The sequence below is a fragment of the Actinoalloteichus sp. GBA129-24 genome (genome assembly GCF_001941645.1).
Lineage (GTDB): Bacteria > Actinomycetota > Actinomycetes > Mycobacteriales > Pseudonocardiaceae > Actinoalloteichus_A > Actinoalloteichus_A fjordicus.
Window position 1 is genome coordinate 5,302,843 of record NZ_CP016077.1, and the last position, 57,404, is coordinate 5,360,246.

49 protein-coding genes are annotated in these 57,404 nt (G+C 71.2%); 16 read left to right on the forward strand and 33 right to left on the reverse strand.

Going from position 1 to position 57,404, the window contains the following annotated elements; translation table 11 throughout:
• Nucleotides 1-50: 50 nt before the first annotated feature.
• Nucleotides 51-521, forward strand: coding sequence for a DIP1984 family protein (locus UA75_RS22650; RefSeq protein ID WP_075741974.1), 471 nt, complete (start codon nucleotides 51-53; stop codon nucleotides 519-521).
• Nucleotides 522-866: 345 nt separating this feature from the next.
• A complete protein-coding gene (locus tag UA75_RS22655) occupies nucleotides 867-2,084 on the forward strand; it encodes an MFS transporter (protein WP_075741975.1) in 1,218 nt (405 codons plus the stop codon).
• A 636-nt stretch (nucleotides 2,085-2,720) separates the two neighbouring features.
• Here the strand turns inward: UA75_RS22655 and UA75_RS22660 are convergent.
• Complete coding sequence (locus UA75_RS22660) at nucleotides 2,721-4,067, reverse strand: Gfo/Idh/MocA family oxidoreductase (RefSeq protein WP_198042817.1); 1,347 nt, start codon at nucleotides 4,065-4,067, stop codon at nucleotides 2,721-2,723.
• A 114-nt stretch (nucleotides 4,068-4,181) separates the two neighbouring features.
• Between UA75_RS22660 and UA75_RS22665 the strand changes: the two genes are divergently transcribed.
• Nucleotides 4,182-6,263 carry an acetylxylan esterase gene (locus tag UA75_RS22665; protein ID WP_075741977.1) on the forward strand — a complete coding sequence of 694 codons (2,082 nt, stop codon included), beginning with the start codon at nucleotides 4,182-4,184 and terminating at the stop codon, nucleotides 6,261-6,263.
• Nucleotides 6,260-6,922: an SGNH/GDSL hydrolase family protein gene (locus UA75_RS22670; protein WP_083683485.1), complete on the forward strand. Its 663-nt coding sequence runs from the start codon at nucleotides 6,260-6,262 to the stop codon at nucleotides 6,920-6,922. The genes UA75_RS22665 and UA75_RS22670 overlap by 4 nt, the downstream gene beginning before the upstream one ends.
• Here the strand turns inward: UA75_RS22670 and UA75_RS22675 are convergent.
• The 7 genes from UA75_RS22675 to UA75_RS22705 form a co-directional block, all read right to left on the reverse strand.
• Nucleotides 6,889-8,853 (reverse strand): dipeptide ABC transporter ATP-binding protein, encoded by a 1,965-nt coding sequence (locus UA75_RS22675; RefSeq protein WP_075741979.1) that lies wholly within the window; start codon nucleotides 8,851-8,853, stop codon nucleotides 6,889-6,891. The genes UA75_RS22670 and UA75_RS22675 overlap by 34 nt on opposite strands.
• Nucleotides 8,850-10,004, reverse strand: coding sequence for an ABC transporter permease (locus tag UA75_RS22680; RefSeq protein ID WP_083683487.1), 1,155 nt, complete (start codon nucleotides 10,002-10,004; stop codon nucleotides 8,850-8,852). The genes UA75_RS22675 and UA75_RS22680 overlap by 4 nt, the downstream gene beginning before the upstream one ends.
• Before the next feature lie 7 nt (nucleotides 10,005-10,011).
• Entirely contained in the window at nucleotides 10,012-11,004 is a 993-nt protein-coding gene (locus UA75_RS22685; protein WP_075741980.1) for an ABC transporter permease, read from the reverse strand.
• A 12-nt stretch (nucleotides 11,005-11,016) separates the two neighbouring features.
• Nucleotides 11,017-12,990, reverse strand: coding sequence for an ABC transporter substrate-binding protein (locus tag UA75_RS22690; protein ID WP_075741981.1), 1,974 nt, complete (start codon nucleotides 12,988-12,990; stop codon nucleotides 11,017-11,019).
• A gap of 231 nt (nucleotides 12,991-13,221) precedes the next feature.
• Nucleotides 13,222-14,343 carry a Gfo/Idh/MocA family protein gene (locus tag UA75_RS22695; RefSeq protein WP_075741982.1) on the reverse strand — a complete coding sequence of 374 codons (1,122 nt, stop codon included), beginning with the start codon at nucleotides 14,341-14,343 and terminating at the stop codon, nucleotides 13,222-13,224.
• Nucleotides 14,340-15,125 (reverse strand): sugar phosphate isomerase/epimerase family protein, encoded by a 786-nt coding sequence (locus UA75_RS22700; protein ID WP_075741983.1) that lies wholly within the window; start codon nucleotides 15,123-15,125, stop codon nucleotides 14,340-14,342. Before UA75_RS22700 ends, UA75_RS22695 begins: the two co-directional genes overlap by 4 nt.
• Nucleotides 15,122-16,312: a Gfo/Idh/MocA family protein gene (locus UA75_RS22705; protein ID WP_075741984.1), complete on the reverse strand. Its 1,191-nt coding sequence runs from the start codon at nucleotides 16,310-16,312 to the stop codon at nucleotides 15,122-15,124. Before UA75_RS22705 ends, UA75_RS22700 begins: the two co-directional genes overlap by 4 nt.
• A gap of 146 nt (nucleotides 16,313-16,458) precedes the next feature.
• Between UA75_RS22705 and UA75_RS22710 the strand changes: the two genes are divergently transcribed.
• The gene (locus tag UA75_RS22710; RefSeq protein WP_075741985.1) at nucleotides 16,459-17,445 is read left to right on the forward strand and encodes a LacI family DNA-binding transcriptional regulator; all 987 of its coding nucleotides are present in this window, start codon (nucleotides 16,459-16,461) and stop codon (nucleotides 17,443-17,445) included.
• Between the two features lie 266 nt (nucleotides 17,446-17,711).
• Here UA75_RS22710 and UA75_RS22715 read toward each other — a convergent pair whose 3' ends face one another.
• The 7 genes from UA75_RS22715 to UA75_RS22745 form a co-directional block, all read right to left on the reverse strand.
• Nucleotides 17,712-19,208 carry a mannitol dehydrogenase family protein gene (locus UA75_RS22715; protein WP_157434379.1) on the reverse strand — a complete coding sequence of 499 codons (1,497 nt, stop codon included), beginning with the start codon at nucleotides 19,206-19,208 and terminating at the stop codon, nucleotides 17,712-17,714.
• Complete coding sequence (locus UA75_RS22720; protein ID WP_075741986.1) at nucleotides 19,208-20,713, reverse strand: UxaA family hydrolase; 1,506 nt, start codon at nucleotides 20,711-20,713, stop codon at nucleotides 19,208-19,210. The genes UA75_RS22715 and UA75_RS22720 overlap by 1 nt, the downstream gene beginning before the upstream one ends.
• Nucleotides 20,710-22,203: an N-acetylglucosamine-6-phosphate deacetylase gene (locus UA75_RS22725; RefSeq protein WP_075741987.1), complete on the reverse strand. Its 1,494-nt coding sequence runs from the start codon at nucleotides 22,201-22,203 to the stop codon at nucleotides 20,710-20,712. Before UA75_RS22725 ends, UA75_RS22720 begins: the two co-directional genes overlap by 4 nt.
• A 40-nt stretch (nucleotides 22,204-22,243) precedes the next feature.
• A complete protein-coding gene (locus tag UA75_RS22730; RefSeq protein WP_075741988.1) occupies nucleotides 22,244-23,041 on the reverse strand; it encodes a 6-phosphogluconolactonase in 798 nt (265 codons plus the stop codon).
• 540 nt (nucleotides 23,042-23,581) lie between these two features.
• Complete coding sequence (locus tag UA75_RS22735) at nucleotides 23,582-24,388, reverse strand: alpha/beta fold hydrolase (protein ID WP_075741989.1); 807 nt, start codon at nucleotides 24,386-24,388, stop codon at nucleotides 23,582-23,584.
• The gene (locus UA75_RS22740) at nucleotides 24,388-25,038 is read right to left on the reverse strand and encodes a TetR family transcriptional regulator (protein WP_198042818.1); all 651 of its coding nucleotides are present in this window, start codon (nucleotides 25,036-25,038) and stop codon (nucleotides 24,388-24,390) included. The genes UA75_RS22735 and UA75_RS22740 overlap by 1 nt, the downstream gene beginning before the upstream one ends.
• Before the next feature lie 252 nt (nucleotides 25,039-25,290).
• Complete coding sequence (locus UA75_RS22745) at nucleotides 25,291-25,944, reverse strand: class I SAM-dependent methyltransferase (RefSeq protein WP_075741990.1); 654 nt, start codon at nucleotides 25,942-25,944, stop codon at nucleotides 25,291-25,293.
• A 325-nt stretch (nucleotides 25,945-26,269) separates the two neighbouring features.
• Between UA75_RS22745 and UA75_RS22750 the strand changes: the two genes are divergently transcribed.
• A complete protein-coding gene (locus UA75_RS22750; protein WP_075741991.1) occupies nucleotides 26,270-26,854 on the forward strand; it encodes a helix-turn-helix domain-containing protein in 585 nt (194 codons plus the stop codon).
• Nucleotides 26,855-27,042: 188 nt separating this feature from the next.
• Nucleotides 27,043-27,174 carry a hypothetical protein gene (locus tag UA75_RS34975; protein ID WP_257787485.1) on the forward strand — a complete coding sequence of 44 codons (132 nt, stop codon included), beginning with the start codon at nucleotides 27,043-27,045 and terminating at the stop codon, nucleotides 27,172-27,174.
• A gap of 99 nt (nucleotides 27,175-27,273) precedes the next feature.
• Here the strand turns inward: UA75_RS34975 and UA75_RS22755 are convergent, their stop codons facing one another.
• The 6 genes from UA75_RS22755 to UA75_RS22780 form a co-directional block, all read right to left on the reverse strand.
• Entirely contained in the window at nucleotides 27,274-28,278 is a 1,005-nt protein-coding gene (locus UA75_RS22755) for an LLM class flavin-dependent oxidoreductase (protein WP_232237866.1), read from the reverse strand.
• A gap of 154 nt (nucleotides 28,279-28,432) precedes the next feature.
• A complete protein-coding gene (locus tag UA75_RS22760; protein WP_075741993.1) occupies nucleotides 28,433-29,236 on the reverse strand; it encodes an ABC transporter ATP-binding protein in 804 nt (267 codons plus the stop codon).
• A 12-nt stretch (nucleotides 29,237-29,248) separates the two neighbouring features.
• Nucleotides 29,249-30,598, reverse strand: coding sequence for an MFS transporter (locus tag UA75_RS22765; RefSeq protein WP_075741994.1), 1,350 nt, complete (start codon nucleotides 30,596-30,598; stop codon nucleotides 29,249-29,251).
• Between the two features lie 26 nt (nucleotides 30,599-30,624).
• On the reverse strand, nucleotides 30,625-31,608 hold the full coding sequence (locus UA75_RS22770; protein ID WP_075741995.1) for an ATP-grasp domain-containing protein: 984 nt from the start codon (nucleotides 31,606-31,608) through the stop codon (nucleotides 30,625-30,627).
• Between the two features lie 38 nt (nucleotides 31,609-31,646).
• A complete protein-coding gene (locus tag UA75_RS22775) occupies nucleotides 31,647-32,741 on the reverse strand; it encodes a FecCD family ABC transporter permease (protein WP_075741996.1) in 1,095 nt (364 codons plus the stop codon).
• Between the two features lie 124 nt (nucleotides 32,742-32,865).
• Nucleotides 32,866-33,885, reverse strand: coding sequence for an ABC transporter substrate-binding protein (locus tag UA75_RS22780; protein ID WP_083690862.1), 1,020 nt, complete (start codon nucleotides 33,883-33,885; stop codon nucleotides 32,866-32,868).
• 710 nt (nucleotides 33,886-34,595) lie between these two features.
• On the opposite strand from UA75_RS22780, the gene UA75_RS22785 reads away from it, so the two are divergent.
• Entirely contained in the window at nucleotides 34,596-35,111 is a 516-nt protein-coding gene (locus UA75_RS22785; protein ID WP_075741998.1) for a lytic polysaccharide monooxygenase auxiliary activity family 9 protein, read from the forward strand.
• Nucleotides 35,112-35,384: 273 nt separating this feature from the next.
• On the opposite strand, the gene UA75_RS22790 is transcribed toward UA75_RS22785, so the two are convergent.
• Complete coding sequence (locus UA75_RS22790; protein WP_075741999.1) at nucleotides 35,385-36,182, reverse strand: GTP pyrophosphokinase family protein; 798 nt, start codon at nucleotides 36,180-36,182, stop codon at nucleotides 35,385-35,387.
• Between the two features lie 93 nt (nucleotides 36,183-36,275).
• Nucleotides 36,276-36,806, reverse strand: coding sequence for a MarR family winged helix-turn-helix transcriptional regulator (locus UA75_RS22795; RefSeq protein WP_083683497.1), 531 nt, complete (start codon nucleotides 36,804-36,806; stop codon nucleotides 36,276-36,278).
• Between the two features lie 25 nt (nucleotides 36,807-36,831).
• On the opposite strand from UA75_RS22795, the gene UA75_RS22800 reads away from it, so the two are divergent.
• Nucleotides 36,832-37,377 carry a cupin domain-containing protein gene (locus tag UA75_RS22800; RefSeq protein WP_075742001.1) on the forward strand — a complete coding sequence of 182 codons (546 nt, stop codon included), beginning with the start codon at nucleotides 36,832-36,834 and terminating at the stop codon, nucleotides 37,375-37,377.
• A 420-nt stretch (nucleotides 37,378-37,797) separates the two neighbouring features.
• Here UA75_RS22800 and UA75_RS22805 read toward each other — a convergent pair whose 3' ends face one another.
• Nucleotides 37,798-38,568 (reverse strand): FadR/GntR family transcriptional regulator, encoded by a 771-nt coding sequence (locus UA75_RS22805; protein WP_232237370.1) that lies wholly within the window; start codon nucleotides 38,566-38,568, stop codon nucleotides 37,798-37,800.
• 16 nt (nucleotides 38,569-38,584) lie between these two features.
• Here UA75_RS22805 and UA75_RS22810 point away from each other — a divergent pair, with 16 nt between their 5' ends.
• The 5 genes from UA75_RS22810 to UA75_RS22830 all read left to right on the forward strand — a co-directional run bounded on the left by UA75_RS22810 (nucleotide 38,585) and on the right by UA75_RS22830 (nucleotide 45,508).
• Nucleotides 38,585-41,038: a beta-galactosidase gene (locus tag UA75_RS22810; RefSeq protein ID WP_198044194.1), complete on the forward strand. Its 2,454-nt coding sequence runs from the start codon at nucleotides 38,585-38,587 to the stop codon at nucleotides 41,036-41,038.
• Nucleotides 41,031-42,359, forward strand: a complete 1,329-nt coding sequence (locus tag UA75_RS22815) for an ABC transporter substrate-binding protein (protein ID WP_075742002.1) — start codon at nucleotides 41,031-41,033, stop codon at nucleotides 42,357-42,359. Before UA75_RS22810 ends, UA75_RS22815 begins: the two co-directional genes overlap by 8 nt.
• Nucleotides 42,356-43,309, forward strand: a complete 954-nt coding sequence (locus UA75_RS22820) for a carbohydrate ABC transporter permease (protein WP_083683499.1) — start codon at nucleotides 42,356-42,358, stop codon at nucleotides 43,307-43,309. The genes UA75_RS22815 and UA75_RS22820 overlap by 4 nt, the downstream gene beginning before the upstream one ends.
• Nucleotides 43,306-44,154 (forward strand): carbohydrate ABC transporter permease, encoded by an 849-nt coding sequence (locus tag UA75_RS22825; RefSeq protein WP_075742003.1) that lies wholly within the window; start codon nucleotides 43,306-43,308, stop codon nucleotides 44,152-44,154. Before UA75_RS22820 ends, UA75_RS22825 begins: the two co-directional genes overlap by 4 nt.
• A gap of 88 nt (nucleotides 44,155-44,242) precedes the next feature.
• Entirely contained in the window at nucleotides 44,243-45,508 is a 1,266-nt protein-coding gene (locus UA75_RS22830; protein WP_075742004.1) for a cellulase-like family protein, read from the forward strand.
• A 199-nt stretch (nucleotides 45,509-45,707) separates the two neighbouring features.
• Here UA75_RS22830 and UA75_RS22835 read toward each other — a convergent pair whose 3' ends face one another.
• The 9 genes from UA75_RS22835 to UA75_RS22875 all read right to left on the reverse strand — a co-directional run bounded on the left by UA75_RS22835 (nucleotide 45,708) and on the right by UA75_RS22875 (nucleotide 55,014).
• Entirely contained in the window at nucleotides 45,708-46,250 is a 543-nt protein-coding gene (locus tag UA75_RS22835) for a type II 3-dehydroquinate dehydratase (protein ID WP_075742005.1), read from the reverse strand.
• A 240-nt stretch (nucleotides 46,251-46,490) separates the two neighbouring features.
• Complete coding sequence (locus UA75_RS22840; protein WP_075742006.1) at nucleotides 46,491-47,246, reverse strand: SDR family NAD(P)-dependent oxidoreductase; 756 nt, start codon at nucleotides 47,244-47,246, stop codon at nucleotides 46,491-46,493.
• A gap of 240 nt (nucleotides 47,247-47,486) precedes the next feature.
• Entirely contained in the window at nucleotides 47,487-48,236 is a 750-nt protein-coding gene (locus UA75_RS22845) for an SDR family NAD(P)-dependent oxidoreductase (protein WP_075742007.1), read from the reverse strand.
• Complete coding sequence (locus tag UA75_RS22850; RefSeq protein ID WP_083683503.1) at nucleotides 48,233-49,096, reverse strand: alpha/beta fold hydrolase; 864 nt, start codon at nucleotides 49,094-49,096, stop codon at nucleotides 48,233-48,235. The genes UA75_RS22845 and UA75_RS22850 overlap by 4 nt, the downstream gene beginning before the upstream one ends.
• Nucleotides 49,093-50,346 (reverse strand): CaiB/BaiF CoA transferase family protein, encoded by a 1,254-nt coding sequence (locus UA75_RS22855; protein WP_075742009.1) that lies wholly within the window; start codon nucleotides 50,344-50,346, stop codon nucleotides 49,093-49,095. The genes UA75_RS22850 and UA75_RS22855 overlap by 4 nt, the downstream gene beginning before the upstream one ends.
• Nucleotides 50,347-50,364: 18 nt before the next feature.
• Nucleotides 50,365-51,168, reverse strand: coding sequence for an IclR family transcriptional regulator (locus UA75_RS22860; protein WP_075742010.1), 804 nt, complete (start codon nucleotides 51,166-51,168; stop codon nucleotides 50,365-50,367).
• A gap of 4 nt (nucleotides 51,169-51,172) precedes the next feature.
• On the reverse strand, nucleotides 51,173-52,318 hold the full coding sequence (locus UA75_RS22865) for a thiolase family protein (RefSeq protein WP_075742011.1): 1,146 nt from the start codon (nucleotides 52,316-52,318) through the stop codon (nucleotides 51,173-51,175).
• A complete protein-coding gene (locus UA75_RS22870; protein ID WP_075742012.1) occupies nucleotides 52,311-53,648 on the reverse strand; it encodes an alpha/beta fold hydrolase in 1,338 nt (445 codons plus the stop codon). Before UA75_RS22870 ends, UA75_RS22865 begins: the two co-directional genes overlap by 8 nt.
• Nucleotides 53,649-53,691: 43 nt before the next feature.
• Complete coding sequence (locus UA75_RS22875) at nucleotides 53,692-55,014, reverse strand: MFS transporter (RefSeq protein ID WP_075742013.1); 1,323 nt, start codon at nucleotides 55,012-55,014, stop codon at nucleotides 53,692-53,694.
• A gap of 716 nt (nucleotides 55,015-55,730) precedes the next feature.
• Here UA75_RS22875 and UA75_RS22880 point away from each other — a divergent pair.
• A complete protein-coding gene (locus UA75_RS22880) occupies nucleotides 55,731-56,234 on the forward strand; it encodes a GNAT family N-acetyltransferase (RefSeq protein ID WP_075744104.1) in 504 nt (167 codons plus the stop codon).
• Nucleotides 56,235-56,408: 174 nt separating this feature from the next.
• The gene (locus UA75_RS22885) at nucleotides 56,409-57,314 is read left to right on the forward strand and encodes an alpha/beta fold hydrolase (protein WP_075742014.1); all 906 of its coding nucleotides are present in this window, start codon (nucleotides 56,409-56,411) and stop codon (nucleotides 57,312-57,314) included.
• Nucleotides 57,315-57,404: the final 90 nt, after the last annotated feature.

Below are 57,404 nucleotides of genomic sequence, written 5' to 3' on the forward strand. Positions count from 1 at the left end.
TCGGCCTCGCGCTGTGGCAGGATCGGCGCCCCAGGACCGAGGAGGCCGTGATGAAGCTGGGCGAGGCGCTCGCGGTGCGTGCCGAGACGGCCCGCCGGATCGAACAGGTGCGGGCCCGCATCATCGACAACGCCCGTTATCAGGAGGGCGAGACCCCGGCGGAGAATGCGGCCGATCTGCTCGCCGAGGCCGAGCAGGCCTGTGCCGAGCTGGAGTCGCTGATCCGCCGGATTAACCGCACCAACTCCGCGACGCGACTGGGCGACGGCACGATCACCGACGCGCTCGCACACCGCGACGGCCTGCGGCTGCGCCACAGCGTCATCACCGACGCCGCCGATGCGGCAGCCGGGCGGCGGGATCGCCGAGGCGGCGGCCGACAGCTTCGTTCGGAGCTGTTGTTCCTCGCCGCTCTGCCCGTCGCCGAACTGCGGGCACAGGCCGACCGGGTCGCCCAGGAGATCCGCACGGTGGACGTGGCGATCCAGCGCAGCAACTGGGAGGTCGACCTGCTGGACTGATCGGCATGTCCGACTCGGCGGCAGCAGGTAGTCGTTCGAGAGGCGAGCACCAGCCGAGGGTCGGCGGTCTTCCGACTCCTCCTGGTGCGTGGTGGGCAGCGCAGGGGTTCAACTCCCCTCTTCACTCAGCAGCCCAGTACTTCGCACAGGCGAACGGCGCATGCCGTACCTCTCATCACCAGGTGCTGGTCTCGGACGACGAGGGCGGGGCAGGGGCAGCCCGCCGACGTCGGACATGCCGAGCGCGCGGCGCACCCGAGGAGCCGCGACTCGGGTGGCATATCGGCCTGCCACGCACGGGAAAACCGCTCGAGTGGGCGCCATCGCGTCGCGTAGGGTCCGCCGATGCCGTTGACCGCGTCGTTTCGCACGCTGTGGGCCGGAAACGCCGCGGGCAACCTCAGCGACGGACTGATGTTCGTCGCGCTGCCGTTGATCGCCGCGACGCTGACCCAGGACCCGCTGCTGGTGGCCGGTCTGTCGACGGTCTACGCGGCCGTCCGGCTCTGCGTCGTCCTGCCGATCGGGGCGCTGGTCGATCGGTGGGACCGCCGGACGATCCTGTGGTCAACCAATCTGATCCGGGCCGTCGCGCTGGGCGGGCTGTCCGTCCTGCTGCTCGCCGGGTCCGGCTCGATCCCGGTGCTGTATCTGGCGATCGCGCTGGTGGGCATCGTGGAGGTCGCGGCGGACAACGCGGCGCAGGCGGTCGTGCCCACGCTGGTCTCCTCCCGAGACCTCGACCGCGCCAACGGCCGCATCTCGGCGGCACAGCTCATCGCCGACGAGTTCGTCGGGCCGCCGCTGGGCGGGCTGCTGTTCGGTATCGCGGTGGCGCTGCCGATCTCAGTGGCCAGCGCGTTCTACGCGGTGGCCGGGCTCCTCTTCCTGGCGCTGCCCCGGACACCGCGTCGGCCGCGCCCGGCGGCACGGCCCGCTCGCGGCTCGCTCTGGGCCGACACGATGCAGGGCGCGCGCAGGCTGGCGGGCGACCGACTCCTCGGCCCGCTCGCGATCATCGGCGGGGTGACGAGCATCGCCTACATGGCGCCCTTCGCGATCCTGGTGGTCTACGCGGCGGACGTACTCGACGTGACGCCCACCGGTTACGGCGTGATCCTGGCCGTCTCCGCGCTCGGGGGCCTGCTCGGCTCCCTCGTCGCCGCGCCGATCCGGGCCCGGATCGGCTACCGATGGACGATCGCCGGAAGCCTGCTGCTCGGCGCGGCCTCGATGGCGGGGCTGGCCGGGACGACGTCACCCTGGCTCGCGGCGGTGCTGCTGGCCGCGTACATCCTGCATGCCGTGCTGTGGGGAGTCTGCGTCAGCTCGCTGCGGCAACGGCTCGTGCTCGACCGTTACCGGGGCCGCGTCAACGCGGCATCCAAGCTGCTGGGACTCCTCGGTCTGGCGCTGGGCAGCGCGCTCGGCGGCGTCCTCGCGGGCGTCTTCGGGCTCGCCGTGCCCTTCCTCGTGAGCGCGGTGCTCTTCCTGGGCTGCGCGGTGGCGGCGCTGCTGCTCTTCCGGCCCCGGTCCCGACCCCTGCCGACGGCCGTCGGCTAGCCGGTCTCGCCTGCGGCGGCCCACGGCCACGTCGACGAAGATCGGCGCCGGTGCCGACCGGGGTCGGTGCCGTCAGCAGGCAGGTCGGGTGACGGTGATCTGCCGGGGCCGCCGTGCCCGGCGGATCGCCCACGAGCACCCGCCGAGCACGCGGATCACCGGGTCGACATGCTTCCCAGCGAGCGGCCAGATAGTCCCGCTCCGCATCGTTGTCCGCCAGTTCCCACGCGGCGCGAGAGGAGTCGGCGGCCTCCCGACGTCTGCCGAGCCGCGTCGGCGCGGATCGACGTGGCGGTCGCGGTCGGCTGCGTCGCGTAGGAGCTGACGATCCGGCCCCGAGCTCCTAAATCCGCTCCGGAACCCGCACATGCGCCGCCAGGACCTCCGGCGGCATGTCTGCGACCCCGTTCGGCGTCTCACGCTCGTAGATGAGTACCGCGTACTGAGCCATCAGGCTGTCCCTCCCTCATTGTCGTCCCACTTCGACGACGAACGGGGCGGCGCGAAATCGACAGGCTCCCGCGATCGATCTCACCCGGCTGACGGGACCTCGGCGTCGTCCGCTCGTTCGCCTGCTCAGTCCAGTGTGGACTTCGGTCGACGCGACGATGCTCGGGGCCGATCCCGCGAGGAGGACTATCCCGCCGTGCGCAGCAGCTCCGCAGGGGCGATCGGGCGTCGCTCGGCGATCGAACGCCACACCGCCTCGCCCGCTGCGACCGCCGAGGCGCCCTCCTCGGCGGAGGCCACCAGGCCCAGCTCGACGGACTCGCGGGTCGGGCCGACGAAGACGTCGTGGCGCAGCAGCGGATCGGCGCCCTCATGTCCGCCGCTCACGGTGTCGACGTCGATCGTCGAGGGCGGGCCGAAGAGCGGGCGGTGGGTGATGACCGAGGACCCCGGCAGCGGCTCGCCGCCGGGCAGCCGTCCCGTGGTGGTCTCCAGCTGTCCGTGGGTGCCGTTGACGACCAGCCGATATCCCTCCCATGGCGAGGAGAAGTCGATCGTGTAGGCGAGGCTGGCCCCGCGCCGGTAGGCGAGCAGCGCGCTGTAGGTGTCCTCGATGTCGATCTCCTCGTCGTACAGGTAGAGATCGCGGCCCGCCGGGTACTGGTGGGCGTAGCCGAGGCCGAAGAGTCCGAGCCGGTCCGACTCGGCGTCGGCGTGGAAGGCGCCGCTGCCGAGTTGGGCCTGGTAGTAGGGGTCGTGTGCCCGCAGCTGCGCCCCCTCGTACGGCTGGCCCTCGGCGTCCCGAGGCCGGTGCGGGCTGTCCGGCCCGTAGTAGTTGCGCCCGCCGAGGGCGAAGACCTGCTCGGGGGTGTCGTCGAGCCACCAGGACACCAGGTCCAGATGGTGGGTGCTCTTGTGCACCGAGAGCCCGCCGGAGTACTCGCGGCGCCGGTTCCAGCGCAGGAAGTAGCTGGCTCCGTGGCGGACGTCAACGTGGTAGTCCAGGGTCACGTGGGTCGGTCTGCCCACCGCGCCCGCGCGGATCAGCTTCTTGATCTGCCGATGCCGCTGGGTGTAGCGCAGGTTGTGGGTGACCAGGACAGTCGCGGACGACGCCTTCTCGGCCGCGAGAACCCGCGCGGCCTGGGCGGCGGTGGAGACCATCGGCTTCTCCGCGACGACGTCGATCCCCCGTTCCAGCGCAGCCACGATGTAGTCGACGTGGGTGTGGTCCGGTGCCGTGACGATGACGACGTCGGGCGAGGTCTGCCGCACCATCTCGTCGAAGCGGTCCGGGGCGAACCTCGGTACGGGCGGATGACCGGCGGGCAGCAGGGAGTCGTTGAAGGCCGCCACGCGAGCGGCGTCGGGGTCGACGATGCCCACCAGGTCGCCGTGCGCGGAGAAGTCCTCGTCGCCCGCGCCGAAACCGAGGACGGAGTCGCTGCCTCCCCTCGCGCCGAGCAGGGGTCGGACGAAGCTGGCCAGGCCTCGGTTGGACAGGCCGCAGACGACGTATCTCCGGTGGGACACCACTGAGGACACTCCCTTGCAAACGCGTGCTGGCATGTCAGTGCCGTTCGTCAACGGATGGCACACTACCTGGTCCTATTGATTAAACAAGCGGTTGCGGTATCGTCCTCGGCGATGACTGATCTCGGGTTCAGACCCAACCTGGACGGGTATCACGACGCCTCGTTGGACCTGCTACGCCAGGTGTACGCCCGCACCGAGCGCCGCATCGACGAGTGGCGGGCGGTCACCGACGGCGTCGCCACGCCCGCCGACGTCGCCGCGTATCAGGAGCGGGTGCGTGCGGCCGTCCACCGAGGCGTCGGCGGACTGCCCGTCTCCGAGCATCCGCTCGGCGTCCGGTGGCTCGGCTCCGTCGACGCCGAGTCGTGTCGCATCGACCGGCTGACCTTCGAGAGCCTGCCGGGCGTCGTGGTCCCCGCCACCCTGTACCGCCCCGCCGAGACCGGGCTCGTCGATGCGGCCGAGCCGACGACCGCAGGCGGGACCGCGACGGCCCGCAGGCCCGCGATCCTCGTCACCTGCGGTCACAGCGATCTCGCCAAGGCCGATCCCGAATATCAGCACGTCTGCCGCAGCCTGGCCGCCGCGGGATTCGTCGTTCTGATCTTCGACCCGTTCGGGCAGGGCGAGCGCCACGGATACCTGCGACCGGACGGCACCGCCGCCGTCGCGCCGGGCACCGCCGAGCACACCTATGCGGGGGTGCAGAGCTGGTGGCTCGGCCAGTCGGCCGCCCGCTACTTCGTCCACGACGCCCGCCGCGCCGTCGATCTGCTCGCCTCGCTGCCCGAGGTCGATCCCGCGCGCATCGGCGTGACGGGCAACAGCGGCGGCGGAATGCTGTGCACGCTTCTGATGGCCGTGGAACCCCGGATCGCGGCGGCGGCGCCCGGCACCTACGTCTGCGGCAGGCGGGGCTATCTGTGGTCCGGCCAGCGGCAGGACGCCGAGCAGATCCTGCTCGGCGGCACCGAGGCGGGCGTCGACCACGACGACCTGCTGGCGGTCATGGCGCCTCGGCCCGTGTGCGTGCTGGCCGCCGAGTACGACTTCTTCCCCTACGAGGCGACCGTGGAGTCGGTGGCCCGCGCCCGGCGGATCTACGATCTTCTCGGTGCGGCCGAGGCGTTGCGGCTGGTCACGGCGCCGACGACGCACCGGTACGGGTCGCAGCTGGCGGCAGCGGCCGTGGCGTTCTTCACCGAGGTGCTGTCGGCTCCGGCGACGGACACCGCACGGGAGGGCGCACCCGGGCGGGGCCGCGACGACGAGACCCGGCCCCGCGACTCCCGGCCCGAGGTCACCTCGACGGACCCCGCACCGCTCCCCACACCCACCGCCGTCCTGCCGCCGGCGTCGCTGCGCTGCACGGACAGCGGGCAACTCGCACTGGAGCCGGGCGGCGCTGCTCGGCTCCTGCCCGATCTGACGCGGACCACGGCACCGGCGCAGGCCATGCCGCTCGCCGACGAGCAGGTACGCGACTGGCTCACCGCCAGGGTGCAGGCGCACCGCGACGTGCCGCCCCGACCGCAGACCCGGTGGCTGCCCGGCCCCGAGGGCACCGACCACGTCTTCTGGCGAGCGGAGCGAGACCTCTGGGGTGCGGGGGTGGTACTACCGGCCCGGCCCGACACGCCGGGGCCGCTGCACGTGGTGCTGCTGCACGAGGGCACCGCCGAACTCACCGCCGACCATCCGGTGACGAGGCTGGCCGGCCTGGTCGTCGTCGTCGACGTGCGCGGACAGGGTGCGCTCGCCGTCCACGACCGGGACGGCCTGCCCGCCGAGGATCAGGCGAGCGCGGTCTACAAGCTCGGCTGCGACCTGCTGTGGCTCGACGACAGTCTGGCCGCCGCCCGCACCTTCGACGTGCTGCGGGCCGTCGACGTGCTGCGGAGGGAGGAGCCGTTGCGCCGCAGACATCCCCGACTCACCGAACACAGTCCCGTCCACCTGCACGGCTACGGCCTCGGCGCCTTTCATGCCCTGCTGGCGGCCGTGGTCGATCCCGCCGTCGCCTCCGTGACCGTGACCGACCCGATCGTCGACACCGACCGCATCCGCACCGAGCGCCTGCACGACGAGGGGCGCGGCGGGTGGCAGGCCCTCGTGCCCGGCCTGGCCGGGATCGCCTCGACCCGCAGGCTGGAGCGAATGCTCGGCGACCGGCTGCGGACGGCCGACCGATGAGCGTGGACGGGCGACGCATCAGGACCGCGCTGGCGCACGGCACGCCGCTGGACTGGGTCTTCACCGGAGACAGCATCGTCGCCGCCGTCCACTGGACGGGAGTCGAACGCGGCTATGTCGAGTTGTTCACCGAGTGGCTCCGGTACACGTCGGCGCGCCGTGCCGACGTGGTGATCAACACGGCCGTCAGCGGCTGGCGGATTCCCGCGCTGCGCGCGGCCCTGGACCACGCCGTGCTGCGGTTCTCCCCCGACGTCGTCGTCATCGGCCTCGGCACCAACGACGCCAGGGAGGGCGCGGTCGGACTCGCGGACTTCCGCCGGGACTACGGCGCGGTCATCCAGCGCATCCACGAACAGGGCGGCGCCGTGGTACTCCAGACGCCGCCCGGCGTGTCGTCCTCGGCGGTGCAGGCCCCGTCGATCGCGGCCTACGCGGCGGCCGTGCGCGCGCTCGCCGCCGAGCACGGCTGCCTGCTGGTCGACCACCACGCGACCTGGACGGCCCCGACCGCGCGTCTCGACGAGTGGCTGGCCGATCCGATCCACCCCGGTGGAGCGGGCCATCGCGTGCTGGCCGACACCCTGATCGACACGCTCCGGTCCGGGGGGCCGTCCGGCGCCGATCAGGCCGCCGACTCCGCTCCGTCGGGCCGATAGACGATCCGCTGCCGCGAACCCCGCAGCCGGGGATCGGCCACCGGCACCGCCGAGAGCAGCGCGCGCGTGTAGTCGTGCCTCGGGTTCTCGAAGACCTCGGCGGCGACGCCCTGTTCCACCATGGTGCCGAAGTACATGACGGCGAGGCGATCGCAGACCCGCTCGACGACCGAGAGGTCGTGGGAGATGAACAGGTAGGTCAGCCCGAACTCCGACTGGAGGTCGGCCAGCAGCTCCAGGATCTGGGTCCGCACCGACACGTCCAGGGCGGACACCGCCTCGTCGGCGATGACCAGGCGGGGTTCGGTGATCAGCGCGCGGGCGATGCCGATCCGCTGCCGTTCCCCGCCGGAGAAGGCGTGCGGATAGCGGTTGATCACCGATCGCCTCAGCCCGACGCGCTCCAGCATCGCCTCGACCCGGTCGGACAGCTCCGAACCCGAGGCGATTCCCGCCGCGCGCAGCGGCTCGCCGATCACCTGCCGAATCGTCATCCGGGGGTTGAGCGAGCCGTAGGGGTCCTGGAAGACCATGCGGATCTGCCGCCGGTAGGGCAGCAGGCGCTTCTCGTTCAGCGTGGCCAGGTCGACCTGGGTGCCGTCGTCCTGGCGATAGAGCAGCCTGCCCCTGGTCGGCTGATACGCGCGCATGACGCAACGGCCCAGCGTCGTCTTCCCACAGCCCGATTCGCCGACGAGGCCGACGGTGGTCCCCTCCGGGATGTCGAGCGAGACGCCGTCCACGGCCCGGACCACCTCGCGGCGGCGCCTGCCGCCGAACACCGAGCCGGAGACGGCGCCGAACTCCATCGCCAGGTCGTCGATGCGCAGCAACGGCACGTCCGTCGTCTCGCCGCCTGCACCGGAGACCTGCGGTGCGTCCCGGTTCTCGACGATCGCGGGGCCCGGCGTGGCAGGCTGCCGCGTCGCCCGCTCCGGCGCGTCCGGCTCCGCAGCAGCCGACCCCGCAGCAGCAGGCTCCGCAGCAGCAGGCTCCCCAGCGGCAGGCTCGTCGGTCGCACGCCGAGCCGAGGCCGACGAGCGGCCGGGCAGCGAGGCGAGCAGCTCCTTGGTGTACTCGGCCTGCGGATCGTGGAAGATCGCGTCGACGCTGCCCTGCTCGACCACCCTGCCGTGCCGCATCACCACGACCTCGTCGGCGATCTCGGCGACTACGCCGAGATCGTGGGTGATGAACATCATCGTCATCCCCATCGACTCCTTCAGCTCGGCCAGCAGGTCGAGGATCTGCGCCTGGGTCGTGACGTCGAGCGCGGTGGTCGGCTCGTCCGCGATGAGCAACGAGGGACGACAGGCCAGCGCCATCGCGATCATGGCCCGTTGCCGCATCCCGCCGGAGAGCTGGAAGGTGTAGGCGTCGATCCGCTCCTCCGGGCGGGGGATGCCGACCCGCTCCAGCTCCTGGACGACCCGGTCCCGCACCGTCTTGGGCTTGACCTTCTCGTGGATCGCCAGCATCTCGCTGATCTGGTTGCCGATGGTGTGCACCGGACTCAGCGAGGACATCGGCTCCTGGAAGACGAGTCCGACGTCCCGGCCGCGGATCGAGCGGATCGCCGGTCCCTTCTGGTCCAGTGCCGCCATGTCGACGACGTCGCCGTCGGGCTCGGCGCGCAGCAGGATGCGGCCCGCCTCGATCCGCCCGGGGTTGTCGACCACCTGGATCACCGATCGCGCGGTGGCGGACTTGCCCGAGCCGGACTCGCCGACGATGCAGGTCGTCTTCGCCCGCCGGACGAGGAGATCGATCCCGTCGACGGCGTGCACCGCGCCCTCGTCGGTGTGGAAGGTGGTGCGCAGGCCCTGGATGTCCAGGATCGCGGCCGGGTCGCGTAGTTCCGACGCGGGCACCGTCGCGGCGCGCAGACCGCCGCGACGGTCCTCCTCGGCTGATCTCCGTCGCCAGATCACGGTGCTCTCCTGCCGTAGGGGTCGGCGGAGTCACGCAGCCCGTCGCCGACGAAGTTGAAGGCCACGACGGCGACCACCACCGCCAGGCCGGGGAGCATGAGCCACGGCGCCGTCGCGACCGTCTGCACGTTCTGGGCGTCCTGAAGCAGCACGCCCCACGAGACGGCCGGGGCCCGCAGCCCCAGTCCGAGGAAGGACAGCGAGGTCTCGGCCAGGATCATCGTCGGCACGGCCAGGCTCACCGTCGCGATGATGTGCGAGGCGAAGGACGGCAGCATGTGCCGGGAGATGATGCGTCGGGTCTTGACGCCGTCGAAGCGGGCCGCCATGACGTAGTCCTCGCTGCGGGTCTGGAGCAGCCTGCCTCGGATCACCCTGGCCAGGCTGGTCCAGCCCAGCAGCGAGAGGATGATCGTGATCATGAAGTAGGTGCGGACCGGCCCCCACTGCGGCGGGACGGCGGCGGCCAGTCCCAACCAGAGCGGCAGCGTCGGAATCGACATGATCAGCTCGATCAGCCGTTGGATCACCGTGTCGATCCAGCCGCCGAAGTAGCCGGATATCCCGCCGAGGATCAGCCCCAGCAGCAGGGAGATCGCCACCCCTGCCAAGCCGAGGGACAGGGAGATCTGCGAGCCGTAGATGATCTTCGACAGGAGGTCGGCGCCCGAGCGGTCGGCCCCGAGCAGGTAGAAGCGCTCGGTCGGGTCCGTCGGCCCGAAGAGGTGGATGTCGGCGTCGAACAGCCCGAGGATCGAGTACTCGTCACCCCGGACGAAGAAGCCGAGTTCGACGACGCGGCTGGTGTCCTCCTCGAACACGCGGGCCAGCGTCTCCAGATCGGTGGAGCCCGAGGTCGGATGGACGTAGAGGCCCTCCGAGAAGGAGAACTTGGGCAGCTGCGGCGGCTGGTAGGCGTGCTCGGCGCTGTAGGAGTCGGTGGAGAACGGGGCGAAGAAGCCCGCGAAGGCGGCGACGAGGTACATCGCCACCATCACGTACAGGCCGACCATCGCCATCCGATGCTTGCGGAAGCGCCACCAGATCAGCTTCCACTGCGAGGCGGCGGTGACCTCTCCCGCGCTCCTGCCGGTCTGGGTCGCGATCTCGTCCGGTGTCTCGACGTCCTCGGGCGGTGGTCCGCTCGTCATGTCGGCCTCACGCCTTTCCGAATCGGACGCGGGGATCGACCGCCGCGAGCAGGATGTCGGAGAGCAGCGTCCCGATCACCGTCAGCACGGCGATGATCAGGATGATGCCGCCCGCCAGGTACATGTCCTGCGACCTCAGCGCGGTCAGCAGCAGCGGCCCGATGGTGCTCAGGGCCAGCACCTGGGCCACGATGATCTCGCCGTCGAACAGCGAGGGCAGATGCCAGCCCGCCGTCGAGATGAACGGGTTCATCGCGATCCGCAACGGATACTTGGTCACGAGCCGCCCCTCGGAGAGCCCCTTGGCCCTAGCCGTGGTGACATAGGGCTTGTTCAGCTCGTCGAGCATGTTCGCCCTGGTCACCCTGATGACCCCTGCGGTGCCCGCGAGGCCGATGACCAGCACCGGAATCCACAGGTGCTCCAGCAGGTCGACGAACTTCGCCATGCTCCACGGCGCGTTGACCATCTCCGGCGAGAACAGTCCGCCGACGCTCTGCCCGAACAGTTCGAAGCCCAGGTAGGCCAACACGAGCGCGGCGAGAAAGTTCGGCACCGCCAGGGCGATGAAGCCGATGCCCGAGATCGTGTAGTCGCCGAAGGAGTGCTGCTTCATGGCCGAGTAGACCCCGGCGGGCAGCGCGATCGCCCAGGTGAACAGCAGGGTGGCGACGCCGAGTGCGAGGGTCAGCGGCAACCGCTCCGCGATGAGCGCCGACACCGGCCGTTGGAACTGGAACGACAGGCCGAAGTCGCCGTGCAGCAGGATGTTGCTGATCCACTTCCAGTACTGCACCCAGAACGGATCGCCGATGCCGTACCTGGCGCGCAGTGCGTCGAGCTGTGCCGGGTCCAGGCTCTGTCCCTGCGCCTCCAGGGAGGCGATCTGCGTGGTGAGGAAGTCGCCCGGCGGGAGTTGGATGATGAAGAAGGCGATCACGGAGATCGCGACCAGCGTCGGGATCACATGCAGGACCCGCATGATGATGAAGCGCAGCATCAGTAGATCCGCTCAGGAGGTCGGCTCGGAGAAGTACATCTGCTCCGGCTTCGAGATGCCCTCTCTGCCGTAATAGAACGACAGCGCCGGATCGTCGTCGCGGACGTTGCGCAGCCCGTTGTTCACGACGATCGGTTGGAAGGGCAGCTTGAGCAGTCCGATCGCGTAGACGTTCTCGTCGTGCTGCCGCATGATCGCGCGGCCGGACTCGATGCGGGCCTCGTCGTTCTCGGCCGTGCGCAGGGCGTCCCACTCGTCCATGAGCTGCTTGATCTCGTCGGTCGGCTCGATGCCCTCCGTGCCGCCGCTGGAGTACCACTGGCCGTAGCCGGGTGCGGTGTGACTGTTGCTGGCGGTGGGGATGAACCACACCGGTTCCAGGTCCCAGTCGTTCTCCGGCATCGTGGTGCCGTCCAGGTCGAAGTCGTTGCTCGCCCGCAGCTCGGTGTACAGGGTGCCGTCGACCGGCCGTACGACGATGGAGACGCCGATCTCGGCCCAGTTGCGCCGGACCATCTCGAAGGCGTCGGTCTGCGGAACGCCCGAGTCGTTCGCGACGTACAGCAGCACCAGCTCGAAGGGCCTGCCGTCGGGCAGCAGCCTGGTCCCGGCGCCGTTGCGGTCGGCGAGGCCCGCCTCGTCGAGCAGCCGCTCCGCCTCGGCGACGTCGTAGTCGAGGAAGCGCTGCCCGCCGCCCTCGACGTAGTAGTCGGAGTCCTCGGTGGCGAGCGGATGGCGGGCGACGCCCAGCCCGCCGAGCAGGGTCGTGTTCATCTCCTCGCGGTCGATCGCGTGGGAGAGGGCCGCCCGCACCCGGACGTCGGCGAGCACCTCCCGCAGCACCGGGTCCTGATGCGAGAGGTTCGGGCAGATCGACAGCAGGCTGGCCGTCGCCTGCCAGCGCAGGACCTCAAAGCCCCGGCTCTCCGCGTTCTGCACGTACACCTGGGTGGTGTTGTAACCGAGGAAGTGTCCCTGCATGTCCAGGTCGCCGTTGGCGGCGCGCAGGTCGAGTGCGTCCTGTTCGAGCACCTGGACCTGGACGTGGTCGACGTACGGCAGCTGCCTGCCGTCCGGGTCGGTCTTGTAGTAGTACGGGTTGCGCTCCAGCTCGGCGGTGCCGCTGCCGCCCGAGGCGGAGCTGGTCACCATGAAGGCGCCCATGACCGGCCGTTCCGGGTTGGTCCACCAGTTGTCCCGGTCGGCGAAGTACTGGTCCCAGGAGTCGAAGCCCGCCGCCGAGGCGGCCTCGTCGACGACCGCCCGGTCGGTGACGTCGGGGTGGAACTGCTCGAGGTAGTGGCGGGGCTTGATGAACTGGTAGCTCACCGCCGGATGACAGAGGAACTTCTCGAACAGCGCGAAGGGCCGCTCGAAGGTGATGACGACGGTGCGCTCGTCGGGCGTCTCCACCTCGGGGCGCTGCTGTCCCGCGTCGGAGAACCAGAACGGCGGGCCCGGCCAGAACACGTCGTTCTTCAGGAAGCGGTCCACGGTGAAGAGCACATCCGCCGAGGTGAAGGGCTCGCCGTCCGACCAGCGCAGGCCCTCGCGCAGCACGAAGGTGTAGACGCGGTTGTCGTCGCTCTTCTCGAAGGTCTCGGCGAGGCTGGGCTGGGAGGCGTCGGCCGCCTTGTTCCACTCCAACAGCCCGACGCCCGCGAAGGCCTGGAGGATTCCGTTGTCCAGGGCGTCGGTCTGGGCCCGCCGGATGGTGCCGCCGAAGCGTCCGGTGCTCTCCCAGGGCTCCACCACCAGCGGATTGACCGGAAGCCGCTCGGTCAGCGGCGGCAGCTCGCCTGCCGCGACCCGCTCGGCCAGCAGCGGCGACTCCAGCGCGTCCGGGTCGCCGCCTGCGGTGTCGCCGAACGGATTCGGGGCCTCATCGCCGGTGCACGCCGAGATCCCGAACAGTGCGACGGCGGCCGTCGCCCCGCCACCGAACTTCAGCAGCGCTCTGCGCGATACCGTGGTCCGCTCTGTCATCGAGACTCCTCCATACCTGTGCCAAACCATTGCTGCACCGACGTCGGAACGGCGAGGTTCTGCACAATCCTTGTCGCCACCCGGCAAGCCCGCAGTCACATGATTTTCCTGAACTCGCAGTAGAAACGCGGTTCCCATGACCGGACGATGCAGTGAACCTACCGACCGCAAACGGTTGCCGCAATAGCAGCACCGGGCTCTTGCGTTACGAAGAGGCGTCGGGCTCGTTGCCTACGGCGTCGGGTCCGCGCCCGCGAGCGGACTCCAGTCGTCACCGAGCGGCGCAGGGCTCGCACACCGTGACGTAACGGGCACGAACCGCGCCTGCTCCGCCGATTCGCCGATGCTCAACAGCGTGTCGAGCACGTGCCCCGCCAGCCGGGCGTCCGCCCGATGCGGCCTGCCCGCTCGGATCGCCTCGGCCATCTCCGCGACGCCGAGCCCCCGCCCGAGCGTCGCACCGACGGTGGGCAGGTCCTCCCACTCCTGCGCTCCCGGCCTGCGTAGTCGCAGCACTCCGTCGAAGCGGTTGGGGTCGGGCAGTCGAAGCGTCCCCTCGGTCCCGTTCACCTCCAGCACCCCCTGCCGACGCAGGGCGGTGTCGAAGCTGAAGACGGCGGTGACGACCGCGCCGCAGGCCAGCTCGATCTGCGCGGAGGTGTGGGTGGGCGCGACGACGGGAAACCTCGTCCCGGCACGCGGGCCCGACCCGATGACCCGCTCCGACCAGGCCTGCCGCGCCACCGCGGAGACCCGCTCCACCGGCCCGAGCATCGCGACCAGCGCGGTCACGTAGTACGGGCCCATGTCGAGTAAGGGGCCGCCGCCCGCCGCGAAGAGGAACTCCGGTGCCGGATGCCAGCTCTCGGGGCCCGGTCCCTGGCAACTGACGACCGCCGACAGTGGACGGCCGATGCCGCCCGCCTGGATGAAGCGGATCGCGGACTGGACCCCCGCCCCGAGGAACGTGTCCGGGGCGCTGCCCAGCCGCCGATCCGCCCGTTCGGCGGCGGCAACGAGACCGGCCAGCTCCGCGCGGGAATTCGCGATCGGCTTCTCGCCGTAGACGTGCTGCCCGGCGGCGAGCGCCGCCTCGGCCACCTCGGCGTGCACGGCGGGGATCGTGAGGTTCAGGACGAGGTCGACGTCGGGACTGCCGACGACGGTCTCGGGCCCGCCCCAGACGTCGACGCCTGCGAGGGCCGCCGCCTCGGCGGCCCGTTCCGGCAGGAGATCGCCGCAGGCGACCACCCGCACCGACGGAATCCTGATCAGGTTCTCCAGATAGGCCCGGCTGATCGTGCCGCAGCCGACGACGCCGACGCGCAGCCGATCCGCACCTGCCTGAGTCATGACGACACCTCCGACACCCGGGAGTCCATGGCGGGCAGCGCCGCCCTGTTAGCCACCAGCACATCCAGGACCGGATCGGCGCACCGGTCGATCTCCAGGATTCGCGCGGCCGAGGCCGGGACCTCGGCCAGCATCGCGGCCAGCCCCAGCACGCCCCGGCCGAGCACCGTCTGATCGCCCTCGACGGTGCCGGGACCGTCCTTGACGTGCACGGAGTGCAGCCGGGGACCCAGCGCGCGGATCAGCTCGACGACGTCCGCGCCGCCCACGTGGGCCCAGTAGAGGTCGAGCTGGAACAGCAGCTCGCTCGGCGCCGCCGCCAGCAGCTCCAGCAGCCCGCTGCGGCCGTCGGCGAGCGGGCCCGCCTCCCAGTGGTGATTGTGATAGGCCACGCGCAGTCCCGCCCCGGCGGCGATGTCGATCACCAGGGCCAGCCGATCGGCGACGCGCCCGATGTCGGCCGAGGTCGACCATTCGGCGGGCTCCGAGCGCGGCACCACGAGGGTGTCGGCGCCGAGCCCGGCGACGGTGTCCGCCAGCGCGGGCAGCTCCGCGAGGTCGGCCGGGATCTTCACATGCGCGCTGCGGATCGCCAGACCTGCCGCCTCGGCGTCGGCTCGGAGTCCGCCAGGGTCCGAGATCACGTCGTAGGGCTCGAGGAAACCGATCCCGCCCGCCGCCAGCGCGGCGAAGGTCGCGGCCCGGTCGGTCGCCAGCAGCTCGCGGACCGAGTAGAGCTGCACACCGACGTCGAGGTCCGATCCGGATGTCGTCTCGCTCACCGCTGTCCCTCCTCGAAATAGCGGACCAGCTCCGGGTCGAGCGGGGGCACGTCCAGCGCGGAGCCGGTGGTGCGCATCGACTCGGTCGCCAGTGCGCCCGCCGCGACGGCCTCCCGCGCCGCCACCGGGGAGGTGTCGGTCGGCACGCCGGTCCGGACGAAGGCCAGGAACTCCCGCAGCAGCGCGGGGTCCGCGCCGTGATGCCCGCCTTCGGCCTCGGGAATCGGGAACTCCTCGTGCCCCTCGGCGTCGAACTCGGTGCGCCGATTCCACAGGCGCACCACGCCCTCGTGCCCGAGACCGAAGTTCTCGATGCGCCCCTCGGTGCCGATGACGGTGTAGTTGCGCCAGTAGTCCGGGGTGAAATGACATTCCGAGTACGTGGCGTACACGCCGTTGTCCAGCGCCATGGTCATCATCGACACGTCCTCGACGTCGACGACGGGATTGAGTCCGGTCTGCGCCAGCGGCGGCCAGTTGTTCTTCCGGTCGATCCAGTCGGTGATCAGCTCGCCGGTGCGGTCGCGCCGGTCGGTGATGCCGCCGTAGACCGACAGGCCGCCCATCGCGCTGACCCGGCGGGTGTAGCCGCCCGCCAGCCAGTGGATGACGTCGATGTCGTGCGCGCCCTTCTGTAACAGCAGGGAGTTCACCTTGGAGCGGTCGGCGTGCCAGTCCTTGAAGAAGCGGTCGCCGCCGTCGCCGACGAAGTAGCGACACCAGATCGCCTTGACCTCGCCGATCCGACCGTCCACGACGAGATCGCGCATCAATCGGATCACCGGCATGTGCCGCATGTTGTGCCCGACGTAGAGGCGGCTGCCGGTGCGACGCGCGGTGGCCAGCATCCGGTCGCAGTCCTCGAGCGTGGTCGCCATCGGCTTGTCCACGAAGACCGCGACGCCCGCTTCGAGCAGGGCGCAGGCCTGGTCGGCATGGAGATGGTCGGGCGAGGTCACGAACGCGGCGTCGAGCCCGGTCGCGATCAGCTCGGACAGCGAGGAGGTGGTCAGCACGTCGGGGCCGAACCGCTCCTTCGCGCGCGCGTGCGCCGTGGGCAGCGGATCACACGCCGCGACGACGCGGGCATCGCCGTCCAGCTCGGCGGCCGTCTTCGCGATGATGCCGCGATTACCGTTGCCGACCACTCCGATACGGAGCGGCGGTCCTGCTGACCGAAATACCATGAGCAGCGACGTTACGGGATGCAATCGGTTGCCGCAAGCACCATGGAATGGGTCGGGTCATGCCAGGTTCAAGCCTCGATTGCCCAGGTCGAGGCTTGCGGTAGCCTCGGCGCGTTTGCTGCACGAACTGCTGGAGGAAGCCACAGATGAGTGTCACTCTCGCCGATGTCGCCAAGGCGACCGGCCTGTCCGCCTCCACCGTGTCGCGTGCGCTGTCGGACCCGGACAAGGTCAATCCGTCCACTCGCGAACGCGTCCGCAAGATCGCGCGCGACATGGGATACGTGCCGAATCTCCTCGCCCGCTCGCTCACGGCGGGCCGCAACGACATCGTCGGGCTGATCGTCCCCGACATCGCCAATCCCTTCTTCCCGCCGATCATCAAGGCCGTGCAGGCTCGGGCGACCAGCAAGGGCAAGACCGTGCTCATCGCGGACGTCGACGAGCATCCGGCCGACGAACTCCACCGCGCCAGGGTCATGCGCAAGCGCGTCGACGGGCTGATCGTCGTCTCGCCGCGCACGCCGGACGATCAGCTCGCCGCACTCGCCGAGCTCCGGCCCATCGTGTTCGTCAACCGCGAACTGCCGGGCACCGCGAGCGTCATCATCGAGAACTCGGACGGGATGCGGGAGGCCGTCGAGCACCTGACCGCGCTCGGTCATCGTCGGATCGGCTATCTCAACGGTCCTCGACGCTCCTGGTCGAACATCCAGCGGCAGAACGCCGTCCGGCAGGCCTGCGCCGATCAGGGCGCGGAGCTGGTGGAGTTCGGGCCGTTCGAGCCGCAGATCCAGGCGGGCGTCCGCGCCGCCGACCTCGTGCACGCCAGCGGGATGACGGCGGTCATCGCCTATGACGACATGATCGCCCTCGGCCTGATGGCCCGGCTCAACGAGCGCGGCATCCGCGTGGGCCCCGACATCAGCGTCATCGGCATCGACGACAGCCCGATGTCGGGCATGGCGTACCCGACGCTGACGTCCATCCACGTGCCGGGCGCGGAGGCGGGTGCGGCGGCGGTGGACATCGTGCTCGATCTCGCCGACGCCCCCGACGACGCGCCGCCGCCGGTCCGCCAGCTGGAGACCCGGCTGATCGTGCGCGGGTCGACCAGTCCGGTGCCCGGCTGAGGCAGGCCCGCCGCGCCGGGTGGTTACCGCAGTGGCGGGTTCGGTTCGACGGGGTTCGGCGGGGGCCACGGCCGACCGGGCCCGGCTCGGCCGGTCAAGGCTGCGGCCGCCCGAGTTCGATCGGCCGCAGAGGACAGTCCACATCGGACGGTCTCCCCCGCAGCGCCCCACCGCGAGAGCCGCGGGGTCGGATTCCGCCGGAGGTCGCCCGCCGAAGGTCGCCCGCCGATCGACCCGAGGCCTGCCGAGCCCGCCCGGCCCGACGGTCAGCTCCCCCGCCGGACCAGGGCGCGACAGGTGGCGCGGACGCCGTGTCCGTCGAGGTCGAGATAGGCCTGGGACACCAGCTCGGCGGTGACCGGATCGGCGGCCGACTCCGGGGTGAGCACGCCTGCCCGTCGAGTCACGACACCGGCGACCTCGGCGGCTCCCACGCCCTCGGCGGCAGCCCGCAGCGCGGCGGCGAGCGGCTCGTGGACGGTCAGCTCTCTACCGTCGTCGTCCCGGCCGTGCACGACGAAGCGGACCCATGCCGCGATGAGCAGCGCCGTCCACTGTGGACTTCGACCGTGGGCCCGCGCGGCGCGCAGCGTCGGAATCGCCCGGACCGGCAGCTTCTGCGACCCGTCGGCCGCCACCTGATCACAGCGGTGTCCCAGGGCCTCGTTCCGGAAGCGGCTCAACACGGCCTCGCCGTAGGCGTCCAAGTCCCAGCCCGGCGGCGGCGCCACCGTGGCGGCGGCCTCGGCCTGCACTCCGCGTACCGCCGCCTCGATGTCGGGATCGGCGAGTGCGGCTGCGATGCCCGCATGGCCCGCGAGCGCGCCGAGGTAGGCGATCGTCGAATGGGCCGCGTTGAGCAGCCGGAGCTTGGCGGTCTCGTACGGGGCGACGTCGCCGACCAGTTCGACGCCTGCCCGGTGCCAGGCCGGGCGCGCGGCGGCGAAGTCGTCCTCGATCACCCACTGGCCGAAGGGCTCGGCCACCACGGCCGCGTCGTCCCGCAGCCCGATCAGCTCTTGCACGGCTGCCGTGTCGCGCGCGGCGGTGGCAGGCACGATCCGGTCGACCATCGACGGCGGGAACCGTACCGCCTCGCCCAGGTAGGCGGCCGTCTCCGCCGCCATCGTGCCGGGGAGCAGGCTGACGAACTCGCCGATCAGGGCGGCGAGCTGCCGTCCGTTTCCGGTGAGGTTGTCGCAGGAGATCACGGTCAGCGGGGTGCCGTCGCCTGCGGCCCGACTCTGGAGACCGGCCGTCAGCAGTCCCAGCGCCGTCGACGGCACCCGACCCGCGCCGACGGCCGCCGCATCGGCGCGCACGGCCTCGTCGATCAGCAGCCCGCCGGTCGCCGGATCACGCCGGTATCCCTTCTCGGTGATGGTCAGGGTCACCACCCCGGTGGTCGGCGCGGCGAGGCGCTCCACCACGGCGGGTCCCGCGCTCGGCGCATGCAGGGCCGCGCTGACCGCGTTGACCACGCGGGCACTGCGCCGCAGGCCGTCTCGTTCCAGGACGGTGAACAGCCCGTCCTGGTCGGTCAGCGCACCGACCACGCCCGGCGAGCGCGGCGCCACCAGGACGATGCCCCAGGAGCGATCACCGTCGGCCGCCATGGCCCGCTCGGTGAACCAGGCCTGGTGAGCGCGGTGAAACGCGCCCGCACCGAAGTGGACGATGCCGGGTTCTGGAGCGGGCCCGGACAGCAGCGGCCGGGCCGCCGACGGCAGGTCGCCCGCCATCGCTCGGGACAGCGTGCTCATCACATCACCGCGCCGAGCTGCCACGGCGCGAACTCCTCGTCGCCGAAGCCGAACTGCTCGCTGGCCGTCGACCGGCCGGACGCCGTGGCCAGGATCAACTCGAAGATGCGCCGCCCCATGTCCGCCAAGGTCACCGCCCCGTCGGCCACCGAGCCGCAGTTGAGGTCCATGTCCTCGGTCATCCGCTCGTAGACGGGGGTGTTGGTGGCGAGCTTCAGGCTGGGCACCGGCTTGCAGCCGTATACCGAGCCTCGGCCGGTGGTGAAGCAGACGACGTTCGCGCCGCCCGCGACCATGCCGGTGACCGAGACGGGGTCGTAGCCGGGCGTGTCCATGAAGATCAGACCTCGGGTGCCGGTCGGCTCGGCGAACTGCCGCACCGCACGCAACGGAGTCGTCCCGGACTTCGCCACGGCGCCGAGGGACTTCTCCAGGATCGTGGTGATGCCGCCGTCCTTGTTGCCTGGCGAGGGATTGTTGTCCAGCGAGCCGCCGTGTCGGGCGGTGTAGTCGCGCCACCAGGCGATGCGCGCCAACAGCGCCTCGGCCACCGCCGGGTCGTCGGCCCTGGCGGCGAGCAGGTGTTCGGCGCCGTAGATCTCCGGTGTCTCGCAGAGGATCGCGGTGCCGCCCTGGGCGATGAGCAGGTCGGCGGCGATGCCGAGTGCGGGGTTAGCGGTGATGCCCGAATAGCCGTCGGACCCGCCGCATTTGAGGCCCAGCACCAGTTCCGAGGCGGGCACCGGCGTGCGCTCGACGTCGAGCCGCTCCACCAGTTCCGCGACGGCCCGCACCCCGGCCCGGACGGCGGCGGCCGTCCCGCCCGCCTCCTGGATGGTCATGCCGACCACCGGCGTGTGCGCGGGCAGGTCGAGTTCGGAGACCTGATTGACCTCGCAGCCGAGGCCCAGCACCACCAGGCCGCCGAAGTTCGGGTGATCGGCATAGCCCGACAGCGTCCGGCGCAGCAGGGCCAGGCCCTCGCCGTCGGAGGCCAGTCCGCAGCCGCTGCCGTGCGTGATGGCCACGATCCCGTCGACGCTCGGGTGCGCGGCCAGCATCCCCGAGGATCGCACCTGGTCGGCGATGAGCTTGGCGACCGTCGCCGAGCAGTTGACCGAGGTGATGATGCCGAGGTAGTTCCTGGTCGCCACCCGCCCGTCGGCGCGGACGATGCCCTGGAAGGTCTCGGGCTCCTGCGCCGCCGGGGCGATCCCGGTGCCGAGCGCGGTCGGCGCCTCGGTGGTGTCGGCGAAGGCGAGGTTGTGCAGGTGCACGTGGTCGCCGGGCACGATGTCCTCGGTCGCGTAACCGATGACCTGACCGTATTTCGTGACGGCCCCGCCCGTGGCGACGGCGGTCAGCGCCACCTTGTGCCCGGCGGGCACCGGCGCCCGGGCGGCGACCGTCTCGGTGACCGGCGTGCCCTCGGCCAGCGGATCGAGGCTCACCGCGACCGCGTCGTCCGGACGCAGCCGCAGCAGCCGGGGTGTGCCGGTCGTCATGAGGATCTCCTGTCATCGGGTGCGGTAGGCGCGTTCGGAGTCCACCGACCGCGCAGCACGGTCCCCCACGGGCGGAAGCCGGGATCGAAGACGGCGAGGTCGGCGTCCATGCCGACCTCGACGACTCCCTTACGGTCGGCGACGCCCGCGACCGCGGCGGGCCTGCTCGTCGCGGCCGTGACCACCTCGGTCAGCGGCCAGCCGAGTTCGTCGTGCAGGTGGGCGAGCAGTCGCGGCAGCGTGGCGGTGCTGCCGCCGAACGAGTCGGCGCCGACGACCATGCCGACCCCGTCGCCGACCTCACAGCGCACCGTGCCGAGGTCGTACCGACTGCCCGTCGGCAGTCCGGTTCCCGGCGTGCCGTCGGAGACCACGATCAGGCGGTCGCCGAGACAGCGACGGGCGATCTCCAACAGCTCCGGCGGCAGGTGATGCCCGTCGGCGATGACCTCGGCGGTGAGTCCGGTGGCGGCCAGGGAGGCCTCCAGCAGACCCGGCACCCGCCACGGGCCGCGTCGCGTCGTGGTCGACTGACCGCTCCACAGGTGCGTGACGTGGGTGAGGCCCGCGTCCGTCGCGGCGGCGAGATCGGCCGCCGTCGCCTCGCTGTGTCCGGCGGCGACGACGATGCCCGCCTCAGCGAATCGGCGGACCGCCTCGATCGCGCCGGGCAGCTCCGGCGCCAGCGTGATCATGCGGATCAGCTCGCGGTGGCTGAGCAGCGCGGCGACGTCGTCTCGGCTCGGCGCCCGCAGGACGGCCGGATCGTGGGCACCGCACTGGGTGGCGGCGAGGAACGGGCCCTCGAGGTGGACGCCGAGCAGTTCGGCCGCGTCGGCAGGCCGCGCGGCGGTCCAGATCGGATCGTCCAGCCAGGAGACGAGGTCGGGCACGTCCGAGGAGACCAGGCTCGCCTGCGCACTCGTCACGCCGGCGCGGGCGAGGTGCCGCAACACGAGGGTCACGGCGTCGGGGAACCCGACGCCCATGGAGTGAGCGTCGGGGAACCCGACGCCCATGGAGTGAGCGTCGGGCCCTCCGCCACCCAAGGCGTGAGCGTCGGGCCCTCCGCCACCCAAGGCGTGAGTATCGGGCCCTCCACCACCCAAGGCGTGAGCGTCGGATTCCCCGTCCCCCATGGAATGAGCGTCTGGGAACCCCGAACCCATGGAGATGGCGTGAGCGTCCGGTCCCCCGGCTCCCGCCGTCGCACCGCCCGACCACGCCGCCGCCCCCTCGGCGGCACGCCCCTCCACGGACCGGCTCGGCCGGTCGAAGGAGTAACCCGCGCCGCCGTGCACGTGCAGGTCGATCAGGCCGGGGGTGACCAGTCGACCGTCGAGTTCGATCACTCGCGCTCCGACGGGCGGCTCCCGGTCGGTGAGGTCGACGATCCGGCCGCCCTCGACGTGGACCCCCAGCCCGCGCCGCACGCCGTCCGGGAGCACCACGGCTCCGCCGATGAGCACGAGTCGGGTGGACTCGATCATTCCCGTCGCCTCCGATCCACCGCAAGCCTGCAAGCGGTTGTCAGGACGAGCCCGCGACCGGCGTGTCGGCCCCGAGCGCCCCGGCCGAGGCAGGCTCCAGGTACAGCGTGGCATGGGGGGTGCGGCGCAGGATCGTGGCCGGACAGGCGGTGCTGATCTCCTCGCGCAGTGCGGCCGCGACGGCCGCCGCCTTCCGCTGCTCCGGGGCGCAGACCTGGACGTGAGCGGCGGCCAGCAACGCGGGGATGGTCAGCGAGATCGCCGTCGGCGGCACCGCGTCGATGTCGGGGAAGTGTCCCTCGCCGACCTGCTGGGTCAGCGACTCCGGCAGCAGCGTGATGACGCGGACCCAGCGGTCGTCGTCGAAGTCGGCCTCGAACGGCTCGTTGAAGGCGAGGTGGCCGTTCTCCCCGATCCCCATGCAGACCAGGTCGATCGGGGCCGAGCGAAGCAGTTCCTCGTAGCGGTCGCATTCGGCCTTGGCGTCGGGTGCGTCGCCGTGGATGTACTCCACCAGGGCAGGACCGAGGCGTCGTTCGATCCGCTCGCCGATCCACCGACGGAAGCTCGCCGGGTGCTCGCGGTCGATGCCGACGTACTCGTCCATGTGAAAGACGGTGACGTGGTCCCAGGGGACGTCCTCCGCGCGCAGCGCGTCGGTGAAGGCGAACTGCGAGTTGCCGGTCGCCATCACCGCCCGCGCCGATCCTCGGGCGGCGACGGCCTCGCGCAGGACCCGCGCGGCACTGCGCGCGGCGGCTCGCCCCATCTCCGCTTCGGAGGCGTACACCTCCACCGGAAGGGCTGCGGCCGTGAACTGGCGGATGGGCTCGGGCACGGGAATCCTCCTGAGACGTTCGCTTCGGCCGACGAACCGGCGGCGAGTCTCACCATACTGCAAGCGCATGCAGCACTGTCATTCCGTGCGGGGCGACGTCCGCCACGTCGGGTGCGATCGGCGGGCCGGCGGAGCTCGCGGGCAGCGCGGCGCCCGCCGTCGGCACGGCAGGTCCGGCGGCCCGGCGATCTCGTGCCGCCGGATGACCGGGGCCTGAGGCCCAGCAGACGCACCCGGAGGCAGGCGGCGGTCATCCCGGCTGGAGTCCCGCCGATGAGTACGGCGAGGCACCCCGCATTGGTGATCAGCACCGTCCGCGCCGATGCGTCGTCCCGCCGTCGCTGATCACGACGGGGCGGGTACGGCAGGGGGGCGACGGCCGCGAACCGGGACGCCCGAGCCGCGCTGCATCGCGCTCGGTGTCGGCGCGCGCCTACGGAGGGGCGGAACCGTCGAGGAGGTCCGCCCACAGCAGGCAGCCGACGCGCACAGGACATCCCGCGCCCACACCGTCGACTGTGGACTAGGAGATCCCGTTCGTCATCCCCGCGCCGTCGCCACGGGCTCGTCTCGCAGGAAACGCCCCAGCACCTCATTGAACAGCGCAGGCCTGCACAGCGAACTCGGGTCGGTCGAGTCCGGGATGCGTGCGACGGTGGTGCGCGGCACCCGGCGGCGCAGCTCTTCGACGAAGGTGATCGAGCGCGGCCAGGAGTCCTCCCCGACCACCGCCAGGATCGGGAAGGTCGTCGCCCGCAGGCCGGGAACGAAGTTCACCAGGTTGATCGCCAGGCGGGTCTTGAGCGCATCGACCCCCCGGAGTCGCGAGACCGCCTCGCCGAGGACGTTCGCGGCGACCGGCCACCGTCGATACTGCCGCTCGATCACCGACCGCAGCACCCCGGCGGGCAGCAGGTTCGACCAGGCACCCGCGTAGACGGAGGCGAGCCAGGCCGCCCGGCCGAGGCTCGTGGGTCGCGAGTCGCTGTAGGAGTCGACGATGACGAGTCGCTCGACCCGGTCCGGGTGGGCGGTGGCGAACTGCTGGGCCAGGACGCCGCCGAAGCTCACGCCGCAGACGGCCGCCCGTCGCACGCCCAGGTGATCGAGCAGGGCGCGGACGTCCGCCGCCATGGTCGCCAGCACGCCTCGCCAGCCCTGGATCGGCCCCGATCGGCCGACCCCTCTGGCGTCGAAGGTGATGACGCGGTGCGTCGCGGCGAAGTGGTCCACCTGCGGGCGCCACATGTTCGCCCCGGCGCTGATGGCATGGATGAGCAGCAGCGGCGGCCCCTCGCCGTGCACCTCGAAGTACAGGGAGGTGCCGTTCGTCTCCAGTGTCGGCATCAGGCCGTCCCGTCGGTCGCACGGTCGCGGGCGGATGGGCGCGCGGAGTCATCGGCGGCACTCGCCCGCCGCGCTGCGGTGAGGATCGTCTCGTCGGTGTGGAGGCCTCGGGTGTAGAGCTCGACCAACGGAACCGTCAGGCGGCGGATGACGTCCGCAGGCGAGTCGACCCCGCCCAGCACGCGCCGCAGGTGGTGGTGCAGCAGGAGCGGGGCGACGCCCTGGACGGCCAACACGGCGGCGAGCGCGGGCGGGTCGCTGCTCTGCCGCATGGTCCCGTCCCGCACCCCCGCCGCCAGCATCGACTCGGTGCGGGTGACGAGCTGGTCGAACAGCGACGCGCCCGCCTCGGTGTCGTCGACGAGCATCCGGGCGAGGTAGTCGAGCAGGGGCCGGGAGCCGTCCAGGTCGGCCAGCCAGGAGCCGATCACCGCGTCTGCTCCGCCCGAGGCGAGGTCGTCCTTCTGATCGAAGACGGCATCAAGCACGTGCTGATCGCAGACCGCGCGCAACGCATCCTTCGTGCCGAAGTGATGCATGACCAGCGCCGGACTCGCCCCCGCCTGCTCCGCGACGGCGCGCACGCTGGTCCCCGGCACGCCGTTCCTGCCGAACAGCAGGATGGCCGCGTCGCGAATGCGGGCCTTCATCGTTCGGTCATCGACCCTGGCTGAACACATGTTCACCATACTGCACGAGCGTTCAGCATCGTGGCGCGCCGGGTCCGCCTCGGGTGCGGCCACACCGCCCGCCCGCGCCGCCGCGAGCCGCCCGAAAGGGCGCCGCCGTCGCCGACAGCGTGCAGCGCGGCAACCCGGGCGACGGCCCCGCCGGAGCCGGAGTCACGCGATGCCCCCGTATCGAGGCCGGTCCGGCACCGGCACAGCCCGCGCGAGATCAGGTCACCGCAGGCGCCTCGCCCGCAGCACGATGTCGCGGACGTGCTGCGTGCCCTCGGGCGCAGGCGCGGTGCGCGCCCGAGTCTCGTGAACGACGATCTCCCAGTCGTCGTCGAGCAGGGCGGCGATCTCGTGGGGCTGGTAAATGCTGTCCAGGTCGAAGTCGGGCTTCTCCCGCGCCGGCTCCTCGCCGTGCCCGACACCCTCGCCGTGCCCAGCGCCCTCGTGGTGCGCCGCCAGGTCGGCCATGTCGTGGGCGCCGACGAGCAGCGTGCCGCCGGGCGCGACCGAGGCCAGCAGGCCGCGCAGTGCCCGGTGCCCGTCGTCCCGCACGAGCGGGAAGTATTGCAACGACACCAGGTCGTACGCGCCCGCCGCAGGCGGCGCGGTGCCGAGATCGACCCGGATCCACCGCACGTCGTCATCGCCGACGGCCTCGGCCGCCCGATCCAGCGCGACCTGGGAGATGTCGACGGCGGTGACTCGCCAGCCGTGCTCCACCAGCCACCGGACGTCACCGCCCTCGCCGCACCCGACGTCGAGCGCGTGACCTGCGGGCAGGCTCGACACCTCGGTGACCAGCACGCCGTTCGGGTTGCCGCTGAAGAGCTGCTCGCGACTGCCGTAGAGGTCGTCCCAGAACCGCTGATCCTTCATCTCGTCTCCTCAAGAGTTCGGTGTGCCGGGTCGACGGCGCAGGGCACGGCGGTGGTGGCTGCGGACGCGTGTACCTCGGCGGGCGCTCGCCGCAGAACCTCCGAGGACTCCGATCACCCGGGTCCGACTCGCCGATCAGGCAGCGTGCGGAGATATCGCCGACGAGACACTCCGCAGGCAGGCCTGTCTCGGACCAGCGGAATCAGCGCGCCGGGCCGGTCGCCGCCGACTGCCCGGCACCGGCCGTCGAGACCGCCTCCGCATCCGATACTGCTCACCCCTCCCGCGAGTTGACAAACTAATTTGCGGAAACTGCAATAGCCGCATGACCGACGACTTCGACGCGGTGCTCGGCGCGATCGGCCCCCGGCTGCGGGAGCTTCGCCGCCGCAGCGGTGCGACGCTGTCCGCGCTCTCGGCGAGCACCGGCATCCCGATCAGCACCCTGTCCCGGCTGGAGTCCGGACAGCGCAGGCCCACCCTGGAGCTGCTGCTGCCGCTGGCCAAGACCTACCAGGTTCCGCTGGACAAGCTCGTGGACGCGCCGCCGACGGGAGATCCACGGCTGTACCCGCAGCCCGTGACCAGGCACGGCATGACCATCCTGCCGCTGACCAGCAGGCCCGGCGGCCTCCAGGTGTACAAACAGATCATTCCGGGCGGGCCGAGCGACCGCACTCCCGATCCACGCTCACACGAGGGATACCACTGGCTGTACGTCCTCGACGGCAGACTGCGGCTGGTGCTCGGCGAGCAGGATCTGGTGCTCTCCGCAGGCGAGGTCGCCGAGTTCGACACCCACCTCCCGCACTGGTTCGGCAATGCCGACGCCGAGCCCGTGGAGTACCTGAGCATCCTCGGCCCGCAGGGGGAACGGTTCCACCTCCGCGCCCGGTACCGGCGGGACTGACCGCCCCCGGAACGGGCGCCAAGCGCAGCCCGCGACGTCCCGCCCCGTCACTCCCCGACTCGGGCAGGCCGCATACCTCCGCATCGGCTTCGGCGATCGACGACGATCCGACCGTCCGGCCGTATCTGGAGAGCGCGGTCTGGCCGGAGCTGCTCGAATCGGCGCGGTCCCGAGGACGTGCAGCAGGCATGATCGACGAGGAGATCGCCGAGGCCGAGGCGCTGCTGACACCGGGCAGCCCGCGCTACGTCCTCGACGAGGCGGGCTACTACCTCGTGCATCCGACCATCCTGGCCTCCGGACGCCGCGCCGATTCCTGATCGAGGAGCTGCGACCGTCGGCGCTGGCGCGAAGGCGAACCCGCCACCCCAGGTGAGACGGCGACGTGCCTGATCAGGCGCTCGGCAGGCGACTGCGGGTCAGCCTGCGCCCGCCGCCAATCGCCTGCGCACCTCCGGTAGCACCTCGGTGCCCAGCCGCCGGACGTTGTGCAGGATCGCATCGTGGTCGCCGCTGGACTCCGCGTGCAGCAGCACCCGTCGCAGCCCCGGCGTGCTCAGTACCGCAACCACCCGGTCGACACACTGCTCGACCGGCCCGATCGCCTGGGTCTGGAGGAACAGCTCCGCCAGCGCCTTCGGCGGCGGCTGCCCACCGGGCCGCTCCTCGAGCATCACGTACTCGGACTGCGCGTGGGTGAAGAAGGGGACCGTGGTCCCGTGAATCAGCGTGTCGGCCTCGGCAGCCGAGTCCGTGATCTGCGCGATCATCGCAGCACCGTGGGTGAACGAGGTCGCGGGAAGCCCACATCGCTCGGCATGTCGACTCACCAGCGCGGCCTGGGCTGCGACGTCCTGATGGAAGAAGAACAGCATCGGCAGCCGGCGTAGCGCCGCGAGATCAGCGTACGGCGGCGAGGTCGCAGCCACGTACACCGGCGGATGAGGCCGAGTCAGCGGCGTCGGGCCGGGACGAACCTCGGGGAAGCGATACAGCTCCGAATCGCTCGCGACGGTGCCGGTGAAGGAGTCCAGCAGCAACGACAGGGCCTCGGGCAGGCCGTCTCGCCAGTCGTCCATGCTCCGGCCCAGGACCGCGTAGTCGACCACCGGACCGCCCCTGCCGATCCCGAGATCGAAGCGGCCGCCCGATAGTTGATCCAGCAGCGCCGTCTGCTCCGCGACGTAGACCGGTGGATGCGAGGGCAGGATCGTCACCGCCGTGCCGACCCGTAGTCGGCGAGTCCTGCCGAGCAGGTGGCCCGCCAACGTGAGCGCGGAGGGATTCACCCCGTAGGAGATGAAGTGATGTTCGGTGGTCCAGAGGGCGTCGAACTCCACCTGTTCCGCCAGGTCGGCGAGCTCCAACGCGAGGTGCAGCACTTCGCCATCGTCCTGACCGGGGAAGCGATGGGTGAACAGCACCAAGCCGAGATCGGGTCGTTCCCTCAGCTGATCCTCCGTTTCTGAGCCAGTTCGCGTCGAGAGCCGACCTGGCTCCGGCGGCGCCGATCCGCGGGGCGGAGCAGCCACCACGGCGGACAGCCGCGCAGACGTGGCCGCCCACGCAGTCGACAGGTCAGCCGGGCCCCACCAGTCGCTCGGCGTCCTGCGGCGACGCGGCGTCGACCTGCGGACGGAACACCAGCTGTACGCAGTCCCCGTCGTCCACCAGGCGCACCGCCACCCGGTAGACGGGCTCGACGACCTCGGGCGTGAGCACCACCGGGGTCGGCCCGGACCGGGCCACGCTGCCACGATCGAGCAGCACCAGCGAATCGCAGTAGCGAGCCGCCAGGTTGAGGTCGTGCAGCACGACCACCGTGGTGATGCCGAGCGTGCGCACCAGGTGCAGGACCTCGTGCTGATACCGGACGTCCAGGTGATTGGTCGGCTCGTCCAGCAGCAGGTGATCCGCCTCCTGTGCGAGGGCACGGGCGATGAGCGTCCGCTGCTTCTCACCGCCGGACAGCGTGGCGAAGCTGCGATCCGCCAGGTCCCGCATGCCCACGCGCGTCAACGCGGTGGCGGCGATGCGGTGGTCTTCGGCGGTGTAAGCCTGTAATGCCGACCGATGCGGGGATCTCCCCAGCAGCACCATCTCCGCAACGGAGACGGGCAGTTCGGGCGAGGCCTCCTGCGCCACCACCGAGATCCGCCGGGCGGCCTCACGACGCGGCAGCGAGGCGACGGGGGTGTCGTCGATCAACACGGTGCCCCGACGCGGGGCGAGCGCCGCGTAGAGGATGCGGAGCAACGTCGACTTCCCGCTGCCGTTCGGACCGATCAGGCCGACGACGCCGCCGGAGCGGGCGTCGAGCGCCACGTCGGCGAGCACCGGGGTTCCGTCGTATGCGAAGGACACGTCCGCTGCACTGATCACGTCACACCTCTCCTACTGCACGGGCGAGGAGGAGTCCTCTGCTGGGTTGCGGCTCGGGTTCCGTTGCGCGGCCGGGTGACCGTGGTCGGCGAGCATCGGAGGAAGCACGGGCGCGGGCGCGGCGGCCGGAACCGGCCGGGACCGGCGGCGCGGCTCGGGATCGGCGAGATCGCGTGCGCCCGGCACGGCCAGGGCGGCCAGGGCGGCGCCGATGGTGAGCAGGCCGCAGGCGAGCAGCACCGGGGTCCGGCCGATCTCCGTGAGCGCATACGGCAGCAGGATCAGTCCGAGCGGCGCGACACCGTGCGAGACCATGAAGTCGAAGGAGAACAGCCTGCCCATCCGCTCCGGCGGCACCTCTCGCTGGATGGCGCTGAACCAGGGAACGTTAAAGGCCTCGATGCCGATGCCGCCGAGGAAGTAGGCGGTCAACACCAGCACCGCGCCCAGTTGGGGCGACACGGCGGGCAGGGTCAGCGCCAACGGCACCAGTCCATAGAGACTCAGCCCCACGAAGGCGACCGTGCCGGGTCTTCTCGGGGTCCAGCGCGCCAGCACGAGTGCGGCGATCACCGCGCCCGCCGAGTAGCAGCCCAGCGCCACGCCGAGGAAGGCGTTGCCGCCCAGTTCATCGCGGCTGATCAGCGGCAGGGCAAGCTGCTGCACGGCGAATCCGAGGGAGAGCCAGACGACCAGCGAGGCGAGTCCGGCGAGGAACCAGCGGTGCCGACCCGCCTCCCGCAGCACCTCGCGGTAGTCGGCGAACGGGCGGCGCCGGGCGGCGTCGGACGGGGGGCGCACCCCGCGCGGGAGCCGCAGGGCCACCCCGGCCGAGCCCAGCCAGAGCAGGCCCGTCACCAACAGGGTGGCGGCGCCGCCGATCAGCAGGTACAGCAAGGTCGCCAGGGTCGGGCCGCCGACCAGCAGCAGTCGGGAACTCAGCGTGGACAAGGCGTTCGCCCGCTGCCGGTCGGCCTCGCCCACCACCTCGCCGACCAGCGCCTGATAGGCGCCCCGGAAGATGCCCTCGCCGACCCCCGCGACCAGGACGGCCGCGCAGACCATCGCCACCGAGCCGCTGAACGCCGGTATCGCGGCCAGTATCGCCGTACCGCGCACCGCACCGGCCAGGACCAGCACTGTCCGACGCGGATACCCGTCGACGACGACGCCGCCGAGTACCGCGCCCGCGACGAAGCCCACCGTCCGGGCGCCGAGCACCAGGCCGAGGACCTCGACGCCGCCGTGGGTGTCGAGCAGAAACAGGGTCAGCGCCACCGGGGTGATCGCAGTCGCCGCGCCGGAGACGGTGTAACTGAGGACTGCCAGCCGGAAACGCCGGTTGCGCAGGATCGAGAGCATCGTGTCCTTCTAGAGAGTGAGTCCGGCTAGATCGTCGTGCTGCTGGATCGCGAGTCCGGCCGGACCGTCAGGCCCGGCCGAACCGTCACCGACGGACGCCAGTGGCGGCGGGCCTCGTCGAAGTCACGCGCGGCGGCGACCAGGAACGCGGCCAACTCGGTCAGGGGGACCGGGTCCAGCCCGAGTTCGCGAAAGGTCGCGGTGCAGGTCGGACAGGTGTTGACCTCGTACACCCGCAGATCACCGGTCCGCTCGTCGCGGGCGACGTCCACCCCCGCGAACAGCGCACCCACGGCCTCGGCGGCCCGCTCGGCCAGTTCGCAGACGTCGCGATCCAGCTCGGCGAGGCTCCGGCCGCCGCCGGGCGCGTTGGAGATCCAGGTTCCCGGCGGCGCGGTGCGCGTCACCGCCGCCACGGCCCGGTGATTCACGCAGAGCACTCGCGTGTCGCGATGCCCGGCGGGGACGAACGGCTGCACGTAGTACTGCTCCGGGGCGGGATCGAGCGCGGCGACGTGCCGACGCACGGCGGCCTCGTCGGTCAGGCAGGCCATCCCCCGACCTCGGGAGCTCATCATCGGCTTGGTCACCATCGGATAGCCGCGCCGGGCCGTCCAGGAGACCAGGGTCTCCTCGTCCCGACCCCACAGCACCGGGAGGTGAGCAATGCCCGCGCGGTGCAGCAGGGCCGAGTTCAGGTACTTCGACTGGCCCTGCCACAGGGTCATCGCCGAGTTCACCACGGGTATCCCGGCGAGCCGCGCGGTCTCCAGCTGGTTCATGCCGAGGACCAGGTAGTCCTCGTACACCCAGCCGAACAGCAGATCGGGCCGCAGCTCGGCCCCGCCGGTGTGAAACCGGGTGCCCTCGGCGGTCACCTCGATCACCAGCTCGTCGGGATGGACGCGCCGCGCCGCGCCGCCGATGCGCCGGATCTCGTCGAACAGGACGCGGTGATCGTCGTCGTCGTCATCGTTGCCGAGCAGGACGATCAACGGTGCATGGACCATGTGGACTCGAGCCTCCCGTCGCGCTGATCCGATTCGAGTCAGGCAGCCGACCGCAGTCGACGAACGAGGAACAGCAGGAAGGGAGCGCCCACCACCGCCGTGACGATCCCCAGCGGCAGTTCCCTCGGCACGAAGGCCATCCTGGCGATGACGTCGGCCCAGACCAGGAAGGTCGCTCCGATCAGCGCCGCGACCGGCAGCAGCCGACGGTGCACCCCGCCCACGCAGAGCCGGGCGACGTGTGGCACGACCAGGCCGACGAAGCCGATCCCGCCGGACACGGCGACGACGGCTCCCACGCAGACGGCGACGACGACCAGCGTCTGAGCCCGGACCCGTGCGGGCGGACTGCCCAGTGCGTGCGCCGTGTCGTCGCCGAGGGTGAGGGCGTCCAGGTTCCTGGCCCACAGCAGCAGCGTCACGAACGCCCCTGCCACCAACAGCCCGGCAATCGCCACCGCACTCCACTCGGCCCTGGTCAGCGAGCCGAGGAGCCAGAACAGCACCGCGCGGGCGCCCTCGGGGGTGTCGGAGGCGAAGATGAGGAAGCTGGTCGCGGCGTTGAGCACGTAGCCGACCGCGACGCCGGAGAGCAGCAGCCGGACCGAGGTGATCTGACCGCCGCTGCCCGCCAGCAGGAACACCACCGCCGTCGCGAGCAGCGCCCCGATGAAGGCGCTGCCGGTGAGCGAGGTCGCCCCGGTCGAGACCCCGATGCCGAACAGGATGCTCAACGCCGCGCCCGTAGAGGCGCCCGCGCTCACACCGAGCAGGTAGGGCTCGGCCAGCACGTTGCGCACCAGGGCCTGCAGTGCGACCCCGGAGATCGCCAGGGCCGCCCCGACCACGACGGCCAGCAGCACGCGCGGCACGCGGACCAGCCAGATGATGTCGTCGGCAGGCAGGCCGGAGCCTGCCCCGGACCCGAACACGTGGCCCACGATGATCTGGGCGACGGTCCCCGGCGGGACGGAGACCGGTCCGAGCCCGACGGCGACGGGGATGCTGATCAGCAGCAGCACGCCGAGGCCGCCGATCCACAGCGCGGAGCGTCGAACGCGTCGCCGGTGGTCCAGGCGGTCGGGAGCCGAGCCGGTCTGCTGTGGGGTGTCGCGAGCGGACACCTGCGTCATCGCGGTTCCTCCGGGTCGATCGAGCCCGCCGGACCCGACTTGTCGATGCGCGGGCGAGGGGACGACTGCGCGGCAGGGCGCCGCGGCAGAGCCGGGCGACGGCACGGGGTTCGCGGCACGACGGTCACGAGGAGCCTCGTCCCCCGATCTGCTCGGCGAGCCGCTCCAGCCCGTCCACCGCGAGGGTGCCGTGGCCGGAGTGGTAGAAGTCCAGCGTCAGGACCTCGCCCGCGCCGACCGCCGGGATGCCCGCCAGCTCGGGCCGCGAGGTGATCGTGTCGCGGACGACCTGTTCGGTGACGTCGCCGGGCTCGTACAGCGCGATGATCCGTTCCGGAGCCGCGTCGATCAGGGCCTCGGTGTTCGGTTCGAACAGCCGCTCGTCGGTGTCCTCGAAGACGTTCGACAGCCCGGCGTAGTCGAGCTGCTGGTGGATCATGCTGCGGCGGCCGTACGCCCCGAGCGGGCTGTCCGCCCCCGCAACGAACACCGCCGCCGTCGTGCTCTCGTCGGGCGGGGCCGCCTCGGCCGCGTCGCGGACCGCGTCGACCCGCGCTTGCAGATCGGCGACGGCGGCCGACGCCTCGGCCTCGGTCTCGAGCACGCGGCCCAGCAGCGCGATGTCGGCGTAGACGCCCGCCAGCGGGTCATCGACCTCGGACTGTCCGGCGCCGAAGCCGCCGCAGTAGCCGCTGATGATCAGTGTCGGGATGCCCGCTGCGGCCAGGTCCGACGGGTCGAAGTCGTTGAGGCCGTAGCTCACCACCAGGTCGGGCATCGCGTTGATGATCAGTTCACGCGAGATGTCCCGCGAACTCTGGATGGGTACCTGCTCCGTCGCACCGAGCGGCCCAGCCGCGGCCCCGAGCGGTTCGCCGATCAGCGGGGAGAAGGTGCTGATCCGGTCGACGCCGCCTGCGGCGTGCACCAGGGTGCCTGCCTCGCCCCCGATCACGTACAGCCTGCTCGGCGGTGCCGAGATGGTCACCTCGCGACCGCAGTTGTCCACCGTCAGCGGGTAGCCCGCCGCCGTGGGAGCAGGCTCCGCGACGCCGCCGCACGCGGCGACGGTCAGGACGCTCGCGACGGCGAGGAGCACGTGACGTGCCCGTCGCCGCGCGGTTGGCCTCACAGGATGCGACATGGGACAGATCCGTCCTCTCGTCGTGACCTCGATACCCGATGATGCTTCAGTTTTCGGCAAGGGTTATCGTTATCAACTTAGCAATGATCGTGATCTCTGGGTAGTGACCGTTTCGGCGCGTCATCTCGGCGTTTCGCACGGCCCGCCTGCCGTCTCGACGAGACGAGAGGCTCCGTCGACGGCCCTGCGGCACCGTGACGGACGGAGCGCCCCGTCGCGGATCGGGGCGGCGCGCGGAAATCACCGACGCGCCCCGACCCGGACGGCCCGCCACCGATTTCTCTTGGTCCGTCGACCGGACCGATATCGACCCGTGATCCGGCGACCGAGCGGGCGGCGACGGGCTTCCGGGCGTGTCATGGCCGCCGAGAATGCGGACTGCCCGGGCGTCCGAAATTTCGCCGACAGTGGCCGGAAGCGCCTTCCCCGCAATGATCATCAGTGGCATCGCGAGCCGAGTCGGCGAATGGCGTGAATGCGTCACGAACAAACCATTGACCCGGACCATTCGACTGCTAAGGTCTAGACCAAGTTCCCCGGAGTTGGGGCTGAACAGGCCGAATGGCAGTCGACTGCCGTCGGGATGCCTCGGTCACGGCTCCGACGGAGCTCTCCTCCTCACGTCCCCTGCAGCCGCCGACAAGGGCTTCCGGTGTCGATGACGTCGGGTCCGGCCCGTTGCCTGCGGCGTCCTCGATGAGGGAGTAGACATGCGCAAGAAAAGGTTCTCGGCAGCCGTGATCGGCGCCGCAATCGCACCACTTCTCTTCGTGAGCATTCCGGCGGGCACGGCGAACGCCCATGGATACGTGTCAAACCCGCCGAGCAGGCAGGCGCAATGCGCGGCCGGAACGGTGCCGTGCGGTGACATCCAATGGGAGCCGCAGAGCGTGGAAGGCCCCAAGGGCCTGACGAGTTGCAGCGGCGGCAACAGCCGGTTCAGCGAACTCGACGACGACGGCAAGGGCTGGACGGTCACCCCGGTCGGACGCTCCACCAGCTTCAACTGGACCCTGACCGTCTCGCACGCCACCACCACGTGGCAGTACTACGCGGGCGGCACCAAGGTCGCCGAGTTCAACGACGGCGGCGCCCGGCCGGGTGAGACGGTCTCGCACCAGGTCGACTTCGGCAACGTGAGCGGCAGGCAGAAGGTGCTCGCGGTCTGGAACATCGCCGACACGCCGATGGCCTTCTATGCGTGCATCGACGTGAACATCAGCTGACGAGGAGCACGTCGCTCGGATGACGGACGGCGCGCCGGGATGCCGGGTGCGGACGACGAACCCGGCCCGGCCGCCCTCCGCACCCGGCGTCCCCCCGGCGCGCGCCCGCCGAGAGGACTCCTTGCGTCGAATGCCGGGCGCAGGCTGCCGGACTCCGGGCATAGGACTCGGGCATGGGCCTCGGGCCGCCGGACTCGGGCTCCGCCCGGACGAACCACCGCGCATCGACGCCGGTCTGAGCGCGGCGGCCCCGCGTCGAGGACCGCGAGCCGATCAGCCTGCCGCGGACGCGGTCTCGCGATCCAACAGGTCCAGGAACTCGGCGGCCTCGGCGTCCCGTAACCGCTCCTCTGCCTCCCGATCAGCCGTCTCGCGATCAGCCGCCTCCCGATCAGCCGCCTCCCGATCAGTCGCCTCGTCGGCTAGGTGGACGACCTCGCCCTGTCGAACCGACTCGTGCAGCCCCTCCATTGTCCGGTCGAGCCTGCTCGCCACGTCGGCGGCCTGGATGAGCTCGCGCTGCAGGTCGTCGGGGACGTGCCCGTCGTACTTGTAGTAGATCTTGTGTTCGAGGCTGGCCCAGAAGTCCATCGCGATGGTGCGGATCTGGAGTTCGACCGGGATGCGCTCGGTGCCGCGCGCGCGGAACACCGGGATCTCGACGAGCAGGTGCAGACTCTGGTAGCCGCTCGCCTTGGGACGGGCGATGTAGTCGCGCTCCTCGAAGATCGTCACGTCCTCCTGATCGGCGATCATGTCGCGGATCTTGTAGATGTCCGAGATGAAGCTGCACGTCACGCGCACGCCCGCGATGTCGAGGATGTTGTCCCGCATGCTGTCGAAGCTCAGCGGGAACTTCTTCCTGCGCACCTTCCGGACGATGTTCTGCGGCGTCTTCAGCCGAGAGCTGATGTGCTCGATCGGGTTGTACTCGTTGGTGTTGTTGAAGTCCTCACGAAGGATGTTGATCTTCGTGATCATCTCGTCTATGGCGAACTTGTAACCGAGCATGAAGTCGGTGAAACGCGCCCGCTGACGACGGATGCCGTCCAGCTCCTCCTCGATGTCCACGCCTCATTCTCCCTCGTCCCGGCACGGGCAGGCCTCGCCAGGCCTCCACCGCGCCGACCAGGCAGAACGAGCCGCGCAGACCAAGGCACCGGCTCAGGGCTCCCTCGGCGGCCCGGCGGCCGACCGCGAGTCCGACCGCGCGGGCCGGTCTGCGGCCGCGCCGCAGGAGCCCGCGACCGGCGCCAGCTCCGGGTCGGACAACAGCGGCAGCATCTCGGCGAGCAGGTGCCCCAGTCCGTGCACGCGCTCCGTGCCGAGCCGGGCCGCAAGCGCTCCTTCGAGATCACCGAGTCGGGCGGCGGCGCGCGACAACGCGGCATGCCCCCGCGCGGTGGGCACCACGAGCCGCGCCCGGCCGTCGGTGGGATGACGACGCATCTCGACGTAGTCGCAGGCAGCCAGGTGCGCGACGAGCTCCCCCATCGCCTGGGGCGTCATCCCGGCGGCCGAGGCCAGGTCGCGTATCCGGCTGCCGTCGGGCTCCAGGTGACGGAACACGGCGTAGTGCGCGGGTCGGAGGTCGTCTGCCGCGTCCAGCAGGCCCGCGTGGAGCTGCTGCTCGAACGCACGCACCGTCTCGACCAGCTGTCGCAGCAACGTCGGGTGACCCACTGGCGCATCCATAATTAGGAAGGCTACCTTCTCATCTATGAACAGTGACGAGCTGGTGTTCCGCGACGGCCACAGCGTGCGGTTCGTGGAGCAGGGGACCGACGACGAGGGCGAGTTCCTACGGATCGAGCATCGCTGGCCGACCAGTGGACGGCTCGCGGGCCCGCACTGGCATCCGGTGCTGCGCGAGCACTTCCGGGTGGTGCAGGGCCGGATGCGGTTTCGCGTCGACGGCCGCGACCACCACGCGGGGCCGGGCGACGAGCTGACGGTGCTGCCGCGCCAGGTCCATGAGTTCTGGAGTGAGGCACCGGACCTGGTGCTCGACTACGTGGCCCGCCCGCCGCTCCAGCACCGCCGGATGTTCGAGTTCTGGCATCAGCTCGACCGCCGGGGCCGCACCACCCGGGCCGGGCTGCCGATCAATCCGCTCGATCTCGGCCTGCTGTGGGAGCTACAGGACGGGTATGTCGCCGGTCTGCCCGCTTCGCTGCAACGATTCGTCTTCGGCGGCCTCGGCCGACTCGCTCGACGACTACGACGGAATTCGGCTGCGACGCCGGATGAGTCGAGCGCGGGCTGACCGCAGGCCACCGGTCGTGATTTGATCGCGGGCGACGAATTCAGCCGTCTCGACCGCGGCACGGCAATCACGGTGACGCCGATTCTTGGGATCGAATCACGCCGAATCCGAATCAGCGGGAACGAATTCAACGGCTCCGACGCCGCTTTCCGACCCCGGCCGGTCCCGGCTCTCCGCCACGACGAGCGCAGGCGCGGAGACACGGTCCCGCGGGGCGGCCAGTGCCCGCCGCCGGCCGAATCAGGCCACCGACCTCTCAGGGCCTGTCTGTGATCCCCTGGAGTCGTGAGCGGGGATCAGCGTGGCTGAGCTGCCAGGCGAAGGAAGGAGACATAACGGAGTGATGTCGACTGACGACAACGCCGCAGATCGCCGCTGCCTGCCCCGCGCAACAGGACAGTGGGGATCAAAGACAGGCTCTCAGCGCGACTCGGCCGGAATCGTGCCCATGAGATGGAGATCCTCGGTCGCCTTCGCCAGGAGTTCGAGCATCACCGCCTCCGCTCGCGGCGCGTCCCGATCGCGGACCGCCGCCAGCACGAGGCGGTGGGCGGGCACGGGATCGTCGGCGCTCAGGTGCGCGTGGACGAGGCGATCCCTGGCCCGCAGGGCGGGTTCGAGTAAGAGATCCATCCTGGCGAACAGCTCGTTGCCGGTGGCCAGCAGCAGCGCCCGGTGGAACGCGGCATCGGCCTCGGCGGCGGCCACAGCGTCGTCACCCGCCTCGGCCATCGCCGTCAGCGCGGCCTCCGCCGCCGCGAGATCGGCCTCGGTGCGGCGCAGCGCGGCCCGACCCGCCACGGCGGGTTCGATGACGGACCGCAGGTCGGCGAGGTCGCGCAGCAGCGTCTCGGCGTCGCCGCCGTCGACCCGCCAGTCGAGGAGATCGGCGTCGAGCAGGTTCCACGCCGACCGGGCCCGCACGAAGGTCCCGCGCCGCTGCCGCGCGTCCACCAGGCCCTTGCTCGCCAAGACCTTGAACGCCTCGCGCAGCACGGTCAGGCTCACGTCCAGCTCGGCGCCGAGCGCACGCAGGTCGAAGACCTCGCCCTCGGCGAAGCGGCCGTCGACGATGCGGGTCCCGAGGTGCCGCACCACCTGGTAGTGCAGGCCCCGACCGGAATAACGGGCCACGAAGCGCTCCTCGAAGATCATCGACGCCAGAACGCACCGCAGCCTAGCCGTGGCCATTAATTATTAATACATCTTGACAGCCGTCGGAGTGCTGCTCAAGATGAGTCCGCCGCTGACCATCGGAGTTCAGGAGCCGGACATGCTGTCCCTGCATGTGCTTGACCACGCCCCACCCCTGTCGGGTCATCTGCCGATGGGCACGCCGGACGGCGCCGAATGCTCGATTTCGGTCGACGGCCGCGCCATCAGTCGAGCGGGTCGGCGTTGGCTGCCCGTCATGGGGGAATTTCATTTCAGTCGCTATCCGGAAGACGAATGGCGGACGGAACTCGACAGGATTCGCGCGGGCGGCATCGACGTCGTCGCCACCTATCTGTTCTGGAATCACCACGAGCCGACGCGCGGCGAATTCCGCTTCGACTCCTCGCGGGACATCGGCCGATTCGTCCGGCTGTGCGGCGAGGCGGGCCTGGCGGTGGCCGTGCGCATCGGGCCGTGGTCCCACGGCGAGTGCCGCAACGGCGGGTTCCCGGACTGGCTCGCCGACGTCGACTGCGTGCCCCGCACCGACGATCCCGCCTACCTGGCCCTGGTCGCGGCCTACTACGAGCGGATCGGTCGGGAGCTCGCGGGCCTGAGCTGGGCCGACGGCGGGCCGATCGTCGCGGTGCAGGTGGAGAACGAGCTGTACGACCAGCCGGGCCACCTGGCGACGCTGCGCACCATGGCCGAGGCCGCGGGCATCACCGCACCGCTGTGGACCGCGACCGGCTGGGGCGCCCCGCAGCTGCCGGCGGACGTCCTGCTGCCGCTGTACGGCGGCTACCCGGAGGCGTTCTGGGCGGACGCGACCGACGGGTGGGCCCGGCAGATGCGGTGTCACTACTTCTTCACGTCGATCCGCGACGATCACGCCATCGGCGCCGATCTGCGTCCCGCGACCCCCGAGGGCGCGAGCATCGACCACGTTCCGCCGGACGACCGCCGGTACCCGTACGCCACCTGCGAACTGGGCGGCGGCATGGCGATCGCCTACCACCGCAGGCCGCTGGTGCCCGCCGCCGACATCTCGGCATTGGCGCTGGCCAAGCTCGGCAGCGGCTCGGTGTGGCAGGGCTACTACCTCTATCACGGCTGCTCGCAACGGCTGGACCTCCCGACCCCCAATCAGGAGTCGCACGCCTGCGGATACCCCAACGACCTGCCCGTGGTGAACTACGACTTCCAGGCGCCGCTCGGCGAGTACGGCCAGGTCCGGCCGTCCTTCCATGCCCTGCGCGTCCAGCATCTCTTCCTCCGCGACTCCGGGGCCGACCTCGCGGAGCTGCCCGTGCAGCTGCCCGACGCTTCGCCCTCGGGTCTGGACGACCGCGAGACCGTGCGGTGGTCGGTGCGGTCCGACGGCAGCACCGGCTTCCTGTTCGTCAACAACCATCAGCCGCACGAGCCGCTGCCCGACCACGCAGGCGTCCGCTTCGAGGTGCGGCTGGCCGATCGGACGGTCCGGCTGCCTGCGGAGCCCGTGACGATCTCCACCGGGGCGCACTTCGTCTGGCCGATCGGCTTCGGGCTGGCAGGCGGGCAGCGGCTCGACTGGGCGAGTGCCCAGCCCCTCGCCCGACTCGCGATCGACGGCGTCCCGACCTCCGTCTTCGTCGCCGCCGATGGCATCCCCGCGCAGTTCGCCTTCGCGGGCCCGGTCTCCGTGGACGGTGCCGCCGAGATCACCGAGGTCGACGGCCGCACCGTCGCCACCGTGTCGCAGCCGGGCACCGACGCACGGTTCTCGGTGACCGACGAGGCCGGGGCCATCGCGACGGTGCTCGTGCTCGGCCAGGTCGACGCCCTGCGCTTCCAGCGGGTGGAGATCGCCGGGACGGACGTCCTCGTCCTGTGCGACGACCCGGTGATCGTCGACGGGGAAGCCCTGCGCATCGACGGGACCGACGACGTCGTCACCCTGGCGATGCTGCCCGCCCCGACCACGCTGGCGGGCGCCGAGCAGACCGACGACGACGGGGTCTTCAGCGCCTGGCGGATCACGACGGCGGGTGCGCCGCCGCGACCGAGCCTGGTGCGCTCGGCGGGCGAGCCGCGCACCCCGCAGGCCCGCACGGGCGGCCCGCACGGCCGTGCCTCGGCCCCGACGGACGAGGACTTCGAACACGCGGCCGTCTTCCACGTCACCGTCGACGAACGGGCCTTCGACGACGCCGCCGAGCTGCTGCTCCGCCTGACCTACACCGGGGACGCGGCCCGCGCCTACGTCGGAGGTCGACTGGTCGCCGATCACTTCTGGTTCGGGCCGGACTGGGACGTGGGCCTGCGTCGCATCGCTGCCGAGGTCCGCAGGCACGGCATCGAGATCCGGGTGCTGCCACGCGCGACCGACGCCCGGGTCTACGTCGATCCCGCCGTGCGTCACCGCTTCGCCGCCCCCGGTGCTCGGCCCGAGATCCAGCATGTCCGGCTCAGCCGGACGCACCGGATCACGTTACGACCAGAGTGGGAGGGGCGCGATGCCTGACCTCGACCGCCGCGCGCTGCTGCGCGGCATGGGCGTCGCCGGGCTCGGCCTGCTCGGCGCCCCGCTGCTGGCGAGCTGCGGTGCGGCCGATCGCACGCCGCTGACCGCCGGGCCGGTGGGCATCCGGCTGTGGACCCACGACCCCGGCTACGTCACCACCTTCGAGACGGCGATCGGCGAGCCGGGCCTGGTCGGCGACTCCGAGTTCGAGTTCCGACTCGACGTCACCAACGCCGCCCCGCCCGACATCATCACGCGGATGATCACGCAGGCGATCGCGGACGGCAACACGCCCGATCTGGTCGGCCTGGTCATCGATCAGTTCGCCAGGGTGATGGGCTCGTCCATCGCGGAGAACCTCTTCGTCGACCTCACCGACGTGGTGGCGCCGCTGGGCGACGAGCTGCTCAAGCTGGCGCCCTACACCGTCGACGGCAGCCCCTACAGCCTGGACGCCGACAACTCGATCACCGTCTTCTACTTCCGGCAGGACCTGTTCGCCGACCACGGGGTTCCCGAGGACGCGGCGACCTGGGAGGAGCTGGCCGAGCACGGCGAACGGCTGAGCCGCGACCATGAGATCAGCCTCGGCGTGGTCTCGACGGGCGACAACCTCGCGGTGGCCAACAGCTTCTTCCAGTTCTTCCTGCAACGCGGCGGCCAAGTGTTCGACGCGGCGGGCGAACTCGCGCTGGACTCGGCGGAGGCCGTCGAGGTGCTGGAGTTCATGACCGAGGGCGTCCGGAGCGGGTTCCTGCTCGGGCTGCCCGACCCGTACAGCAGTGCGGCCGCCGCCGCGCTGAAGTCCGGCAGGCTGGCCGCCATCGCGATGCCGAACTGGTACAACGCCTACGGCCTCCAGGCCAACGTCCCCGATCAGCAGGGTCGATGGCGGATGCGCACGCTCCCGCGATTCGACGCGGGCGGGCACCTGGCATCCACGCTCGGCGGTACCGGATTCACCGTCCTCAAGGACAAGCCCGGCACCGCCGCCGCGCTGGACCTGCTGAGCCGGGTCTTCCTCACCCGGGAGGGACAGCTGCTGCGGTACCGCTCCGGCGGCTTCCTGCCCACCCTGCGGTCGCTCTACCGCGATCCCGAACTGGTCGAGGTCCGCGACGAGTATCTCGGCGGCCAGCGGGTCTTCGACGTCTACGCCCCCGCCGCCGAGGACCTGCCGCTGTTCCATCAGGCCCCCGCCATGCAGATCCTCACCGACGTCCTCGGCGGCCCGGTGCTGGACGCGGTACGCGGTCGCACCTCGCCCGCCGCCGCGATCGAGGCGGCGATCGTCGCCTACCGAGAGCAGGTCAAGCGATGACGAACCAGACCGCACACCGGCCGAGCGTCCCCCGCCCGACGGCCGAGGAGCCCGAGAAGCCCGCCACCTGGTGGTCCCGCAACCAGCTGCGACTGGCGCCGTATGCGTTCATCTCGCCGTTCTTCCTCCTCTACGGCCTGTTCTTCCTGGTCCCGATCCTGGTGGGCCTGTATCTGAGCGGCACGGAGTGGGCCGGGCTCGGCACGCCGCAGTGGGTGGGCCTGCGCAACTATCAGGACCTCCTCGGCGACCGGAGCTTCTGGATCTCGGTGGGCAACACCGCCGTGTACGTGCTGTTCACGATGTGTGTCGTGGTGCCTGCGGCGCTGTTGATCGCCCAGGCGCTCAACGCACGCGGCCTTCGGGGCCGCGACATGTTCCGGCTCGCCTACTTCATGCCGGTGGTGATCTCGCCGATCGTCATCACGCTGGTGTTCGGACTGTTCTTCGAGCGCGAGTTCGGCATCGTCAACGGGCTGCTCCGTGCCGTGTTCGGCTTCGGCGGCATCGACTGGCTCGGCGATCCGCTGTGGGCGAAGGTCAGCGTCACCGTGCTGGTGCTGTGGCGCTGGACCGGGTATCTGACCATCTTCTTCCTGGCCGGGCTGCAGAACGTGCCTCGGGAGCTGTACGAGGCGGCGGCGATCGACGGGGCCGGGCCGGTCCGCCGGTTCGTCGACGTCACGCTGCCCTCGCTGCGACCGGTGACCGCGTTCATCGCCGTCACCGTCCTGGTGAACACCGCGCAGATCTTCGACGAGCCGTTCCTGCTCACCCAGGGCGGTCCCGGCGAGTCGACGCTGTCGGTCGCGATGTTCATCTACCGCGCCGGATTCCAGCGACAACAGCTCGGATATGCCGCCGCCGCAGGGGTTCTGCTGTTCGTCGTCGTCTTCGCGCTGGGGCTGCTCGCCAATCGCGCGCTCGGGGTGGGAAGGGACAACCGATGACCGTCGTCGCCGACCGTCCCCGCCGGGTCACCGGCGGACGGGTGCTGCTCTACACGTTCCTGATCAGCCTGCTGCTGGTCTTCGCCCTGCCACTGCTGTGGGCGCTGTCCTCGTCGTTCAAGAGCCGATCCGACATCTTCAGCTATCCCCCGCAGCCGCTGCCCGCGCCCGCCGTGCTGGACAACTACCGGACGCTGCTCGCCGAGCAGCCGTTCTGGAGCTGGTTCGTCACCAGCACGGTCGTCGCCCTGTTGTCCACGGTGCTGGCGGTGGGCCTGTGCTCGCTCGCGGGCTTCGCCTTCGCCAAATACCGCTTTCGCGGCAAGACGATCCTGTTCAACATCATGTTCAGCTCGCTGGCCGTGCCGTTCGCGGTCATCGTGGTGCCGCTGTTCATCATGATCGCCAAGGCGCGGCTCACCGAGCCTTACTTCGCCCTCGTCGTGCCCTGGATCGCGCCCGCCTTCGGCATCTTCATGATGCGCCAGTTCGCCGAGCAGGCCGTCCCCGACGCACTGCTCGACGCGGCACGAATCGACGGCTGCACCGAGTTCGGCCTGTTCCGGCGGGTGGTGCTTCCCCTGCTGCGGCCCGCGCTCGGGGCCTTGGGCGTCTGGTCGTTCCTCAACAGCTACAACAGCCTGATCTGGCCGCTGATCGTGATCAGCGAACCTGGCGACTACACGCTTCCGCTGGGCATCCAGGCGCTCTTCGGCGCCACCGGTCGGCAGTACGACCTGGTGCTCGCGGCCTCGGTGCTCGCCGCCGTGCCGAGCCTGCTGGTCTTCTTCCTGCTGCGCAGGCAGCTGTTGGAGGGGCTGACCGCAGGCGCGGTCAAGAGCTGAGTCTCCTCCGCCGCCGACGAATCCCCGCCGCGCCGAGAAATTCGACGCATCCAATCCCCGACGCATCGAACGAAGGAGAGTCCCGACCGTGCCGACGCCACTGCCCGCGAACCTCCCGCCCCGCCTGACCATCTCGCTGTGGGACTTCAGCTGGTACACCCGCACCGGCCCCGGCGAGCCCTTCGCCGACCTCGACGCCGCCTTCGCCCAGGCCGTCGAACGCGGGTACAACACCATCCGGATCTGCGCCATGCCGCTGCTGCTGTTCGGCAGCGGCCTCGACACCAGTGCGCTGCGGTTCGGCCCACTCGGCGGCGAGTACGGACAGCGGGTGCGCTGGTACGACGTCCGCAAGACCACCGAGATCGACGGCCGTGCGCACCTGCTCGCCCTGTTCGAGGCGGCGCGGCGGCACGACTGCCACGTGATCCTGTCGAGCTGGGAGTATCAGCAGAGTCCCGCCTTCGCCGCCGACCGGGCCTGGCTGGACGCGGTGAACGCCGTCGACCCCGAGGATCGCGCCGAGGCACTCGCCGACGCGCTCGCCGACCTCGTGGACTTCCTCGCCGAGCACGGCCTCGACGACCGGATCGCCTTCACCGAGCTGCACAACGAGGTCCAGGCGGGGCACCTCGCGGACGGCCTGGACACCGCCGTGGACCGAGTCGTCGCGCTGCGGCCCCGGCTGGAGCGGGGCATCGCCCGATTCCGGCGGCGTCACCCCGATCGGCCGGTCACGGTGAACTACGCCGAGGTTCCGGTGGGCTCGCTGCGCGGGATCCCCCGCGACATCGACATCGCCGTCTTCCACCCGTATGTGTACGGGGTGCTCGACGAGATGCTGGAGGTCTTCGCGCTGCGCGACGCGGCGCGCCCGTTCCCGCAGGAGCGGGCGCGCCGCGAGCTGCTGCGCCCCGGCGCGCCAGGCCTCGCCGACTGGGCCCCGCCCGAGGCGGACCGGTGGCGGCAGGAGGCGACGGTCGTCGGCGACCGCGAGGTCTACCTACACGACTGGTGTGATCCGGTCGCCTTCGACGCCTGGCTGTACGAGCGCTATGCCGTCCACCGGCTCGCGATGGAGCAACGGCTCACCACCTGGATCGCGGCCGCCGCCGACTGGGCCGCCGAGCGGGGCATCCCACTGGTGTTCGGCGAGGGCTGGATCGGCTACACGCCGCTGTACGGCACCTTCGAGGAAGGCCCGATCGGCGCGAACTTCTGCCGCCGCGCCGTCGCGGAGTCCGTACGGGTCGGCGCCCTGGGCACGGTGGTCTGCTCCAACGCCGCGCCGCAGCACCCGATGTGGGCCGACGTCGCGTTGCAGCGCGAGTGCAACGAGGCGTTTCTCAGGTGAGAAGAACAGGACGCGGCGGGCGGCACCGCGCCCGCCGCGTCGGCTCCGGCGGAAGAAGGGCGAATCGCCGCCCGGCCGCACACCGGACTCGACGGCGACTCGCCGGGTCGCCGGGTCGCCGCGCGAGCGGACACCAGAGATCGAGCAGGCCCGCTCCAGTAGACAGCGGGTCCGGCTCGATCTCCTCGTGCCGCCCGGCTCAGTCCCCCGCCACGCCCTCGCCCAGGAAGTACCCGTCGTCCAGGGCCGCGACCAGGGCCGTCAGCGCGCCGATGTAGCTGTACTGGCGCATGCCCATGGTCAGGCCCGTCGCGGTGTGGGTGAAGCTGGAGGCAATGGGGCCGCCGCCGAGCCCGCGTCCGTGGCCCGCGCCTGCCTGGATGTTGGAGAAGTGCACCTCCACCACCGGCCGCCCGGTCTCCTCCAACGCGTGCCGCACGCCTTCGCCGACGGTCGTCAGGCCCGCCGGGTTGACGATGTAGGCGTCGACGCGCTCGGCCGACTCGTGGATGTACTCCAGGATGGCGCCCTCGTAGTTGGAGGAGAAGTTCTCCACCGTCACCCCGAGGCGCTCGCCGAAGCCCGCCACATAGGCCTTGAGGTCGTCGAGCGAGCCGACGTCGCCGTAGACCTTCCTGCTGCGCGCGCCGAGGTTGGACATGTTCGGTCCGTCGATCACGGCGATGCGATGATCGCGGTCGCCTCGGCGCACGATCCGAAACTCGTGAGCGTCGTCGGTCATGATGGGCAGCTCCTCGTCGTGGCGAATGATCTGGGTGTCCTGGTCTCTCGCGGTTCGTCGCCCGCGGGCAGAGGATCGGCGCGGCGCGGTGGTCCGGCGGCGGGCTCGTCGGTCGGCGCTCCCGGGAGGATCGGCCGTCGCAGCCGAGCACGCCACCGCTGCCGGGCAGGCCTGCCGCCCGCCACCGGAGCAGGCCGCCGAACCACCGCACCGCCGTCGAACGGCGTGGTGCGGTCGGGGTCAGTTGAAGCGCAGACCCGCGTCCACCAGCAGCGACTGCCCGGTGATGAAGTCGCTCTCGTCGGAGGCCAGGAACAGCACGGCGCCGACCGCGTCGGAGGGCTTGCCCTTCCGCTTCAGGGCCTGCTGGGCGATGATCCCGTCCCACTGGTCCTCGGTGATGGTCTCGCGCGGCACCTCGGTGACGATGCCGTGCGGCCGGATCGAGTTCACGTTGATGTCGAAGGCGCCGAGTTCGGTGGCGACCGCCCGGCTGAAGGCCTCGACGGCGCCCTTCGACGCGACGTAGTGCGCGTAGTTCGCCCGGCCGGTCGTCACCACGCTGGAGGAGATGTTCACGATCTTCCCGTAGCGCTTCGCCTTCATCACCGGCGCGACGGCCTGCGTGGTGAGCAGCACGCCCCGGGTGTTGACGGCGAACACGTGCTCCCATTCCTCGACCGAGATCTCGTCGAAGGGGCGCATCTTCAGAGTGGAGAAAACGGCGGCGTTGTTGACGAGGATGTCCACGGTGCCGAACTCGGCGACAGCCTGTCGGACCATGGCATCCACGCTCGCCTTGTCCGAGACGTCGGTGGTCACCGCGAGGGCCCGGCCGCCTGCGGCGGTGATCTCCTCGGCGACCTCGCGGGCCTTCGTCTCGTTGAGGTCGGCGATCACCACGGCCGCACCGCGCTCGGCGAACGCCAGGCAGTAGGCACGGCCGATGCCCTGTCCGCCGCCGGTGATGACGGCGACTCGATCGGAGAACGTCATTGTCTCTTCCTGTCTCTCGTCGGGGTTCGGCCCCGTTTCCTCTGGCACTGTCGGGTGACAGCGATGTCGGACCTCGGTGGGTGCGAGGCCGGGTTCGGGTCGGCCCATGTCGTGGCCCCGGTCCGCAGGCGGGCCGATCAGGCCCGTCAGGCGGTGGCGGCGCCTGCCGTGGCGGCGGGCGCCGAGTGCGGGCGAACCGACTCGGCGACGGTTCTGCCGGGCCGATGGCCTGCGGCGTCCTCAGGCCTCGGTGAGGTGCAGGGCCGCCATCCCGCCGTCGACGGTGAGCACGGTGCCGACGGTGGAGTGGGCCCATGGACTCGCCAGGTAGGCGACCGCCTCGCCGACCTCGCGCGGGTCGACCATGCGGCCGGTGGGCTGGCGGGCCTCGAACTGTGCGCGGCGGGCGGCCGGGTCCGGGGCCGCCTCGGCGAGCGCGGTCATGAAGGGCGTGTCCACGGTGCCCGGCTCGACGGCGTTGACGCGGATGCGCTCGGCGACGAGGTCGGCGGCCATCGCCCTGGTCATCGACTGGATCGCGCCCTTGGTCGCGGAGTACGCCACCCGGCTGCGCAGCCCGCTGGCCGCGGTGCACGAGGAGACGTTGACGATCGCCGCGTCGGATCCCTTGCGCAGCAACGGCAGTGCGGCGCGGATCGTGCGGACGTAGCCCAGCACGTTGACGTCGTAGAGCCGCTGCCACTCGTCGAGCCCGCCGTCCTCGACGGTGCCGACGAAGCTGACGCCCGCGTTGTTGACCAGGACGTCGACCCGGCCCTCCCGATCGCCGATCCCGGCCAGCGCCGCGTCCACCTCGGACTGATCGGTGACGTCGGCTCGCCACGCGGTGACTCCCTCGGCGGGGCCTTCGACGTCCCGATCGAGGACGTGGACCACGGCACCGCGAGCGCGCAGGACCTCGGCGACCGCTCTTCCGATCCCCGCGTTCCCGCCGGTGACGACCGCGACGCGGCCTGCGAAGTCCGTCATGCCAGTTCTCCCGTTCCTCCGGCGGGTTGCCCGGACAGTTCCCAGTCGTCGGCGAGCAGGCTCGCGACGGCGGCAGGCCGTTCCAGCGTCAGCAGATGTCCGGCACCCGGAACGACGTGATGGGCGACGCTGGCCGGGATGGCATCCGCGACCTGCGTCAGCACCGACGGCGGCGTGGAGACGTCCTGGCCCGCCGAGACGCAGTAGGTGCGCGGCAGCCGGGCGCCGATCTCGCCGAAGCCGGGGAAGCCTGCCATCGAACTCCACGCCGCCGCCCAGGCCTCCGGGGCCATGGCGAGCACCCGGCTCCTGGCGTACTCGACCCCCGGCAGCCCCTCGGTCAGGCTCTCCTGGGTGAACCAGCGGCGGAGCGTGGACTCGACGACGCCCGGCATCCCCGAGCGCAGCGCGGCCTGCCCCCGCTCGCGGAACACCGGTCCGCCCTCGGCGGGGGTGGCGATGAGGTGCAGGGAGGCGAAGCGGCGCGGGGCGCTCGCGGCGGCCAGCGCCGCCACGACGCCGCCCATCGAATGGCCGGCCAGGTGCACGAGCCGGTCGGGCCCGAACGTGTCGAGTGCGGCGAAGGCGTCCAGGACGGCGAGCACGTCCCTGGCCATCGCGGGCAGCCGCACCTCGGTGGCGTCGGCTCGGGTCTCGCCGTGTCCGCGCAGGTCGGGGAGCACCAGCCGGAAGCGGTCGACCACTCGCTCCGCCACCGCGTCGAAGGCATGGTGATCGAGCCCGATCGGATGCAGCAGGAGGATCGGCTGCGCCTCGGGCGGGCCGCTGGTCCAGAACGCGATGTCGACCGCGCCGCGCCGCACGGTGCGGCGGGTGGGCGACGACGGGGGCACGGTCATCGGTCCGCCTCCTTCACGCCGAGCACGCCGTCCGCCCGGAGCCTGCCGATCTCGTGCTCGTCGAGCCCGAGCAGCTCGCGCAGCACGCCGGGACCGTCCTGGCCCAGTCGCGGCGGATACCGCAGCGGGATGTGCCCGCCGTCGGTGAAACGCACTGGATTGCCCACCACCCGCACCTGCTCTCCCGAATCGGACTCCAGTTCCACGACCATGTCGCGGCCCGCGTGACCTGCGTCGTCGATGGCCTCGGGCACGGTCTTGATCAGCGCGGTGGGCACGCCGTGCTCCACGAGCCTGTCGACCCAGGCCTGTGCGCTGTCGCGGGCGAACTCCGCTTCCAGGAGTTCCCACAGTTCGTCGCGGTGGCGGAGGCGCGCTCCGCCGTCGATGAAGCGTTCATCGCTGATCAGCTCGTCCACACCCAGCACTGTGCAGAGTCCTCGCCACATCCGCTCGGTGTTGGCGGTGACCACCAGTTCGCGGCCGTCGCCCGCGGTGAAGGAGCGATAGGTGGGGATGGAGTCATGGCGGGCGGCCTGGGGCTGCGGGGCCAGTCCGCTGATCATCGCGTAGACGGCCTGGTAGGACAGCATGGAGAGCTGGCCGTCGAGCATCGAGACGTCGACGTGGCGGCCCCGTCCGGTGCCGCGCTGCTCGATCACGGCGGAGAGCACGCCGATGGCGGCGAACAGCCCGGCCACCAGGTCGCCTGCGGGGATGCCGAGTCGCATCGCGGATGAGCCCGCCTCCCCCGTGAGGCTCATGACGCCGGAGAGGGCCTGCACGATCATGTCGTAGGCGGGGCGGTCTCGCCAGGGCCCGTCCTGGCCGAAGCCGCTGATCGACGCCCAGACCAGCTCCGGCCTGCCCTCGCGCAGCTCCGCCGGGTCGATGCCCAGCCGACGAGCCACCCCCGGCCGGTAGTTCTCCACCACGACGTCGCCCGCCGCGACGAGTTGCCGGGCCAGTCGCTGCCCGTCGGGCGTCTTGAGATCGAGGGCGACGCTCTCCTTGTTGCGGTTGTTCCCGAGGTAGTAGGCGCTGTCGCCGTCGACGAAGTACGGCGGAATCGCTCGACTCGAATCACCCGTCAGTGGCTCGACCTTGATGACCCTGGCCCCGAGGTCGGCCAGGATCTGCGTGCAGTACGGGCCGGAGAGAAACGTGGTGAAGTCGATCACCGTGATCCCGTGCAGCGGGCCGGTGTCGCCGGAGCCGCCGGGGCCGTTCTCAGACGGTCGCGAGTCGATGTCTGTTCACCCTTTCGTCTACTCGGGATGCGGCTTGGTGCCGAGTTCCCTGGACAGCGCGACGGCCTTGGCCTGCACGGCCACGCCGATCGCGGGAATGCTGCGGTTGGGGGTGCGGTCCTTCGGGGAGGTCAGGCACAGGCAGCCGAGGACGCCCGCAGGCCCGAAGACCGGGGCGGCGATGCCGCGCGCCTCCGGCAGCTTCTCGCCGCCGCTGACCGCGTAGCCGGTACTGCGCACCCGCTCCAGCTCGGCGAACAACTCGCCCCGCGACGGCACCTCCGCCCCGGTGGCCGGGGACGGCGCCTCCTGTCGGAGGATCTCCAAGACCTCCAGTTCCGGCAGCCAGGCCAGGATGGCCTTGCCGGACGCGCCCCAGACCAGCGACAACGGCCGGTTCAGGTCGATGCGGTACTGGAGTGCCTTGGTGCCGTCGGCGCGGACCGCGAAGGACAGCGACTTGGACTCCTGGTGGTAGAGCGCGAACAGCACGCTCTCGTCGAACTGGGTGGCCAGGTCCTGCACGTGCGGCCGCGCCAGGTCCACCACGTCGAGCGAGGCGACCACCCTGGCGGCGACGCGGTAGAACTGCGGTCCGACGTGGTACTGCCTGGTGTCGGACTCGCCCGCGACGAAGCCCTCCTGTTTGAGCAGTTGGAGGATGCGATGCACCGTCGAGGTGGCCAGGCCCAGCTCCTCGGCCAGCGTGCCGACGCCGACCCGGCCGTCCGCGTCGGCCAGTGCCGCGAGGACTCGGACGGTGCGGGCCACCGTTCCGACGCTCTCGGCGGACCCGGTCTGCCTGTTCGACGTGCTCGTCATCGACTCACCCCACGTGCTCGAAGATGTGCACCGTGCACGCGCCGTGGTCGAGGCCGGAGATGCCGCCCCCGGTCACATGGGTGAGGCCTAGCCGCGCCCCGTCGACCTGGCGGGTGCCTGCAGTGCCTGTCAAGTGCCAGAAGACTTCCACAACCTGTGCGACTCCGCTGGCACCGACGGGATGCCCCTTGGCGAGCAGTCCGCCGCTGGGATTGACCACGACCTCGCCGCCGTAGGTGGTGGCGCCGGAGCGTAGGAAGCCGGTGGACTCGCCGACCGGACACAGCCCCAGCGCCTCGTAGTAGACGAGTTCGGCGATGGAGAAGGCGTCGTGCAGCTCGACGACGTCGATGTCCCGTGGGGAGACACCGGCCTGCTCATAGGCCTCGCGGGCGGACTCGAAGGTGATCTCGGGGCGGAGCATGTCGCGGAAGCCGCCGATGACCTGGCCGGAGTGCAGCACCGATGCGGCGATGCGCAGGGCGGGCCCGCCGAGCCTGCGCCGCACCGCGTCGGACACCACCAGCACGGCGGCGGCGCCGTCCCCGGTGGGGCAGCACTGGAGCAGGGTGAGCGGGTCGGCGATGGGCCGGGCGGCCAGCACCTGCTCCACGGTCACCTCGGCGCGGAACTGGGCGTAGGGATTGGCGACGCCGTGTCGCCGCGCCTTGACGCTGACCGAGGCGAGGTCCTCGACGGAGGCATCCCGCTCGTGCAGGTAGCGGCGGGCGCGCATCGCGTACAGCGCGGGCATCACCATGCCCTGCTGGACCTCCCAGTCCTCGGTGACCAGCGGGAGCGTGCCGCCGCCGAACTGGGTGAGCTTGTCGACGCCGATCACCAGGACGACCTCGTGGTGCCCGTCGGCGACGGCCCGGTGCGCCTCGTGCAGGGCGGTGGCTCCGCCGGAGCAGGCGTTGTCGACGTTGGTGACGGGGATGCCCCCGATGCCGATCTCCTTGACGATGCGCTGTCCGGTGAGCATCCCGCCGAAGGCGTGGCCGCAGTAGACGGCGCCGATCTCGGCGCGGCGCAGCCCGGCGGACTCCAGTGCGTCGAGCACCGCAGGGACCGCGAGGCCCGGGTAGCTCGACTCGCGGTGCCTGCCCATCGGGATCATCCCGGCACCGACGATGAAGCTGTCACGCATGGTCGCCCTCCTCGGGCCCGGTCGGGGCGAACGACCAGGCGCCGTCCTCGGTGATGCGCAGCCGCACCGGCTGCTCGCAACGCAGGTCGTCGGGGTCGCCCTCGATGCGGGCGAGCACCCGGACGTCCTCGGCCAGGTCGACGTAGCCGAGGGTGTAGGGGGGCGGCATCGCGGAGGAGACGTGCACGCGGGTGTAGGAGTACAGCGTCCCCTCGCGGGGGAGTAGCACCTCCTCCAAGATGTCGCCGCCGCAGCCGAAGCACAGGCGTCGGGCCGGGAAGAAGCGGTGGCCGCAGGCGGTGCAGCGGTTTCCGATCAGTGCGCCGTCGGCCAGGGACACCGGCGCCGCCTCGGAAGCCTGATCGGGCCAGGGCGGTCTCGGTGTCGTGGCCTGTTCACGCGCGGTGGACACGATCGACCTCTCTTTCTGCCGGTGGGCGGGCCCCGGCGTGTTCGGGTGCCCCGACTGCGGCGCAGCCGCCGACGGGTTCGAGAGTCCGGCCGAAGCGGCGTCGGTGCGGTCGACGTCGCGCGTGGGCCGCCGCCACCAGCGGGCCAGCTCGGCGGCGACCGTCGAGGGCTCCTCGACCACAGGGGTGTGTCCGGCGCCGGGCAGCACGACGAGTCGGCTGCCGGGCACTCGGTCGGCCACCGCCCGCAGGTCGGCAGGGCGCTTGGCATGGTCCTGCTCGCCCGCGATGAGCAGCAGCGGGACGCGGATCGCCGCCAGCTCGCCGAGGACGCCGTCTCGCTGGTAGACCCCGCGCAGGGCGTCGGCGACGTCGGTGTCGCGGGCGGCGAAGCGGTTCTCCCAGTGCTCGCGCGCCGCCGCCTTCGCCGGGTCGGCGAGGAAGTCGTCGCCGAACATCGTGTAGGCCAGCTCCGCCACACTCGCCGCGGGCCCGTGCTCTCGAAGCCGCCCTTCCAGCGCGGCGAAGACCTCGGGCCGCTGTTCCGCCGCCGCCGTGCAGCCGAGGAGGGTGCAGGTGGCGACGAGGTCCGGCCGCCGCGCGGCGATGCGCAGCGCGACATAGCCGCCCATCGAGCTGCCGACGAGGTGGACGGGCCCGCCGCCCGTGGACTCGATCAACGTGACCGTGTCCGAGGCGAGCCGATCCATGTCCGGTGCCGTCGAGGTCGGTCTGCTCCGGCCCTGTCCTCGGTGGTCGGGCCGCAGGAACCGGAGGTCCTCGCCGAGTGCCGCGCAGAGCGGGTCGAACATCGAGCCGTCGAAGAACAGCGAGTGCAGGAGGACGGCCGTGCCTGCCGAGTCTGCCGGACCACTGTCGCGGTAGAACAGCGTGGCTCCCGGTACGTCGAGCGTGGGCATCGCACCTCCTGCGGATCTCGATGAGCGGACGACGACCGGCCGGTCATCGCGGGGTGGTCGGGGGCTCCGCTGCGGCCACGAGCCGCGACCTGGCGGCGGGGCCGTCGCTGCGCACCGCGATCACGGCGGCCAGCACCGCCGCGCCCAACAGCACGAAGCCGAGGATGTAGAAGCCGCTGCCGGGACCCTCCCCCGGCGCGGACACCGCGCCGATGAGGATCGGGCCGACGATGCCGCCGAAGTTCCCGCACAGGTTGATCAGGCCGATCGAGGCACCGGCCTGGTTGCGCGGCACCTTGCTCAGCGCCCAGGTCCACCACGTGCCCAGCGCGCCGTAGATCCCGATCGCGGTGAGGATCAGCAGCGTCATGTTGGTCCACACCGCGTCGCCGACGACGTGCTGCACGAGCAGGGCGAGGCCGCCGATGGTCATCGCGCCCGCCACGAACCAGCCACGCGAGTGGCTCGACTTGTCCGAGGCGCGAGAGAACAGGTAGAGGGCGACGGCGGCGACGGCATAGGGCAGCGCGGTGAGCCAGCCGACCGCGCCGATGCCTGCGGCCGAGAACTGCGAGATCACCGAGGGCAGCCAGAGACCGAACGCGTACATCCCGGTGATCCACAGGAAGTACGTCAGGCACAGCGCCCACAGCACCGGCTTGCGCAGGCCTTCGAGGAAGGTGCTCTCGGAGCTGGTCTCCTCGTCGCGCTCGCGCAGGATCAGCTCACGCTCCCGAGGGTCCAGCCTGCGGTCGCCCACCGGGTCGTCGGCGACGAGCAGCCAGAAGGCCAGCGCGAGGAAGAACGCGGGCAGGCCCTGCAGGATGAACATCGTGCGGTAGTTCCAGACGTCGATCATCCAGCCCGCCAGCGGCGCCATCAGGGCCGAGGAGACCGGCAGGGCGTACTGGGTGAAGCTCACCGCCCGACCGCGCTCGAGGCTGGGGAACCAGCGCAGGAACATCACCGCGAAGGACGGGAACACCGCGCCCTCGGCCAGTCCCATGGTGAACCGGATCGCGAGCAGGCTGGTGTAGTCGCTGGTCAGACCGGTCGCGCACGCCGTGATGCCGACCACGATCAGCGAGATGACGATGACCTTCTTCGGGCTGAACCGGTTCGCCGCCCAGCCGCCGGGGATCTGGGTGATGACGTAACCCCAGAAGAACGCCGACAGGAGCACGCCCGCGACCGTCCCGGAGAGGCGGAGCTGCTCGACCATGTCCGGCACCGCGATGCTGATGTTCGAGCGATCCGCGTAACAGACGAGGTAGATCAGGAACAGCAGCAGGCCGACCCGTGTCCATCTCGCCTTCGGGACGGGCGACGCGGTCGCCGCGCTCGCTCCCGTCGGAGACTCCGCCATGAGTCACACCTCCATCTGCGTGCCAGGTACGCCTGGCCGATCAACGCTGACCTACGAGAGCGAAGACGGAATCCCCGTGACCAGTTAAATCCCGCTGAGCGGAATCCGATTCCATCTTCGGCGCCGCAAACCTAGCCATGCGAACCCGCGCGGCGCAAGAGGGCTGTGCGGTTCTGCCGCCCTTCGCAGCCGGTGAACCGGTACAGCGCCGCAGGCCGAACGGGCACGCCTGACCTGCCAGCATGGCCGGGCCGAGGAGCATCGGCCTGCTGGCGTGACCGGCGGGTGGTGAGGGAGCGATGCGGCGCGTGTGGGTGGCGACTGCCGCAGGTGGAGCGTGTGGACGGCGACACTGCGGGACCGGAACGGACGCCGATTCGAGCGAACGCCGGGCGCGCTGCCTCGGGAGCGGACCGGTCGCCTTCTCCGTGCGCCGGGAGCGGCGGCCCGCTCGATCTCCGGCGTCTCCCACCGTCGGCGCCCGGCGCCGCCCCGCCGCTCGCGGAGCACATCCGGGCACGTCGACGCGGGGGACACGGCGCGGGACGGTGCCGACGTGCGGCACGATGGAGGGCCGTGGCGAGACGACTCGGAGCCGGGGCCGTCTCGGTGCAGGCGCCCGGACATCGACGGCTGCGGCCTCCGACCCGACAGTCGGCCGACCACGCCGCCTGCGGGACACGTCTGTGCATCCGACCGAGAAGGACGATCAGCCCATGTGGACCACCCGATCCGAGACTCAGGACGACATCGCGGCCGTCCACGCCGTCAACGTCGCGGCCTTCCCGACGGCGGAGGAGGCCGACCTCGTCGACGCACTACGTGCCGACCCGACGGCCTGGATCGACGGTCTCGCCGTCGTGGCCGAGACCGAGGACGGCGAGGTCGTCGGGTATGCCCTGCTCACCCGCTGCCACGTCGACGGCGCACCGGCGCTCGCACTCGCGCCCTGCGCCGTCCGGCCCGAGTACCAGGGCCGAGGGGTCGGCTCCGCCGCCGTCCGCACCGGACTCGACGCCGCCCGCCGCCTCGGCGAGAACCTCGTCATCGTCCTGGGCCACGCCGCCTACTACCCGCGATTCGGCTTCACCCCGGCCTCCGGGTTCGGCGTCCGGGCCCCGTTCGAGGCGCCCGACGAGGCCTTCCTCGCCTTGACCCTCGACGCCGACCGGCCCGCCCCGACCGGCGTCGTCCGGTATCCGGCGGCCTTCGGGGTGTAGTTCGTCGACTGCGCACCGAGCGGCCCGGCGCCCCGCTGACACGCCGGTCTGCGGATCGGGCGGGCGACACCCCGGCACGCCGGGCATCCGACGGCCCGCACGCCGTCGGCTGCCGTCGTGCCGTCGGCCCCGCAGGGCGCCCGATCCAGTCGGCCGGGCGTGTCAGGATGAGCCATGACTGTCACTCCCACCCTGGTCACGGTCCGAGAAGGACACCGACTGGCGGTCAGACGACCCCGGGCCGACGGGGTGCCGCTCCTGCTGCTGCACGGCTTCCCGTGCACCAGCCTGATCTGGTCGCACACCATCGAGCCGCTGGCCGAGGCGGGCTTCGACGTCGCCGCGCCGGATCTTCGCGGCTATGGCGACTCGGACTTCGCTCCGGACGACTTCTACGACTTCGCGGCGTTCAACACCGACCTGATCGGCCTGTTCGACGCCCTCGGCTGGGACCGCGTCGTCGTGGCGGGACACGACCTCGGCGCGATGGTGGCCGTCGACCTGGCCAACCGCCATCCGGACCGGATCGACCGGCTGGTGATCCTCGACGACTCGATGCCGGATCTGCCGGACGCCTTCGCGGCGGCGGGCATCCCGCCGGGAACGCCCAAGCCCGCCCTCTACGACTACCAGGACCGACAGGGCAGGCACGCCGACGAACTGGTGGCCGAGCTGAACACCCCGGAGCGGCGGCGACGCTACATCGCCGAGTTCTTCGGTCACCGGATGTGGTGTCCGCCGAACGCCTTCGGCGAGGCCGACCTGGCACTGCTCACCGAGCCCTACGCCGACGCCGACCGGCTGCGGGCCTCCTTCGCCGACTACGAGGTGGTGATGGGCACCCGGCCCCTGTCCGCTCCCGAACTCATCGACCGGCCGGTGCAGCAGCAGACCCTGGTGCTGATCGGCCGGGATCAGGTGACCTTGGGCGAGAACATCGAGGCGAGGTGCGCGATCGCGTATCCGCAGGCCGTCGGCCCGTTCTGGGTGTCGGGCGCCGGGCACTTCATGCCGTGGGAGAAGCCCGCCGTGGTCCACCGCGCCATCCGGTCCTTCTGCGGCGACCTGCTGGCAGGCTGAGGCCGCTCGCGACCGCGCGGCTGCCGACCGGCGTGCCGCACGCGTACCAGAATCATCGGGGCTCGTACCCGGTGGCGGGATGATCACGTG

Coding starts and splice junctions, on each gene's coding strand:
- UA75_RS22680 (WP_083683487.1), bottom strand. CDS start 10,004: ATGACGAGCGGACCACCGCCCGAGGACGTCGAGACACCGGACGAGATC.
- UA75_RS22715 (WP_157434379.1), bottom strand. CDS start 19,208: ATGAGCACGCTGTCCCGAGCGATGGCGGGCGACCTGCCGTCGGCGGCC.
- UA75_RS22865 (WP_075742011.1), bottom strand. CDS start 52,318: ATGCGTGACAGCTTCATCGTCGGTGCCGGGATGATCCCGATGGGCAGG.
- UA75_RS22885 (WP_075742014.1), top strand. CDS start 56,409: ATGACTGTCACTCCCACCCTGGTCACGGTCCGAGAAGGACACCGACTG.
- UA75_RS22845 (WP_075742007.1), bottom strand. CDS start 48,236: ATGACGGACTTCGCAGGCCGCGTCGCGGTCGTCACCGGCGGGAACGCG.
- UA75_RS22850 (WP_083683503.1), bottom strand. CDS start 49,096: ATGACCGTGCCCCCGTCGTCGCCCACCCGCCGCACCGTGCGGCGCGGC.
- UA75_RS22785 (WP_075741998.1), top strand. CDS start 34,596: ATGCGCAAGAAAAGGTTCTCGGCAGCCGTGATCGGCGCCGCAATCGCA.
- UA75_RS22655 (WP_075741975.1), top strand. CDS start 867: ATGCCGTTGACCGCGTCGTTTCGCACGCTGTGGGCCGGAAACGCCGCG.
- UA75_RS22735 (WP_075741989.1), bottom strand. CDS start 24,388: ATGCCGACACTGGAGACGAACGGCACCTCCCTGTACTTCGAGGTGCAC.
- UA75_RS22710 (WP_075741985.1), top strand. CDS start 16,459: ATGAGTGTCACTCTCGCCGATGTCGCCAAGGCGACCGGCCTGTCCGCC.
- UA75_RS22820 (WP_083683499.1), top strand. CDS start 42,356: ATGACGAACCAGACCGCACACCGGCCGAGCGTCCCCCGCCCGACGGCC.
- UA75_RS22750 (WP_075741991.1), top strand. CDS start 26,270: ATGACCGACGACTTCGACGCGGTGCTCGGCGCGATCGGCCCCCGGCTG.
- UA75_RS22665 (WP_075741977.1), top strand. CDS start 4,182: ATGACTGATCTCGGGTTCAGACCCAACCTGGACGGGTATCACGACGCC.
- UA75_RS22835 (WP_075742005.1), bottom strand. CDS start 46,250: ATGACCGACGACGCTCACGAGTTTCGGATCGTGCGCCGAGGCGACCGC.
- UA75_RS22860 (WP_075742010.1), bottom strand. CDS start 51,168: ATGACGAGCACGTCGAACAGGCAGACCGGGTCCGCCGAGAGCGTCGGA.
- UA75_RS22695 (WP_075741982.1), bottom strand. CDS start 14,343: ATGACTCAGGCAGGTGCGGATCGGCTGCGCGTCGGCGTCGTCGGCTGC.
- UA75_RS22825 (WP_075742003.1), top strand. CDS start 43,306: ATGACCGTCGTCGCCGACCGTCCCCGCCGGGTCACCGGCGGACGGGTG.
- UA75_RS22745 (WP_075741990.1), bottom strand. CDS start 25,944: ATGAAGGATCAGCGGTTCTGGGACGACCTCTACGGCAGTCGCGAGCAG.
- UA75_RS22685 (WP_075741980.1), bottom strand. CDS start 11,004: ATGCTGCGCTTCATCATCATGCGGGTCCTGCATGTGATCCCGACGCTG.
- UA75_RS22720 (WP_075741986.1), bottom strand. CDS start 20,713: ATGACGACCGGCACACCCCGGCTGCTGCGGCTGCGTCCGGACGACGCG.
- UA75_RS22780 (WP_083690862.1), bottom strand. CDS start 33,885: ATGTCGCATCCTGTGAGGCCAACCGCGCGGCGACGGGCACGTCACGTG.
- UA75_RS22800 (WP_075742001.1), top strand. CDS start 36,832: ATGAACAGTGACGAGCTGGTGTTCCGCGACGGCCACAGCGTGCGGTTC.
- UA75_RS22690 (WP_075741981.1), bottom strand. CDS start 12,990: ATGACAGAGCGGACCACGGTATCGCGCAGAGCGCTGCTGAAGTTCGGT.
- UA75_RS22670 (WP_083683485.1), top strand. CDS start 6,260: ATGAGCGTGGACGGGCGACGCATCAGGACCGCGCTGGCGCACGGCACG.
- UA75_RS22740 (WP_198042818.1), bottom strand. CDS start 25,038: ATGAAGGCCCGCATTCGCGACGCGGCCATCCTGCTGTTCGGCAGGAAC.
- UA75_RS22805 (WP_232237370.1), bottom strand. CDS start 38,568: ATGGCCACGGCTAGGCTGCGGTGCGTTCTGGCGTCGATGATCTTCGAG.
- UA75_RS22650 (WP_075741974.1), top strand. CDS start 51: ATGAAGCTGGGCGAGGCGCTCGCGGTGCGTGCCGAGACGGCCCGCCGG.
- UA75_RS22875 (WP_075742013.1), bottom strand. CDS start 55,014: ATGGCGGAGTCTCCGACGGGAGCGAGCGCGGCGACCGCGTCGCCCGTC.
- UA75_RS22725 (WP_075741987.1), bottom strand. CDS start 22,203: ATGATCGAGTCCACCCGACTCGTGCTCATCGGCGGAGCCGTGGTGCTC.
- UA75_RS22815 (WP_075742002.1), top strand. CDS start 41,031: ATGCCTGACCTCGACCGCCGCGCGCTGCTGCGCGGCATGGGCGTCGCC.
- UA75_RS22775 (WP_075741996.1), bottom strand. CDS start 32,741: ATGACGCAGGTGTCCGCTCGCGACACCCCACAGCAGACCGGCTCGGCT.
- UA75_RS22765 (WP_075741994.1), bottom strand. CDS start 30,598: ATGCTCTCGATCCTGCGCAACCGGCGTTTCCGGCTGGCAGTCCTCAGT.
- UA75_RS22705 (WP_075741984.1), bottom strand. CDS start 16,312: ATGGTATTTCGGTCAGCAGGACCGCCGCTCCGTATCGGAGTGGTCGGC.
- UA75_RS22770 (WP_075741995.1), bottom strand. CDS start 31,608: ATGGTCCATGCACCGTTGATCGTCCTGCTCGGCAACGATGACGACGAC.
- UA75_RS22795 (WP_083683497.1), bottom strand. CDS start 36,806: ATGGATGCGCCAGTGGGTCACCCGACGTTGCTGCGACAGCTGGTCGAG.
- UA75_RS22870 (WP_075742012.1), bottom strand. CDS start 53,648: ATGCCCACGCTCGACGTACCGGGAGCCACGCTGTTCTACCGCGACAGT.
- UA75_RS22880 (WP_075744104.1), top strand. CDS start 55,731: ATGTGGACCACCCGATCCGAGACTCAGGACGACATCGCGGCCGTCCAC.
- UA75_RS34975 (WP_257787485.1), top strand. CDS start 27,043: ATGATCGACGAGGAGATCGCCGAGGCCGAGGCGCTGCTGACACCGGGC.
- UA75_RS22840 (WP_075742006.1), bottom strand. CDS start 47,246: ATGACGTTCTCCGATCGAGTCGCCGTCATCACCGGCGGCGGACAGGGC.